At 54.5% G+C, this 57,671-nt stretch carries 44 protein-coding genes (2 of these 44 running past the window's edge); 29 read left to right on the forward strand and 15 right to left on the reverse strand.

Translation table 11 applies throughout. From position 1 onward, the window contains the following. The 5 genes from KUC_RS12475 to KUC_RS12495 all read right to left on the reverse strand — a co-directional run. Positions 1-26, reverse strand: the 5' portion of a protein-coding gene (locus KUC_RS12475) for an alpha/beta hydrolase (protein WP_007113562.1). The gene continues 640 nt to the left of window position 1, outside the view; the window shows 26 of its 666 coding nt (coding positions 1-26); the start codon lies at positions 24-26; the stop codon falls past the left edge of the window. Between the two features lie 90 nt (positions 27-116). After that, entirely contained in the window at positions 117-1,886 is a 1,770-nt protein-coding gene (locus tag KUC_RS12480; RefSeq protein WP_007113563.1) for an SLC13 family permease, read from the reverse strand. 200 nt (positions 1,887-2,086) lie between these two features. Then, positions 2,087-2,290, reverse strand: coding sequence for a cold-shock protein (locus KUC_RS12485; RefSeq protein ID WP_007113564.1), 204 nt, complete (start codon positions 2,288-2,290; stop codon positions 2,087-2,089). A gap of 203 nt (positions 2,291-2,493) precedes the next feature. Beyond that, positions 2,494-4,182, reverse strand: coding sequence for a GMC family oxidoreductase (locus KUC_RS12490; RefSeq protein ID WP_007113565.1), 1,689 nt, complete (start codon positions 4,180-4,182; stop codon positions 2,494-2,496). A gap of 26 nt (positions 4,183-4,208) precedes the next feature. Further along, positions 4,209-5,720: a CoA-acylating methylmalonate-semialdehyde dehydrogenase gene (locus KUC_RS12495; RefSeq protein WP_007113566.1), complete on the reverse strand. Its 1,512-nt coding sequence runs from the start codon at positions 5,718-5,720 to the stop codon at positions 4,209-4,211. Positions 5,721-5,900: 180 nt separating this feature from the next. On the opposite strand from KUC_RS12495, the gene KUC_RS12500 reads away from it, so the two are divergent. The 3 genes from KUC_RS12500 (at position 5,901) to KUC_RS12510 (ending at position 9,153) form a co-directional block, all read left to right on the forward strand. Continuing rightward, positions 5,901-6,809 (forward strand): LysR family transcriptional regulator, encoded by a 909-nt coding sequence (locus KUC_RS12500; RefSeq protein ID WP_007113567.1) that lies wholly within the window; start codon positions 5,901-5,903, stop codon positions 6,807-6,809. Positions 6,810-6,916: 107 nt separating this feature from the next. After that, on the forward strand, positions 6,917-7,585 hold the full coding sequence (msrA, locus tag KUC_RS12505; protein ID WP_007113568.1) for a peptide-methionine (S)-S-oxide reductase MsrA: 669 nt from the start codon (positions 6,917-6,919) through the stop codon (positions 7,583-7,585). 185 nt (positions 7,586-7,770) lie between these two features. Then, on the forward strand, positions 7,771-9,153 hold the full coding sequence (locus KUC_RS12510) for an NAD-dependent succinate-semialdehyde dehydrogenase (protein ID WP_007113569.1): 1,383 nt from the start codon (positions 7,771-7,773) through the stop codon (positions 9,151-9,153). A gap of 89 nt (positions 9,154-9,242) precedes the next feature. Here KUC_RS12510 and KUC_RS12515 read toward each other — a convergent pair whose 3' ends face one another. The 5 genes from KUC_RS12515 to KUC_RS12535 all read right to left on the reverse strand — a co-directional run bounded on the left by KUC_RS12515 (position 9,243) and on the right by KUC_RS12535 (position 16,628). Then, entirely contained in the window at positions 9,243-9,731 is a 489-nt protein-coding gene (locus tag KUC_RS12515) for a phosphatidylglycerophosphatase A family protein (RefSeq protein WP_007113570.1), read from the reverse strand. Then, entirely contained in the window at positions 9,731-10,474 is a 744-nt protein-coding gene (locus KUC_RS12520) for a tellurite resistance TerB family protein (RefSeq protein ID WP_007113571.1), read from the reverse strand. The genes KUC_RS12515 and KUC_RS12520 overlap by 1 nt, the downstream gene beginning before the upstream one ends. A 105-nt stretch (positions 10,475-10,579) precedes the next feature. After that, positions 10,580-13,645 carry an AAA family ATPase gene (locus tag KUC_RS12525; RefSeq protein WP_007113572.1) on the reverse strand — a complete coding sequence of 1,022 codons (3,066 nt, stop codon included), beginning with the start codon at positions 13,643-13,645 and terminating at the stop codon, positions 10,580-10,582. Next, positions 13,642-14,787, reverse strand: coding sequence for an exonuclease SbcCD subunit D (locus KUC_RS12530; protein WP_007113573.1), 1,146 nt, complete (start codon positions 14,785-14,787; stop codon positions 13,642-13,644). Before KUC_RS12530 ends, KUC_RS12525 begins: the two co-directional genes overlap by 4 nt. A 191-nt stretch (positions 14,788-14,978) precedes the next feature. After that, the gene (locus KUC_RS12535; protein WP_007113574.1) at positions 14,979-16,628 is read right to left on the reverse strand and encodes a DASS family sodium-coupled anion symporter; all 1,650 of its coding nucleotides are present in this window, start codon (positions 16,626-16,628) and stop codon (positions 14,979-14,981) included. A 518-nt stretch (positions 16,629-17,146) separates the two neighbouring features. On the opposite strand from KUC_RS12535, the gene KUC_RS12540 reads away from it, so the two are divergent. Beyond that, positions 17,147-25,768 carry a glycoside hydrolase family 94 protein gene (locus tag KUC_RS12540; RefSeq protein WP_040480800.1) on the forward strand — a complete coding sequence of 2,874 codons (8,622 nt, stop codon included), beginning with the start codon at positions 17,147-17,149 and terminating at the stop codon, positions 25,766-25,768. 141 nt (positions 25,769-25,909) lie between these two features. Then, positions 25,910-26,203: a hypothetical protein gene (locus KUC_RS12545; protein WP_007113576.1), complete on the forward strand. Its 294-nt coding sequence runs from the start codon at positions 25,910-25,912 to the stop codon at positions 26,201-26,203. Positions 26,204-26,307: 104 nt separating this feature from the next. Here KUC_RS12545 and KUC_RS12550 read toward each other — a convergent pair whose 3' ends face one another. Beyond that, positions 26,308-26,637: a hypothetical protein gene (locus tag KUC_RS12550; protein ID WP_040480802.1), complete on the reverse strand. Its 330-nt coding sequence runs from the start codon at positions 26,635-26,637 to the stop codon at positions 26,308-26,310. 219 nt (positions 26,638-26,856) lie between these two features. Here KUC_RS12550 and sstT point away from each other — a divergent pair, with 219 nt between their 5' ends. Beyond that, positions 26,857-28,080, forward strand: a complete 1,224-nt coding sequence (gene sstT / locus KUC_RS12555) for a serine/threonine transporter SstT (protein WP_040480804.1) — start codon at positions 26,857-26,859, stop codon at positions 28,078-28,080. A 125-nt stretch (positions 28,081-28,205) separates the two neighbouring features. Here sstT and KUC_RS12560 read toward each other — a convergent pair whose 3' ends face one another. Further along, positions 28,206-29,510, reverse strand: coding sequence for an MFS transporter (locus tag KUC_RS12560; protein WP_007113579.1), 1,305 nt, complete (start codon positions 29,508-29,510; stop codon positions 28,206-28,208). 175 nt (positions 29,511-29,685) lie between these two features. Here KUC_RS12560 and KUC_RS12565 point away from each other — a divergent pair, with 175 nt between their 5' ends. The 6 genes from KUC_RS12565 (at position 29,686) to KUC_RS12590 (ending at position 34,325) form a co-directional block, all read left to right on the forward strand. Then, entirely contained in the window at positions 29,686-30,216 is a 531-nt protein-coding gene (locus KUC_RS12565) for a helix-turn-helix domain-containing protein (protein ID WP_040481074.1), read from the forward strand. Next, entirely contained in the window at positions 30,213-30,935 is a 723-nt protein-coding gene (locus KUC_RS12570) for an AzlC family ABC transporter permease (protein WP_007113581.1), read from the forward strand. The genes KUC_RS12565 and KUC_RS12570 overlap by 4 nt, the downstream gene beginning before the upstream one ends. After that, a complete protein-coding gene (locus tag KUC_RS12575; RefSeq protein WP_007113582.1) occupies positions 30,932-31,267 on the forward strand; it encodes an AzlD domain-containing protein in 336 nt (111 codons plus the stop codon). Before KUC_RS12570 ends, KUC_RS12575 begins: the two co-directional genes overlap by 4 nt. A gap of 72 nt (positions 31,268-31,339) precedes the next feature. Beyond that, the gene (locus KUC_RS12580; protein ID WP_007113583.1) at positions 31,340-32,293 is read left to right on the forward strand and encodes an ABC transporter substrate-binding protein; all 954 of its coding nucleotides are present in this window, start codon (positions 31,340-31,342) and stop codon (positions 32,291-32,293) included. Next, positions 32,287-33,291, forward strand: a complete 1,005-nt coding sequence (locus KUC_RS12585) for a FecCD family ABC transporter permease (RefSeq protein ID WP_007113584.1) — start codon at positions 32,287-32,289, stop codon at positions 33,289-33,291. The genes KUC_RS12580 and KUC_RS12585 overlap by 7 nt, the downstream gene beginning before the upstream one ends. After that, positions 33,288-34,325 carry a FecCD family ABC transporter permease gene (locus tag KUC_RS12590; protein WP_007113585.1) on the forward strand — a complete coding sequence of 346 codons (1,038 nt, stop codon included), beginning with the start codon at positions 33,288-33,290 and terminating at the stop codon, positions 34,323-34,325. Before KUC_RS12585 ends, KUC_RS12590 begins: the two co-directional genes overlap by 4 nt. 90 nt (positions 34,326-34,415) lie before the next feature. Here KUC_RS12590 and KUC_RS12595 read toward each other — a convergent pair whose 3' ends face one another. Next, on the reverse strand, positions 34,416-36,554 hold the full coding sequence (locus tag KUC_RS12595) for a TonB-dependent receptor (protein WP_050804856.1): 2,139 nt from the start codon (positions 36,552-36,554) through the stop codon (positions 34,416-34,418). A gap of 205 nt (positions 36,555-36,759) precedes the next feature. Here KUC_RS12595 and KUC_RS12600 point away from each other — a divergent pair, with 205 nt between their 5' ends. Further along, positions 36,760-37,611, forward strand: coding sequence for an ABC transporter ATP-binding protein (locus KUC_RS12600; protein ID WP_007113587.1), 852 nt, complete (start codon positions 36,760-36,762; stop codon positions 37,609-37,611). 61 nt (positions 37,612-37,672) lie between these two features. Here KUC_RS12600 and KUC_RS12605 read toward each other — a convergent pair whose 3' ends face one another. Continuing rightward, positions 37,673-39,016 carry a serine hydrolase domain-containing protein gene (locus KUC_RS12605; protein WP_007113588.1) on the reverse strand — a complete coding sequence of 448 codons (1,344 nt, stop codon included), beginning with the start codon at positions 39,014-39,016 and terminating at the stop codon, positions 37,673-37,675. Positions 39,017-39,471: 455 nt separating this feature from the next. On the opposite strand from KUC_RS12605, the gene KUC_RS12610 reads away from it, so the two are divergent. The 9 genes from KUC_RS12610 (at position 39,472) to KUC_RS12650 (ending at position 48,596) form a co-directional block, all read left to right on the forward strand. Continuing rightward, positions 39,472-40,407: a 4-hydroxyproline epimerase gene (locus tag KUC_RS12610; RefSeq protein ID WP_007113589.1), complete on the forward strand. Its 936-nt coding sequence runs from the start codon at positions 39,472-39,474 to the stop codon at positions 40,405-40,407. Between the two features lie 79 nt (positions 40,408-40,486). Then, complete coding sequence (locus tag KUC_RS12615) at positions 40,487-41,425, forward strand: dihydrodipicolinate synthase family protein (protein WP_007113590.1); 939 nt, start codon at positions 40,487-40,489, stop codon at positions 41,423-41,425. Further along, entirely contained in the window at positions 41,422-42,726 is a 1,305-nt protein-coding gene (locus tag KUC_RS12620) for an NAD(P)/FAD-dependent oxidoreductase (protein WP_007113591.1), read from the forward strand. The genes KUC_RS12615 and KUC_RS12620 overlap by 4 nt, the downstream gene beginning before the upstream one ends. A gap of 143 nt (positions 42,727-42,869) precedes the next feature. Then, the gene (locus KUC_RS12625; RefSeq protein WP_007113592.1) at positions 42,870-43,535 is read left to right on the forward strand and encodes a GntR family transcriptional regulator; all 666 of its coding nucleotides are present in this window, start codon (positions 42,870-42,872) and stop codon (positions 43,533-43,535) included. Between the two features lie 346 nt (positions 43,536-43,881). After that, positions 43,882-44,694 (forward strand): ABC transporter substrate-binding protein, encoded by an 813-nt coding sequence (locus tag KUC_RS12630; RefSeq protein WP_007113593.1) that lies wholly within the window; start codon positions 43,882-43,884, stop codon positions 44,692-44,694. A 69-nt stretch (positions 44,695-44,763) separates the two neighbouring features. Beyond that, complete coding sequence (gene lhpI, locus KUC_RS12635; RefSeq protein WP_007113594.1) at positions 44,764-46,533, forward strand: cis-3-hydroxy-L-proline dehydratase; 1,770 nt, start codon at positions 44,764-44,766, stop codon at positions 46,531-46,533. 3 nt (positions 46,534-46,536) lie between these two features. Continuing rightward, entirely contained in the window at positions 46,537-47,202 is a 666-nt protein-coding gene (locus KUC_RS12640) for an amino acid ABC transporter permease (RefSeq protein WP_007113595.1), read from the forward strand. 10 nt (positions 47,203-47,212) lie between these two features. Continuing rightward, on the forward strand, positions 47,213-47,881 hold the full coding sequence (locus KUC_RS12645) for an amino acid ABC transporter permease (protein ID WP_007113596.1): 669 nt from the start codon (positions 47,213-47,215) through the stop codon (positions 47,879-47,881). Next, positions 47,874-48,596: an amino acid ABC transporter ATP-binding protein gene (locus KUC_RS12650; RefSeq protein ID WP_007113597.1), complete on the forward strand. Its 723-nt coding sequence runs from the start codon at positions 47,874-47,876 to the stop codon at positions 48,594-48,596. Before KUC_RS12645 ends, KUC_RS12650 begins: the two co-directional genes overlap by 8 nt. 414 nt (positions 48,597-49,010) lie before the next feature. Here the strand turns inward: KUC_RS12650 and KUC_RS20250 are convergent, their stop codons facing one another. Then, positions 49,011-49,262 carry a TonB-dependent receptor plug domain-containing protein gene (locus tag KUC_RS20250; protein WP_040480806.1) on the reverse strand — a complete coding sequence of 84 codons (252 nt, stop codon included), beginning with the start codon at positions 49,260-49,262 and terminating at the stop codon, positions 49,011-49,013. Positions 49,263-49,943: 681 nt separating this feature from the next. Here KUC_RS20250 and KUC_RS12660 point away from each other — a divergent pair. The 7 genes from KUC_RS12660 to KUC_RS12695 all read left to right on the forward strand — a co-directional run. Then, positions 49,944-50,663, forward strand: coding sequence for a Crp/Fnr family transcriptional regulator (locus tag KUC_RS12660; protein WP_007113599.1), 720 nt, complete (start codon positions 49,944-49,946; stop codon positions 50,661-50,663). Positions 50,664-50,861: 198 nt separating this feature from the next. Then, positions 50,862-51,575 (forward strand): Crp/Fnr family transcriptional regulator, encoded by a 714-nt coding sequence (locus KUC_RS12665; protein ID WP_007113600.1) that lies wholly within the window; start codon positions 50,862-50,864, stop codon positions 51,573-51,575. Positions 51,576-52,314: 739 nt separating this feature from the next. Then, complete coding sequence (locus KUC_RS12670; RefSeq protein WP_007113601.1) at positions 52,315-53,274, forward strand: ABC-three component system protein; 960 nt, start codon at positions 52,315-52,317, stop codon at positions 53,272-53,274. Continuing rightward, complete coding sequence (locus tag KUC_RS20255; RefSeq protein ID WP_040480807.1) at positions 53,258-53,506, forward strand: ABC-three component system middle component 8; 249 nt, start codon at positions 53,258-53,260, stop codon at positions 53,504-53,506. Before KUC_RS12670 ends, KUC_RS20255 begins: the two co-directional genes overlap by 17 nt. Then, complete coding sequence (locus tag KUC_RS12680; protein ID WP_007113602.1) at positions 53,493-55,289, forward strand: DUF2326 domain-containing protein; 1,797 nt, start codon at positions 53,493-53,495, stop codon at positions 55,287-55,289. Before KUC_RS20255 ends, KUC_RS12680 begins: the two co-directional genes overlap by 14 nt. A gap of 608 nt (positions 55,290-55,897) precedes the next feature. After that, the gene (locus KUC_RS12685; protein WP_007113603.1) at positions 55,898-56,125 is read left to right on the forward strand and encodes a TraK family protein; all 228 of its coding nucleotides are present in this window, start codon (positions 55,898-55,900) and stop codon (positions 56,123-56,125) included. Positions 56,126-56,625: 500 nt separating this feature from the next. Beyond that, a protein-coding gene (locus tag KUC_RS12695; protein ID WP_094890196.1) for an IS3 family transposase occupies positions 56,626-57,671 on the forward strand; the annotation gives its coding sequence in 2 pieces (ribosomal slippage) (positions 56,626-56,884 and positions 56,884-57,671; 1,122 coding nt in all) (it continues 75 nt past the right edge of the window).

Genomic DNA, 57,671 nt, shown 5'->3' on the forward strand with positions numbered 1-57,671 from the left:
ATAATCAGTTCGCCAGGAGCAGTCATGAAGTCGTATTCCTTATTCAAAAAGCGTCACCCTAGCGCAAACCCGCGTTAACAGCGAGCGGGGGGAGACCCTAAAATAGTAGCAGCACGTTAAAAGGGCCATATCAGGGGAATTAAAAAGAGCGCTATGGCACCGGTCAGTATATTTAATCCACTGCCCAGGCGTAGAAAATCACTCATCCGGTAGCCACCCGGGCCATATACCATCAGGTTGGTTTGATAACCGATGGGGGTTAAAAAGCTTGCCGAGGCGGCAAACATTACCGCCACCACATAGGGCATCGGGCTAACGCCCAAGCTTTCGGCAGCGCTCATCACCACCGGAAAAATAATTACCGCCGCTGCGTTATTGGTCACCAGTTCGGTGAGCAGTGCGACGACGCAGTAAGTGCCTATCAATAGTAGCAATGGATTCCCTGCCACTATTGTTAGCACCCCGCCGGCCATTACTTCAGCGGCACCAGAGCTCTGCAGTGCAGCCCCCACCCCAAACGACGCAGCAATGGTGAGCAACACCTGGGTATCCAGGCCACGCTTGGCAGCGCCCACCGAACAACAGCCCGTTAATAGCGCCAATGCCGCCCCCAGCATGGCCGCGTTAAGCATGCTCAACACACCGAAAGCGGCGAGTAGCACGGCACCTAATAGCAGGCCCCACGCTAGCGGCGCTTTCTCATGAATCGGCCGCGCCGCGCCATTTAGCTCACTAATCAGCAAAAAGTCCCTCGACTGGCGGTGACGCTCAATAAAGGGGGGCCGCGCCTCCAGCAACAACACGTCGGCGGGCTGTAGTCGCACTTGGCCAAGATTACCCTTAACCCGTTCACCGCCACGGCAGATCGCCAGCACCGCTGCTCCATAAAGGGTTCTAAAGTGGCCATCGCGAATACGCTGGCCAATAAACTGGCACTGATTTGAGACCACCGCCTCAACTAAGCGGCGCTCTTTAAACTCTTTCTCCAAACTGGAGGTGGCATCACGGGAAGGAATTAAGCCACGAATTTGCTGCAACTCTACCGCCGCATCAGAGGTACCTGCAAACACCAGCCGATCACCGCCTTTGAGCTGCTCGCCAGGCCCAACAACGCTGACCACGTTGCCCGCACGCTCAATCTCGACTAAAAACAGCTCCTGTAGGTGACGTAGCCCTGCCTCTTCGACAGTGCGATCCACCAGCACTCCTACCGGGTCGACTTCCATTTCGATAGTGAACTCGCGCGGATTGGCAAACGCATTGGCCACCCCCTCCCGAGCGGGCAACAACCGTGGCCCTAACAAGACTAGATAAGCAAGTCCTGCGATGGCCACGGGAACACCTACCCAGGCCAAATCCAACAGCCCCATGCCAAGCTCAGGGTAACGCTCCAACAGCAGCCCATGTACCACCAAGTTAGTGCTAGTGCCAAATAGCGTAATGGTGCCACCGAGGATAGAGGCGAAACTAAGCGGCATCAGCAGCCGCTGGGGAGACAAGCGCAGCCGACGACTCCAGCTCATGACCGCGGGAATATAGGTTGCAACGACGGGGGTATTATTGACAAAGCCGCTAAGCGAAGCCACCGGGATCAGCAGGCGAACCAGCGCGCCTCGCTCGCTTTTTGGCCGTTTGAGTACATAGCGAATAATCAGGTCGATGCCGCCAGTTTCGCGGATGCTGGCCACCAGCACATACATAAACGCCACAGTAAACAGGCCGCTATTGGAGAAGCCCCCCAGCGCCTGCTGCGGGTCAATCACGCCCAGCGTCATGAGTAAAATAACTGCGCCCAGCAAGATAATATCCGGCCCCAGGCGCGAAAAGGCCATGAGCGGGAAGATAGTAAGCACTACCCCTACTGCTATCCAGGCATCCAGCGACATAACCACAACATCCTTAACAAATAAGCATGGTGGTATTGTGAAGCCAATCCTATATTCTAAAAAGTTATTTTTAGAAACACTTAAAGATCAAAATGGAATATAAGGCATATATAGGCACAAAAAACCCCGCACATGGCGGGGTTTCTTGGTCAATCAACGCTAGGCGATGATTACTAACATCACAATGTTTAAGAGTTAACTTAAACAGGCTTGATGTTAGAAGCCTGAAGGCCTTTTTTACCCTGGGTGACGTCGAAGGAAACCTTCTGACCGTCTTGCAGAGATTTGAAGCCTTCTGCCTGAATTTCAGAGAAATGCGCGAACAGATCGTCGCCATTGTCGTCAGGAGAAATAAAGCCAAAACCTTTTGTGTCGTTAAACCACTTAACGGTACCAGTTGCCATTATCCAAATCCTCAATATTGCTAATTAAACCGGGAAATACCCGAATTGCAGTGGGCATAACAAGAGACTTTCACCAGATTTAACGCTAGAGGCGCTTCTATACTGCTGACAACGTTCGACTTGCTAACCAACTGACGACATTTTGCGCTTAACTGCCCTGCCACGTCAACACCCCATAAAACACTGATTAATATATCTTGCCACTAGGTACTGCCTGAAACCTGACGACTCTCAGCCAGTACCCAACCAGCGGCCTTCTCCGCAATCATCAGCGTGGGCGAGTTTGTGTTACCGCTGGTGATTGTCGGCATAACGCTGGCGTCGGCCACTCTTAGCCCGCTAATACCGCGCACTCGCAGCCGCGCATCGACCACCGCCATAACGTCATCCTCGCGCCCCATTCGGGCGGTGCCGACCGGGTGAAAAATAGTCGTGCCGATATCACCGGCCAGGCGGGCTAACTCATCGTCGCTTTGGTACTCGACGCCGGGCTTCACCTCTTCCGGCACGTATTTCGCAAACGCAGGCTGCTCGGCGATGCGCCTTGTCACCCGTAGAGAATCCGCGGCCACCTTGCGATCTTCAGGAGTACTCAGGTAATTGGGAGAAATCGCCGGGGCCTGGCGCGGGTCGCTGCTTTTAAGCCGCACCGTGCCACGGCTGGTGGGGTTCAAATTGCATACGCTGGCGGTAATCGCTGGGTACGGGTGTAACGGCTGGCCAAAGGCTTCCAGGCTTAGCGGTTGCACGTGGTACTGGATATTGGGGTGCGGCTGATCCTGCGTACTGCGGGTAAAAGCGCCTAACTGCGAAGGGGCCATGCTCATCGGCCCAGAGCGTTTAAGCAGGTATTCGAGCCCAATCCCCGCTTTACCCCACAGTGTGCTGGCCATGGCATTTAGGGTTTTGCCATTGGTGATCCGATATATCGAACGAATCTGCAGATGATCCTGTAAGTTTTCGCCGACACCCGGCAGCTCATGCACCACCTCCACGCCGTGCTCACGCAGCGTCTCTGTGGGCCCCACACCGGAAAGCTGAAGTAGATGTGGCGTACCAATAGCGCCTGCACAGAGCACCACTTCTGCACTGCCGCCTTCCTTGCTTAACATCGCACGCTGGGTTTTACCTCCTCGCTCTACCTCTACACCCGTGCAGCGTAGTGCGTCCCCTTGCTCAAAGAGCAGCCGATTGACCTGGGTGGAGTGCCATAGTGTGAGGTTTTTGCGCTTAAGCGCAGGGCGTAAAAATGCTTTGGCGGTATTCCAGCGCCAGCCCGAGCGCTGATTAACCTCAAAGTAGGCCACGCCTTCATTAGAGCCGCGGTTAAAATCGTCGCTACGCGGGATGCCCGCCTGCACAGCAGCTTCGGCGAAATCATCCAACACCTGCCACTTGAGGCGCTGCTTTTCGATCCGCCACTCGCCACCGTGGCCGTGAAAGTCGCGGTGTTTTTCGTCTGCATCGCCGCCCTCGTCCAGACGGTAGTGGTCTTCGTGTTTGATGAAGTCGGGAAGGCAGTTCTCCCAGCGCCATGCGTTGTCGCCGGTGACCTCCGCCCAGTGGTCGTAGTCCCGCGCCTGGCCGCGCATATAGATCATGCCGTTGATGCTGGAGCAGCCGCCCAGGGTTTTCCCCCGCGGGTAGATCAGCGAACGGCCGTTGAGCCCTTTATCGGGCTCGGTGCGAAACAGCCAGTCGGTGCGTGGGTTATTAATGCAGTAGAGATAGCCCACCGGAATATGAATCCAGTGGTAGTTATCGCGACCGCCCGCCTCTATCAGTAGCACCTTATTATTGGGATTAGCGCTCAAACGATTAGCCAGCAGGCACCCCGCGGTGCCTGCGCCAATCACGATATAGTCGAAATTGTTATTGGTGGGTTCTGACATTAGTCGGCTCCGGTAACGTGTGGGCGTTACTTCGCCGTGGGCATCACAAACTCAGCCCCGGCATCAATCGAATCCGACCAGCGCTGCATAATCGATTTCTGCTTGGTGTAGAAACGCACGCCTTCTTCGCCATAGGCGTGGGTATCACCAAACATCGAGCGCTTCCAGCCGCCAAAGCCGTGCCACGCCATAGGCACTGGAATGGGCACATTGATGCCCACCATGCCGACCTGAATACGGCGGCCAAACTCACGCGCAACCGTACCGCTTTCGGTAAAGCAGCTAACACCGTTGCCGAACTCGTGGTCGTTAATCAACTGGATCGCGGTGGCAATATCCGGCACCCGCACACAGACCAGCACCGGGCCAAAAATCTCCTCTTTGTAGATCGTCATCTCTGGAGTGACATTGTCAAACAGCGTGCCGCCCATCCAAAACCCGTCGGCGCAGTCCTCCCCCGCCGCTGTGGCGTCAAAGTTGCGGCCATCGACCAACAGTTCGGCGCCTTCAGCCACGCCTTTTTCGATATACCCGGTAATCCGCTGGTGGGCTTGGCGAGTCACAATGGGACCCATTTCTGCATCCAGCTGCATGCCATCTTTTACTTTTAGCGCTTTTGCCCGCTCCGCCAATGCAGGGACGACTTTGTCCGCCACATCGCCGACCAACACCGCCACACTAATTGCCATGCAGCGCTCACCGGCAGAGCCATAGGCAGCACCGATCAGTGCATCGACGGCTTTATCCAAATGCGCATCAGGCATCACTACCATATGATTTTTGGCCCCGCCCAAGGCTTGAATGCGCTTGCCGTTGCGCGCACCGCGCTCGTAGATCAGGTTGGCGACCGGCGTGGAGCCCACAAACGACAACGCTCTAACGTGTGGGTGGTCGATAAGCGCTTCCACGCAGTCTTTATCACCCTGCACAACGTTGAACACGCCATCGGGCAGGCCCGCCTGCTTTAGCAGATCAGCCATCAGCAGCGAAGCGCTGGGGTCGAGCGGGCTGGGTTTCAAAATAAACGTATTACCAGCCGCAATTGCCAGCGGGAACATCCACATCGGCACCATGGCGGGGAAGTTAAACGGCGTTATACCAGCCACGACGCCTAACGGCTGGCGCAGCGTCCAGTTATCAATCCCGGTGCTGACTTGCTCGGTATAGTCACCCTTTAACAACTGCGGGATACCGCAGGCAAATTCAACAATATCGATACCGCGGGCCACTTCCCCCTGGGCATCGGTGAATACTTTGCCGTGCTCCTTGGTAATCGCCTCGGCTAGTTCATCTTTATGGACGTTCAGCAATTCCAAAAACTTGAACATCACCCGGGCGCGACGGATGGGCGGCGTATCTGCCCAGGCTGGGAAAGCGGCTTGTGCTGCCTCTACCGCCGTATTGACGTCCGCCGGAGACGCTAGCGACACGCGACCGGTCACACGTCCCGAGGCGGGGTTAAATACGTCCTGGGATTGAGAGGATTCACCAGCGGTGACCTGGCCATTAATAAAGTGCTGAATCGCTGTTGTTGTCATGGTATTGCCTGCTTTTAAAGACGCATATTAAGAACACGCGTGAAGAGCTTGCCTAAAAACGCTTGCTAGCAAGAGTCTAATGTCAGCCTAGCCTACCGTGCGCTGCGAACGGATCAATTGAGTTATTTAAAAGCCAGTTATAAGCTTTGCTAATATCACAGCAAGTATTTGAGGGCCATCATGCAAGAATACGCCACACTGCGCGCCTTCGTGGCCGTTGCACGAACGGGTAGCGTTTCACGCGCCGCAGAACAGCTACACCTGACCCAGCCGGCCATTAGCCTAAAGTTGAAGCAGCTGCAGGCGAATATAGGACTCACGCTGTTTAGTCGGCGCCCTCAGGGTCTAGCGCTGACGGCCGACGGCCATGCGTTGCTACCTGCCGCTGAAAAAGCCCTGACCAGCGCCCAGGCGTTTGAGCAAACCGCCGGAACACTGCATAGCACGCTGCGCGGCAAGCTCTCAATCGGCACCATTGTCGACCCCGAATTTCTACGTCTAGGCGCATTTTTGAGCCGATTGATGGCCCGAGCACCGCAGCTAGAAACCGAGCTGCAGCATGGAATGAGCGGCAGCGTGCTTAATCGCATTGAACAAGGTGATTTAGATGTGGGGTTTTACCTGGCGCCACCCGGCCAAGGCGCTGGAAAAGGGCATGAGGCGCTGGCTTGGCGTGAGCTAACCCACTTTGATTATCACGTGATTGCCCCTGCAGGCTGGGAAAACCGACTCACTGATACCCGTTGGGAGCACTTAGCCACGCTGCCCTGGATTGTTACGCCGCAGGATTCCGCCCACCATCGGCTGTTAAAGCAGGCGCTGGCACCGAGCGGCGCAGTCCCCAATCGAGTAGCCCAGGTGGACCAGGAGGCCTGCATGCTTGATCTAGTGCGCGCAGGCGTTGGTTTAAGCTTGGCCCGAGACGCCCTGGCGATGACCGAGCGCCAGGAGAGCGGCCTGGCGGTAGCGGATAATATTCGTCTGCCCTGCGCGTTGAGCTTTATTTGGCGTCACGTCAGCGCCAACGAACCGAGCGTCAACGCTGCGCTCAGTACGCTGGATGAGGTATGGCCCCATCGTCTTGGCTAAGTCATAAAAAAGGGTTGTAAGAAAGGAGCTGTAAGGAAAGGGAACACCAAGCCACTAATCGACTCAATAATAGGCAGTAACTCGCCCCCGCCCCTGGAGTGCTTGCAATGAACCGACCGTCCCTTCTGCGTCCATTCACGTTTGTCGCGTTAGCTGCCGCTGGCCTAGCCAGCCCTTCGCTTCAAGCCCAATCCTCTCAAGAACAATCCTCTCAAGAACAGTCCTCTCAACAACAGAGCAGTGCGGAAGCGACCTTTGCCGGTGGCTGCTTCTGGTGTATGGAGCCGCCTTACGATAACCAACTCGGCGTCAGTGCTACCACTTCCGGCTATATCGGTGGCGAGCTTGAGAACCCCAGCTACGAAGATATCACCCGGGGAGACACGGGCCACGCCGAGGTAGTCAAGGTCGAGTACGATTCAGAGCAGATCAGCTATGAGCAACTGTTAGAAATTTTCTGGCGCAACATCGACCCCTTTGCGGTTGACCGTCAGTTCTGCGATGTGGGCGATCAATACCGCTCGGCGATCTTCTATCACGACGAAGCCCAGCGTGAACTGGCCGAAGCGTCCAAAGCCGAAATGGAAGCGCGCTTTGACCGGGAGATCGCCACCCAAATAGTACCAGCCACTACGTTCTGGCCTGCTGAGGAGTACCACCAGGACTATTATCAAAAGAACCCCGTGCGCTATAAGTTCTACCGCTACAGCTGTGGTCGTGATGGCCGCCTGGAAGAAGTGTGGGGTGAAGAGGCCGGCGGGCCTACGTTTGAGTAGCAAAGCATCTTATTCGCCTTTCTCGCGGAACTGATACCTTAAAACAATGCCCCACTGTGAGTACTTAATTATGCAAACACTCTCATTTGTACTAGAGTGACTGCACATGAGAAGTAGACCGGTCGTCTAAGCGCCCAGGAGCTGGACGCTTTGACCCAAACGTTGATCTATAGATAGGAGATCTTATGAGCAACAGTATCACGACGATTAATCCCACCAATGGTGAAACCCTTGACACCTACGCGTTAATGAGTAGCGCGGAAGCCAAGCAGGTAGTGGACGCCTGCTACGAGGCATTCCTCGATTGGCGCCTAGAATCTCTGGAAAGCCGCGCTAAAACGGTCAAAGCAATTGGCCAAGCGCTGCAAAAGCATAAAGAAGAGCTTGCCGACCTGATGGTCAAAGAGATGGGCAAACTGCCTTCTCAAGCCCGCCAGGAAGTCGATCTGTGTACCGGCATCTGTGACTACACTGCTGAACATGGCCCCAACAAGCTAGCCGACGAAGAGCGTCAGCCTGGCAATGGCGAGCGTGGTTTTGTGACCTACTCACCAATGGGTGTGATCTACGGCATTCAGCCTTGGAACTTCCCCGCGTATCAGGTGGTACGTTACTCCATCGCCAATATAATGGCGGGTAACGGCGTGCTGCTAAAACACGCTGAAAACGTAACCGGTAGCGGATTGCTGCTGGAAAAGATCTACCGTGAAGCGGGCCTCCCCGAAAATGTCTTCCGCACGCTAGTGATCTCTCACGCTATTTCTGACGAGGTGATCGCTCACTCTGCAGTGCGCGGCGTCACGCTAACGGGCAGTGACGGCGCAGGCCGTAAAGTCGGCGCTAAAGCCGCTGAGAACCTGAAAAAGACGGTACTTGAGCTGGGTTCTAACGACGCTTATCTGGTACTCGATGACGCCGATATGGATGTGGCGATTGATACATGCGTAACAGGACGTGTCTACAACGGCGGTCAAACCTGCGTCGCGGCCAAGCGTTTTGTAGTGACTGAAAAGAACTATGAAACGTTCAAACAGCGCTACGTAGAGCGCATGCAGGCGCTGAAAGCGGGTGACCCGACCCAAGAAGACAGCGACCTAGGCCCCATGGCCCGCGTTGATCTGCGTGATGGCCTCCACGATCAAGTCGAAGAGAGCGTGCGTAAAGGTGCGAAGATTCTTTGCGGTGGCGAAAAACCATCCGGTAAGGGCGCGTTTTACCCGGTTACCGTGCTGGACAACGTCACCCCCGGTCAGCCCGCTTACGATGACGAGCTGTTTGGCCCCGTCGCTGCGCTGATTCGTGCCAAGGATGACGAAGACGCCATGCGCATTGCTAACGACAGTCGTTACGGCCTGGGCGGCGGCATTATCTCTAAAGATGTGAAACGCGCCACAGAGCTTGCCAGCAAGTACTTTGATACTGGCATGGTGTTTATCAATGGCTTTGGTGTTGCTACCCCGGAAATGCCCTTTGGCGGCGTTAAAAACTCCGGCTACGGCCGCGAACACGGTGGCTTCGGTATGCTTGAGTTCGTCAATGTTAAGTCGGTGATAGTCGTTCAAGAGTAATGAAGTAAACGCTCAAAATCGTGAGCGATAACAGAGAGCGCCGCTAGCTTTTCATTAGGCTGGCGGCGCTTTTTTCGTTGCGAGTATTATTAAGAGTTTAACTGTTGTTCACGGGTTCGACGCTGCCAAAGCTTTATCCCAATCGCCATTACTATCCAGGTCACCAACGCGGCGATAACATCATCCAAAACAATGCCAAAACCGCCATGAACATACTCTGCCAGATGAATCGGCGGCGGCTTTATCGAATCGAAGAAGCGGTAAACACCGAATGCCAGCACCATTACCAGCGGATGGCGCGCCGCGGCTAAGCCTATTACCGCCAGCGGAAATGCCAGGTACTCATCGGCAACGATGCTGCCATGATCTAACCCAGCATAGTGCCTCGCGGCGACGTGGCAAACTGGTACCGCTAGCACCAGTAGCACAGCGATGATAGAGCCCTGCTGAACCAGTGGGCGGCTTAACAACCACCACGCCAAAGGGATGCCCAGCAGCGAGCCAAAAGTACCTGGCGCCACCGGCGCTAGCCCCAGCCCAAAGCCGGTGGCTATCCAAAAATTAACCGTATCGAGCATTAACCCGCCTGCTGCGCTTGGCGCTCTAGTTCGGCGGTCATCTCTTTAGGCAAGTTAAGCGCACTGCCCAACTGATCAAGCCAGGCGCGCTCCATGGGATTTTGATCGTCAGTCACGGCCACGCTGATCAGGTACATCTCGCGTGCAGCTTGGGGAGAGTCCGCTTCGCGGGCCAGTGCCTGGGCATCCAGCGGTGCGTTTAGCTGCTGCTCCACCCAGTTATGCATCTCTTGGTCGGCACCTAGGGCGTCAATCTGTTCAGTAATCAGCGCCTGCTCCTGCTCATCAATATTGCCATCGGCCCGGGCGGCCATAATCATTGCCTGCAGTAGCTCAAGGCTGCGCCGCTCTTGATACTCACCGCTAAGCACTTCTACCCGCTCGCCCTCTGAGGCATTTTGGGCGGTATTTTGCTGCGCATTGCCATTTTTCGCCGCCTGGGAGCTCTGCCACGCTTTCCACGCCAGTACGCCCACACCGGCAATGGCACCATATTTCAGCGCTTTGCCGCCCATGCTGCGTCCACGTTTGGAGCCGATCAACATGCCCATGGCGCCGCCACCGAGCAGGCTTTTAACATCAAAGCCACTGGAGGAGCCGCTACTTTGACCGCTGCTGCCACCGCCTAGCTGCTTAGAGAGTCCGCTCAGCATGCCTTTAACATCGACACCACTGCTACTGCCGCCCTTCTGGCTACCGCCAGCTTGCTGCATCAGCTGCTGTAAAATCTTGCTTGCGTTCATCCTTGTACTCCTAAGTAAGTATTATCTTTAGGGCTCGTTTAACGATTCACTCACTTTATAAAACATACTGTATGAACACAGCATTAACTAACGCCGTCTTAGGCATTAAAAAAGAGCGCCCTTTACTTCCACCGAACTCCCCTGGCGGCTGGCACACACTTCTATACGGACTGGCATTTGCTCTTTGAGTTCGCTGACATGGGAGATCACCCCGATCATGCGCCCGCCCATTTGCAGTTCGCTGAGCATAGCGATGGCTTGGTCTAGGGCATCCTGATCAAGGCTGCCGAAACCTTCATCGATAAATAGCGTATCCAGTTGAATGCCGCCAGCATACGCCTGCACCACATCCGAAAGACCCAGCGCCAACGACAGCGCCGCCATAAATGACTCGCCGCCGGAAAGCGTCGCTACCGAGCGGTTCTTTCCGGTGTAGGTGTCGGCCACATCAAGTTCTAGCCCCGACGCTTTGTTGCCTTTTGAGGGATCTTCCCGGCGTACCAGCTGATAGCGCCCGCGGCTCATGCGCACCAAACGCTCGGAGGCCTGAATCAGCACGTCATCCAGCAGTACGCCCAACACAAAGCGCTGCAAACTGATGCGATGCCCGGTGCGGCCGTTGGCGACTTCGCTGAGCGTGCCCCACAGCTGGTACTGGGCTTCCAGCTCGGCCTGGGCGGCGTGGGCCGCGGCCAGCTTTTGGTGAATGCCTTTAAGTGTGGTTAACCTGCCGTCAAGCGTTCGCCACGCCTCTAGCTGGGTGCTCTCTTCCGCTTGGGCAGCCTCGGTTAGCCGGGTCAACGCAGCGAGATCTGGCAGCGTTTTATCCGCCAACTGGGTTTGGTAACTCTGCAGCGCCCCTTCCAGTTCAGCCAGGCGCTGTTGATACGTTTCGACCTGGCGGGTCAGCTCTTGCTGCTGGGTGTCGTCCAACTGCGCCGCCTGAAACGATGCGTCATCCTCGAAGGGGCTGGCCTGCAGCGCCGCTAGCCACTCAGTTTGCGCCTGCGCTTGCACCTGTTGGCGATGCTCGACGCGTTCGCTAGCGCCGCGTAACTGCTCGTCCGACCGTGCCAGCTGGGTTTGAGCAATCGATAGCGCCTGCTGAGCGCTTTCCCAGGCTTTTTCAAGCTGGGCGATTTGCTGTTCAAGCTCAGCGAGGGTTCGGCGCATAGCCTCTGGGTCGCGGGCATCTTCCGGCAGTGATTGGCTCAACTGGTCACGCTGGCTCTCCAGGCGCAATGCGTTTTCTTTCGCCTTTTCAACCGTCGGCCGTTGGGTTTTCAGCTGCTTATCCAGCGCGCCCCACTCCCGGCGCAGCGCATCGCGGGCAGCGGTTTGTTGGCGAATTTCACCCTCAACGCTTTCCCGACGCTGCGCTTGGCGACGCAATCCTTTGCAGGCATTGTGCAGTTCCATCAGCGCTTGGCTGGCCCACTCACCCAGTTGCTGGGTAAGCCGCTCAACCTGCTCTGCGTTGTGACTAATCTGCTGGGCGAGCTGATGGTGATGACGTTCAGCGGCTTGCTGCGCCTGGCGGTTTTTTTCCAGGGCAGCGCGCGCCGTTTCTACCTGCGCCTGGGTAACGACAGCTGCGTTTTGAACCGCTGGAGCTGGGTGGTCACGGCTGCCACACACCGGGCAAGGGGCGCCCACTTCAAGGCTAAGCGCTAACAGCGAAGCCTGCCCCTGGTGCCAGCGCATCTCCTGCTCTGTGGCATGACGCTGCGCTTGCGCTGCTTCGCTTTGTTGACGGTTGAGTGCGTCCGTTGCCTGCTGCTGTTGGACGGTCAACTCCCGCTCCTGCCGGGTCAGTTCATCCAGCTCTTGGCGCTGCTTGAGCAGGCTTTCATGGCGGCTTAACTCTGCGGGGGCGCTGGCCAGTTGCTGAAACTCTGTCTGCAAACGCTCCAGATTAACGCCTATCGCTTCGCCCTGCTGGCGAATGCTGTCTAGCTGCTTTTCATCCCGTTTAAGCGCAGCATCGGCTTGTTGCCAGGCGGCCTGCGCCGTTTGAAAACACGTCTGCAGCTCGCTTAGCTGCTGGCCTTTGTGGATAAACTCCCCCAACTGGCGGTGCCGCTCACGCAGTGTGGGAAGCTCCGTCTGACGCTGGCGTGCCGTTTCCAGCGCTTGTTGCGCCTGTTCTGCCTTAGCCCGTTGGGTGGTTAACCCGGCTTGCGCCTGGCGCTGCTCTGCTTGAGCGGTGGTTAACGCCTGCTGCGCTTGGGCGAGCGCAGTGCTCTGCGGACGTAGCGCCTGGGCGTGGGCGCTTTGCGCTAAACGCGCCTTAATGCTTTGTATATGGGCGTGCTGCTCAAGATGGCGGGCCTTATCCGCCGCAAGCGACTCTTGGGCCGCAAATTGGCGCTGCAGCGCCTGGGCTTCGTCGCGCTGCTGTTCGGCATGGCGGCGCTGCTGCTGGGCGGTGTCAAAGCGTTGCCGTGCCTGTTCCACCTGAGGCGCCAGCGTCTCTTGCTCCTGCACTAACGCGGCTTCGCTTTCCAGCTCACCACCGGCGAGAATGCCGCTAATATGCTGGCGATGGTCATTCACCGCCCGCTCGATTTGATTGGCCTGGGTACGCAGGCGCTCTTCGATGCGCTGAAAAATTTGGGTTTGGAACAGCTGGGAAAAAATCACTTCGCGCTCTTTGGAACCTGCCAATAGCAGTTCGCGAAACTTGCCCTGGGGCAATACCATTACCTGACGAAACTGGTTGGCATCCAGCCCTATCAAAGTTTGCAGTTCTGCGGTGGCATCATTGACCTTGCGTGCTACCAGGCAGGTTTCCTGCTCACCCTGTGCGTTCAAGCGCCACAGCTGGGCTTCCGCGTTATGGGTGGTGGTGCCTTCGCCGCGCGCTTTGGGGCGCTCCTGCTGGGGCACGCGACGCACCCGGTAATCAACGCCACGTAAGCGAAAATCCAGCGTGACTTCGGTCAGCAGCGTGGCATTGGCCTGGTCGCAGCGCATCTGGGTAGGGTCGCGTTCATTGCCGGTGGTTTGGCCGTAGAGCGCAAAACACAGCGCATCGAGAATCGAGCTTTTACCGGCGCCGGTAGGCCCGTTGATCAGAAACAGGGGGCTTCTGCCTAGCGCGGTGAAATCGATGGTCTCACTACCCGCGAAAGGCCCAAACGCCTGCATGGTGAGGACTAATGGCGTCATTGCTGGGCCTCATCGCGCTGCAGTTGGGTAATTAATTCCGCCATGGCGCTAGCCTGCTCATCGCTCATGGCCTCCCCGCTGGTTTGATTAAAGAAGTCGCTGAACATATCCAGGGCATCAAAGCGCTGCCGCTCGCGATCAAGCTGCTGTTTACCCCGCGCGTCCAGCATGCCGGGCTTCTCCAGATGCAGTACGTTGGGATACACCTCACGCAGCTTGCCCATGGGGTCAAGTATCGCGTGGCGATCCGTTAGCCGCACCAGCAGGTAGTCATCGGCGTGTGGGTCTGTTCGCCCCTGGGCGATCAAGGTATCAATCTCGCCCTCTAACACGCGCACTTCACGGCTGGGTATCAGCGGGATCTGTTCGATCTGGGTGACGCCGGACACGTCGATATCCACCAGCGTAACGCCTTTGCGCTGATTGGCTTCAGAAAAGCTGTATTTGAGCAGCGAGCCGCTGTAGCGAATATGCTCACCGCCGCGGTACTGCGGGCCGTGGAGATGGCCAAGCGCCACGTAATCAAAGCCTTGCATCGGCTCCCAGGCGACGCTTTCGGCACCACCTAAGGTCAGTGGGCGCTCGGAATCAGAAGCGCTGCCGCCATCCACAAAGCAGTGGCTCATCAGTACGCAGGGGCGTGTAGGGTGGCGCTGTTCGCTAATGCGCTCAACCAGATAGCGGTGGGCAGCGTCAAAATCACGCGTATCGACCTCAAACTGGCTACGCACATGTTCAGGGTCAGCGTAGGGAATGCCGAACACATCGACCTCAATGCCCTTAATCGTCAGCGTGACAGGGGTAGCGTAATCGGCGAGGTCGGAAAGAATATGCAGCCCGGCCTGGCGAAGATGGCGGGCACCAAAGCGTAACCGTTCGGCACCGTCGTGGTTGCCTGAGATCATAATCACCGGCAGTTTGCGCTCTTCGCAGAGCGCGTGGAGCACCTCATCCAGCAACGTTACCGCCGCCGAAGGAGGCACCGAGCGGTCGTAGATATCCCCCGCAATCAACACCGCATCGACGTTTTCGCGGTCGATGATCTCAATAAGTTGGTCGAGCACATGGCGCTGATCATCCAGCAGCGAAAGGTTGTGGAACAGACGCCCTAGGTGCCAATCAGCGGTGTGAAGTAGGCGCATAACAAACTCAATAAAAAGTGTGTAGCGGCATGATAACAACCAGATACTCTATCTACCCACAAAACTCCATCTCTCCACAAAAAAGCCCCGCTCGAGGGCGGGGCTAGTCGGGACTAAGCATCAGTACTGGGCATCAGTACTGGGCATCAGTACTGGGCATCAGTACTGGACAGCAGTACTGGGCAGCATTACTAACGACGTAAGGCGTCGGGATACGTGGTTAGATCGACCCCCCACATTACTGGCAGCAGGAAGTAAACCGCGGCCACAATCAGCAACATGGCAATAATGTTGATCCAGAAGCCGGTGCGCACCATTTCAATGATTTTGATCTTGCCGGTGGCAAAAATAATCGCGTTGGGTGGGGTGCCCACTGGTAGCATAAAGGCGCAGTTGGCGGCCATGGCGGCGGGCACCATGAGTACAAAGGGGTGAACATCCAGCGCCAGCGCCAGCGATGCCAGCACCGGCAGGATCATGGTGGCCGTGGCGGTATTCGAGGTAATTTCGGTTAAGAACAGCACCATCCCGGTCGCCAGCAGAATGACCAGCAGGAAGTTAACGCCTTCCAGCACACTCATCTGCCCGCCGATCCATTCCGCCAGACCGGATGAGCCAAAGCCTGCGGCAATCGCTAAGCCGCCGCCGAACAGTAGCAAAATACCCCAAGGTACATCTTTGGCGATATCCCACCCCAGCAGGCAGCCCCCTTTATTTTTGGAAGGAATCAGAAATAGCAGCAGCGCCGCGACAATCGCGATCATGGTGTCGTTAATGCCGGGGATATTAATGATCTGCCCCTGCCACAAGAACGAGCGGGTGATCCACATAAAGGCCGCAAACAGGAAAACAGCCAGCACTGCTTTCTCTTCAAAACTGGTTGAACCTAAGGCGTCTTTCTCTTTATTGATCAGCTCTCGCCCGCCCGGTAGATGGCTAAATTTAACCGGGAAAAACACCCGCGTCAGCAGCAACCAAGCGCTAAATAGCAGCACCACCACAACGGGAAAGGCAAACATCATCCACCCGGCGAAAGAAATCTCAATGCCAAACAGCTCGTTGATAATCGCGGCAAGAATAATATTGGGCGGGGTGCCAATCAGCGTCCCTAAACCACCAATGGTACCGCCGTAGCCGATAGCAAAAATCAGCGCTTTACTGAATTTTTCGATTTCGACACTGTGGTCGCCGTCGCTTTTAGCCAGTTCCTGGCTTACCTGGTACACGATAGCGGTACCGATAGGCAGCATCATCATGACCGACGCGGTGTTGGAGACCCACATCGACAAAAAACCGGTCGCGGCCATAAAGCCGAACACAATGCTGTTAATACTGGTACCTAGGACGGCGATAATCGACAGCGCGATACGCTTGTGCAGATCCCACTTTTCCATCGCCAGGGCAATCATAAAACCGCCCAAAAACAGGAAAATAATCGGATTGCCATAAGCGGCCGTCACCGCACTGCTCTCCAGCGTGCCGGTAATCGGCAACAGCACGATAGGCAGCAGCGAAGTGGCGGGGATAGGAATGGCTTCAGTAATCCACCACACCGCTACCCATAAGGTAGTGGCCAGCACCATGCGGCCTTCAAAACTTAAATCTTCAGGGTGAAAAAACAGCGCAATCAAGGCGAACAGCAGCGGGCCAAGCACCAAGCCAACCTTCTGAGGTGTGGTGTAGGCGGGCGGCTTGGGCTGAGGGGAAGGGTTGCGCTTGGTATTGGAAGCTGCGGCGTGGGCGGCTCCACCCGTTGGCAGCGCGCACATCAATAGGTTTTTGGCTTGGTAGTGGGAATGCCATAGCTGATCCCATACCGTCATCAGGGTGGTTTTATACATACAATTTGCGCCACTTACGGTCAGAGTGAAAAGAACAAATCGAGGGTAGGCATCCAGGTAAACAAGCCACCCGAGGGCAACGCGGAACCTCCTTTGGCGCCCTTTATTAACTGCAATAGGCAATTAGTCCAGTTAATTACTTATAATTACAACCAAAGTCTAACAACTTTAGTTTAACTATTAACTAAACCTCTATTACTGCGGCGAACTCGAAGGTGCCAAAACCGTGTTGGCGCTGGTGATTTTTTACCTGAACTCAGAATACTACCCAATCTTGACTATACTTTTTACTACTGCCTGCCTTATCACTACGGTAACGGGACTGCGGGGAGGCTACCGAACACTGCACAGGCATGAATCAGTCTAGATAGTGCCGCTCTACGATCTCTAAGCTTGTATGGCCTGCCCAGCGCAGTTAATAAGCGCTATGTGTGCTAGCGAACGGACGCCCCCCTTTGGCACGACCATTGTTCTGGTAAGGAAGCAACGGTTGTGCACGAAAGTGCACTCTGACCAGGATGGAATCTGTGAAACAACTTCGCCGTTTTGTGCTATCGCAGCCTACGTTTGCAGCACCGTGGAACTCTACTGCCCCTGTTAGGGAAGAGCTTTTCAGCGCAGAGCGACTTGAACAGCACGCAGGCAGCTTGGCACTTAACCAATCAGTGACCAGCACGCCCCCCAAGGTAGTGTCGTTAACTCGAAGGCTCAACGATAACGCTAACACCCTGCTAGACGTTTACCGCGCCAGTGCCTCGGCGCTGGCGAGTGGTCGCGAAATAGTACCTGCCGCCGCTTGGCTGCTCGACAATTACCACCTTATTGAAGCTCAAATTCGTGAGATACGCAGCGACCTCCCCCCCGGTTATTACCGCCAGTTACCGAAGCTAGCCAACGGGCCTTTTGCGGGATACCCAAGGGTATTCGGTATCGCCTGGGCCTTTGTGGCGCATACCGACAGCCATATTGACCTGGAGAATTTGCAAAACTTTATAACCGCTTATCAGCGCGTTCAGCCACTGACCATTGGCGAATTATGGGCGGTAGCGATCACACTGCGTATTGTGCTAATCGAGAACCTTCGACGCCTTGCCGACCAAATTGTCAGCGAACAAACGGCACGAGACGAAGCCGATGCATTGGCGGCAAAATGGCTAACACCCACCGATCAGCAAACATCCCAGGCACGCCACACCTTTCATCTGGAGGCCAGCAGTCTTCGCTTTCACACTGGCCCCCTGGCGGAACCCTTCACCGCTCAGCTTGCGAAGCGGCTGCGCGGCTTAGACCCGCGCAGCAGCCCGCTGGTTGACTGGCTCGATGAGCAGCTTAGCCGTGAGGGTGAAACTATCGACGAGATGGTTCAACACGCCCAGCAGCGCCAAGGCGCCGCCAACGTTACCGTGCGAAATATCATTACCAGCATGCGCTTTGTTTCCAGTATCGACTGGGCTGAGCTGTTTGAAAGTGTCAGTTTGGTAGATACACGACTACGCCAGCAGAGTCACTTTGATCAACTTGATTTCCCCACCCGCAATCAGTACCGCAGCGCCATAGAGCAGATCGCCCGAGGATCTCGTTACAGCGAGCTTGAGGTAGTCGAAGCGGCGCTCTCCCTCTCCCACCAGGCAGCGGCTGCCACCAGCGACACAGCCGAAGCTACACGCTGGGGAGACCCCGGCTATTTCTTGATTGGCTCAGGTCGCTTAACCCTTGAGCACAAAGTTCAATTTACCCCTTCCTCCCGTCAGTGGCTGCGCCGGACGCTCATTCACCAAGGTATTCGCAGTTATATTGTATTGATGGCTGTGGTCACACTGACCCTGATGACGCTGGCAGGTGGATTACTGCTTTCGTTGCCGCTGGCGATAGGCGATGTGCCGTTACCTTGGCTCATTCTGCTAGGGGCGTTGGGTTTTCTGCCCATTATGGAAGTCGCAACGCTGATCGTTAACCGCCTGATTATCTATGCTATCGACGCTCATCCACTGCCAGGACTCGACCTTGCCAAAGGGGTCCCACCCCAGCTGCGAACCCTGGTGGCTGTACCTACATTGCTGACCAGCGAAGAAGATCTGCGCGAACAGATTGAGCGTCTTGAAGTGCACCACTTATCCAGCGGTGATGGGGCGCTTAGCTATGCGTTGCTGCTTGACGGCATGGATGCCCCCCAAGCGGAACTACCCCATGAGGCCGCGCTGTTAACGGCGGCTCAAGCAGCGTTCGAGCAGTTAAATAAGCGTTACTGCCCTCTCGCTCTCGATAGCGATAAACGCTTCTTTCTGCTGCACCGGCGGCGTGTATTTAACGCCAGCGAGGACACCTGGATGGGCTGGGAGCGTAAGCGTGGCAAGCTGCACGAGCTAAACCGCTTGTTACGTGGCGCCACAGACACCACCTTTATCGACCCGCCGCCGCTGCCCAGTAACGTGCGCTACGTCATCACCCTGGATGCCGACACCCGCCTACCCCGGGGCGCAGCAAGCCGACTGATCGGAAAAATGGCACATCCGCTAAACCAGCCACGTATGGATCTAAAGCTATGCCGGGTTGTGGAGGGGTACGCAATACTGCAGCCTCGCGTTACTCCTTCACTGCCCGCTGGAGGCGAAGGCTCCATCTACCAGCGGCTATTCTCATCGCCAGGGGGCATTGACCCTTACGCCGCCGCTATCTCAGATCTCTACCAGGATCTGGTCGGCGAAGGCTCGTTCGCCGGTAAAGGTATTTATGAGGTGGATGCCTTTGAAGCATCGCTGGCTGGCCGTGTGCCCGACAATAGTCTGCTCAGCCACGATTTGTTCGAGGGTGTGTTTGCCCGTGCGGGACTCGCCTCCGATATCGAAGTAATTGAAGACTTTCCGGCTCGCTATGACGTGGCCGCCAAGCGCCAGCACCGCTGGACACGCGGCGACTGGCAGTTGCTCCCCTGGCTAATAGCACCGGCGCTGCCGCTCACCGGGCGACTGAAAATGCTCGGCAACCTGCGCCGCTCGGTGACGCCGCCGTTAGTCCTGGCAAGCCTTGTGATTAGTTGGCAGCTGCCGCTGAGCATGGCCATCACCAGCACACTGCTATTACTGGCCGTTGTCGGCGCACCGGTGTTGCTCTCCCTGGCGGCCTCATTCATTCCCTTCCGGGCGTGGTCTAAACTACGCCACCACTACCACCTTTGGTTTGATGAGCTTAAGGTGGGTAGCGCGCAAATTCTGCTACTGATCCTTTTTCTGCCCGACCAGGCGTGGCGCATGCTGGATGCCATAGCCAGAACCTTAGTCCGTCTGCTGATCACCCACCAGCGGCTGCTTGAGTGGACATCCGCCGCCCAGTCGATGAAAAGCCCGCCGCTGACGGTACTAGGGTTCTATCAGCGCATGGCACCAGGCACCGCACTGGGGCTAGCGGTAGCCATTAGTGCACTCTTGACCGCTAGCCACACATGGCCAATCGCACTGCCCATGGCGCTACTTTGGTTGGCCGCGCCGGCAGTGGCGTCGTGGTTAAGCAGCAGCACAAGCGTCGTTGTCCAAATTACCATCTCAGAAGAAGAAGCATTTGAGCTACGGGTCATTGCCCGACGAACCTGGCGCTATTTCGAAACCTTTGTGACCGCCACCGATAACCGCTTACCGCCGGATAACTTTCAAGAAGATCCCCAACCCGTCCTCGCCCAGCGCACCTCGCCGACCAATATGGGGCTCTATCTACTCTCCACCCTGGCAGCTCGGGATTTCGGCTGGATAGGCACTCATGAGACGCTTGAGCGGCTTGAAACAACCCTAGGCGTGATGCTGGGACTACCCCGATACCGGGGGCACTTCTATAACTGGTACGCCACCCAAGACCTGCGCCCCCTTAACCCTCGCTACGTATCAACGGTGGATAGCGGCAACCTGGCAGGGCACCTTATCGCTATCGCTAATGCCTGCGAAACCTGGCAGGCGACAAGCTATCTAGCTGACCCACGCATAGGCATTGCCGACACGCTAAACCTGGCTCGTCAAACAATTAAGCAAGCGTCAACCTTGTCAGAAAAGCTCACAGTTCAGCTAAGCGTGCAGTTAGAAGTCATAGACGCCCAGTTGAAGAGCGAAGAGATGTCATCGGTATTCTTGGCAAATATGGCTGCGCTGACGGATAGCACGTTAACGCTGGCGCGCACTCCTCTCAACGAGCATAGCGACCCACATAGCAAAGACCTGCTGTTTTGGTTGGAAGCCCTGCACGCTTCAGTGGCGCAACACTGCCATGACCGAGAAACCCAGCCCAACCTTGAAGAGGGTTCACTCGCCCTACGCCTGCAACAGCTTGCGGACTCTGCGCGACGCCTGGCACTGGGCATGGATTTCGCCTTTCTGCTCGATAGCGAGCGCCAACTACTGTCGATTGGTTATTCGCTGGATGACAACTGCCTGGATACCAGCTGCTACGACTTGCTGGCTTCCGAGGCACGGCTGGCCAGCCTGTTTGCGATTGCCAAAGGCGATATTCCCACCCGCCACTGGTTCAAGCTTGGCCGCGCAGCCACCCCCGTTACCTTTGGCTCGGCGCTGATTTCCTGGTCGGGGTCGATGTTTGAGTACCTGATGCCGTCGCTGGTGATGCGTGCCCCAGGGGGCAGCCTGCTGGAGCAAACCAACCGGCTGGTGGTGAAACGCCAAGAGACCTACGCCGCCCAGCTCTCCGCCCCTTGGGGGATCTCCGAATCTGCATATAACGCCCGGGATATGGAGTTTACTTATCAGTACTCTAATTTTGGGGTGCCGGGTTTGGGGCTCAAACGGGGACTATCTGCCGACCTGGTGATCGCGCCCTATGCCACCGGGTTAGCCGCCATGGTTGACCCCAGCGGCGCCTGTCGCAACTTCAAACGCTTAACGGAAATGGGCGCATTAGGTCGCTACGGCTTCTATGAAGCGCTCGACTTCACTCGTTCACGGCTGCCCGCAGGGGAAAGCGTGGTGATTGTGCGCAGCTTTATGGCCCATCATCAGGGCATGACCATCGCGGCCATTGCAAACACCCTGCACCACGGCCAGATGCGCGCCCGCTTTCACCGCGAGCCGATGATTCAAGCCAGCGAGCTACTGCTCCAAGAGCGGGTTCCGCGTAACGTGGCGATTGCCCATCCCCGCGCTGAAGAAGTGAAGTCCACCGCCAGTCAGACGATAAATGAGGCACAAACCATTCGCCGGGCGTCAACGGCAGCCAGTGGCCCGCCCGTTACCCATTTACTCTCTAACGGCTGGTACTCGGTGATGCTAACGGCCACCGGCAGCGGCTACAGCAGATGGCGCAACGTTGCCATTAGCCGCTGGCTGCCGGACGCCACCCGCGACCACTTAGGCAGCTTTATTTTTCTGCGCGACACCCGGCACCCCGGCGTGTGGACAGCCACGGGGCAAACGGCGGCAAACCCAGCCGGTGCAACCGATGAGCACAGCCATGCCATATTTGCCGAGGATTATGCACGCTACAGCCATCGTCACGACGATATCACCAGCCATATGGAGGTGCTGGTTTCCGGCGAGGACGACAGCGAAGTTCGCCACCTTTCGCTAACCAACAGCGGCCGTCACGCCCGCGATATCACGATCACCTCCTATTTAGAGTTAGTCTTAACGTCACCCAATGCCGACAATGCGCACCCCGCTTTTGCCAAAATGTTTGTGGTGACCGAGTATCTGGAAGCTTTCAACGCGCTAATCGCCACAAGACGGCGGCGCTCACCCGATGAAGAGCAGGTGTGGGCGGCTCACTTTGCTGTGGTAGAGGGCGACATCGTGGGCAAGCTGGAGTTCGAGACTGACCGTGCCCAGTTTTTAGGCCGCGGCCGAAGCACACTGCACGCCTCAGCGCTGGCAGAGGGACAGCACCTTTCTGGCAGTGTCGGTAGCGTACTGGATCCTATTTTTGCGCTGCGCTACTGCCTACGCGTGGCCCCCGGCAAAGCCGCCCGAATCGCTTACTGGACTGTCGTCGCCCCATCCCGTGAAGCGCTGATGGATCTGATTGATAAACATCACGACCGCAGTGCTTTTGAGCGCGCTAAAACCCTCGCCTGGACTCAGGCACAAGTTCAGCTTCGCCATTTGGGTATTCAGCCTGAAGAAGCCGCTGACTTTCAGCGCTTGGCCGCGCCGATTCTTTACCCTGATGCCCGCTTTAGAGCGCCTGCAGAGGCCATTGAACGCGGTGCCGGGCCGCAGTCGAGGCTTTGGCAGCACGGCATTTCTGGTGATCTGCCAATCATTCTGATGCGCATCGATAGCGTCGATGACATCGGCCAAATACATCAACTACTGCGCGCTCACGAATATTGGCGTATGAAGCGGCTTGGCGTGGATGTGGTGATTATCAATGAGCGCTCCTCCTCCTATATTCAGGATCTACAGCAAGCCATTGAAACCGCCGTGCTTAGCAGCCAAACCCAACCTCGTTTTAAAAAGGATTTCGCTCAAGGTTCCGTGACTGCATTGCGTGCCGACTTGATGAGTTTGGAAGTGCGCACACAGCTTCAGTCGATAGCATGCATAGCGTTAATGGCCCATCGCGGCAGCATAGCGAACCAGTTAGCCCTGACGCTGCCCGCAATCCGCGCGACTACACCACTCCAATCGCTCATCAAACGTCCCCTACCCAAGTACGTACCACTCAATGCCATTGAAACTCCACTCCCTGCGCTTGAGTTTTTTAATGGGCTGGGCGGCTTTGCCCAGGATGGTCGCGAGTATGTAACGGTACTTGAGGCAGGGAGCTCAACGCCTGCCCCGTGGATAAATGTGATCGCCAACGCGAGCTTCGGCTTTCAGGTGTCAGCAGAGGGCGCAGGCTATGTCTGGGCGGATAACAGCCGTGAAAACCAGCTGACAGCGTGGTCAAACGACCCTGTTATGGATCCGAGTGGCGATGTGATCTATGTTCGCGATGAAGAGTCGATGGCGCTCTTCACCGCCACTGCCCGCCCTTCACGCGACCATGGCCGCTACTTGGCGCGGCACGGCTTCGGCTATAGTCAGTTCGAGCACCAAGCGGATGGGATTGCCCTTGCGCTACTGCACTTCGTGCCGTTAGACGACCCGCTTAGGATTTCGCGGCTACGCCTAGCCAATCATTCCGGACGGCCACGCAAGCTCTCCGTGACGGCCTATGCAGAGTGGGTGCTGGGTACTTCGCGCAGTGGCTCGGCGCCTTTTCTTATCTCGCACCCAGACGCCGACAGCGGCGCGCTACTGGTCGAGAACCCTTGGAATATGAATTTCCCTGGCCGGGTAGCGTTTCTGGATATCGGTACCCAACCTACTTCCTGGACGGCTGACCGCTGCGAATTTATCGGCCACGGCGGCAGCCTAGCAGCGCCAGCGGGGCTTAGAGGCCACGTTCCACTTTCCGGCGCCCACGGTGCGGGGTTGGATCCTTGTGCCGCGCTTAACCGCAGCGTAACGCTAGCAGCAGGTGAAAGCGTCGATATCGTTGTATTAATGGGTCAAAGCAGCTCAACCGCAGAAGCCAAAACGCTGATTGCGCGGTATCGCGAAAAGGATATTGACGCCGAGCTCGCCATGGTAACTGCGCACTGGCAAACGCAGCTTAACGCGGTACAAGTGGCCACCCCTGACCGCGCTATGGACATTATGCTTAACGGCTGGCTGATGTACCAAACCATTGCCTGCCGGATCACTGCGCGCTCCGGGTTCTACCAAGCCAGCGGCGCCTATGGCTTCCGCGACCAGTTACAGGATGGCATGGCGTTAACCTTCACCAGCCCCGAAACCACTCGCGCGCACTTACTGCGTGCCGCTTCCCGCCAGTTTGTTGAAGGCGATGTTCAGCATTGGTGGCTGCCCCACTCCGGCCAAGGGGTGCGTACGCGCATTTCTGATGATCGGGTGTGGTTAGCCTATGCATGCGCCTGCTATATCGCTACCTCCCACGACGCCGCCGTGCTGGATGAGCAGGTAAGCTTTCTGGAAGGCGCTGAATTAGCCCCTGGCGAGCACGACAGTTTTTTCCAACCGATGATCGCGGAGGAGACCGCCTCGCTGTTTGAGCACTGCGCCCGCGGCTTAGATCAGAGCATTGAGTTAACCGGCGAGCACGGCTTGCCGTTGATCGTTGGCGGTGATTGGAACGATGGCATGAACCGCGTTGGCGAAGCTGGCAAAGGTGAAAGCGTGTGGCTAGGCTGGCTGCTGTTGCATACGCTGGAGCTATTTCTACCCTTTGCCAATCAGCGCGAAAAACAAGCGCTTTCAGCGACAACGGACTCAGCCACAATGGACACTCCACGCGTTGAGCGTTGGCGTGCCCATGCCATTGCGTTGCGTACTGCGCTGGAAAGCAACGCTTGGGATGGCCAGTGGTACAGACGGGCGACCTTCGATGACGGCAGTTGGTTGGGCAGCAAAGAGAGTGACGCGTGCAAAATTGATTCGATTGCCCAGACCTGGGCGGTACTCTCGGGTGCGGCAGAGCCCCACCGAGCGGTGCTCGCCATGGGTTCGCTGGAGCGTGAGCTGATCAGACACAATGAGCAACTTGCGCTACTGTTCTGGCCCCCTTTCGATCAGCCCCAACGCGACCCCGGCTATATTGGCGGCTACCCACCCGGCATGCGCGAAAACGGTGGGCAATATAGCCACGCCGCGATGTGGGCCATCCTGGCCTTTGCCAAGCTCGGCGAGGGCAGCAAAGCGCATGAGCTCTTTTCGCTACTCAACCCGATCAATCATGCCCGTACCGCTGAGGAGGCCGCTCGTTATCACGTAGAACCCTATGTGGTCGCCGCGGATGTTTATTCGGTTGCGCCTCACACTGGGCGAGGCGGATGGACATGGTACACGGGCTCAGCGGGTTGGATGTACCGTGCCGGTATTGAGGGCATTCTGGGTATCCGTCGGGAGGGTGGTTGGCTGGTAATTGCTCCCTGTCTCCCTCACGACTGGCCAGGTTTTAGTGCAACGCTGACCATTGCCGCTACGCACTACTCGGTTGAGGTCATCACCACTGATGAGGCGCCCAGCGTGCAGCTTGATGGCCGACTAATGACACGCCAGCAAGGCGAAGTACGCATTCCGCTGGATGGCAAACAGCACCAGTTAGAGGTATTTATAAAGCCAAACGCAACCGCTGAGGAGTAGCCTTTTGACGCATGCTTTTCGCATTTGCTTCTCACTCACGGCTATATTAAGCTCGCCTACGTACAACACAGGTACCATTCAAATTCAGGCGGTTATCCCAGGTTAATCGCCGTCCCATTCGCAATCACACGGAGCCGTGATATGCATAGCGAAACGTCAAGCGACCTTTCCCTGGCGGGCCTTAACATCGCCATTCAAGACATCAAGGATGAATTATTCGACACTCCCGAGTGCGACTACGCCATTGCCCAACTGCTTACTCGCTGGGGACAGGCTGAAAAAGCCGAGCAACTGCTGGATGAGATGCTGATGAAGTGGGGTACTTCGCCTGAAGTACTTGCTTTAACGCAGCTCGGTTATGCAGAGAAAGACGGAACAGATCTTTACCCTTCAGATAAAACTGCCATAGCGCCCTTCGGGGTCGTAGCGGCCTAATCGGCTAATTCAGCACTGCTAGATTGTCTAGTGCAAAAAGCATCATCTATCAATGCCCCTTCCCGCTGACGCGGCGGGGCATTTTTATTGTATGAATGCAGGCGTTAGTCCAAGTGATCCAACGTGACAATGATGTCTTGTGTTGAGACATCCACGTTCCAGAAGGTATAGCGGTCGTTATCTTCATCAACGAGACGAATATCGAAGTAGGGATTGGTATACCCCGTTAAGGTTACTCGCTGGGTATCCCCGTTCATCAATACATCACTGCCTAACACATCCTCTTCCCAACTTTTTGAGCTCCCTGGGCTTACGTACATGTAGTAAATGGTGTAACCAGTTCGGTTGGTGATATCTACGTAGTAGTCAGCGGCCATCGCCAGCGATGAAGCACATAGAGCTACAAGCGCAATTAACAACGTTCTGATTCGCATTGTAAAGTTCCCTGATCTTTTTTTAGAAGTAAACAGTAAGTTGCGGGCTAAGTGAAATTTAGTATTCACACTCAACGGCGGGAGCAGTATATCGCCTGCGAGTTTTTTTACCCAGTCGCCCGCGGCATGCCGGTAGCTGATAGAATACCGCCCCTTTCAGGCACGTTAGCGGCCCATCGCCACAACGCCACCCACCATTTACTACCTGAGAGTTGCGCAATGATCGCCACCGCCCGCACCGTTTTCCGGCCACTTTTACGGCTGGGCCTTATCCCGCAGATTTTAATCGGTATCGTTGCCGGGGTATTGCTCGCCCTGTTTACACCGGGCATTGCTAGCGATGTGGCCCTGCTTGGCCAGCTATTTATCGCCGCTCTGCAGGCGGTAGCGCCCATTTTGGTGTTTGTACTGGTAGCCGCGGCGATCTCTACTCATCAAAAAGGCCAACCCACCCACATTCGCCCCGTGCTGGTGCTGTATGTGGTTGGCACGTTAATCGCCGCGCTCATTGCGGTGGCAGCCAGCTTTCTATTTCCCACCGAACTTTCATTGACTGCAGGCCAGGTTGACGGCAACCCGCCCGGCGATATTTTTAGCGTTCTGCGCGACCTACTGTTGAACGCGGTGGCCAACCCGGTTAGCGCGCTGGTGGAAGCCAACTTTATCGCCATTTTGGCCTGGGCCATCGGCCTGGGTTTGGCGCTGCGTCAAGCCAGCGACACCACCCGCCAAGCGCTAAATGACTTATCTGCGGCGGTCACCCGCATTGTGACGCTGGTGATTCGTTTAGCTCCGCTGGGTATCTTTGGCTTGGTGGCAGGCACACTGGCAGAATCTGGCGTTGAGGCGCTACTTAACTACGCCCAGCTGCTGGGTGTGATTGTGGGCTGCATGCTGTTTGTCGCGCTAGTGAGTAATCCGCTGTTGGTTTACTTCACCACCCGGCAAAATCCGTATCCACTGGTGTTTACGTGCCTGCGTGGCAGTGCGATTACCGCCTTTTTCACCCGTAGCTCGGCAGCGAATATACCGGTGAACTTGGAGCTTTGCCGCCGCCTAAAACTCGACCCTGACACCTACTCCATTTCCATTCCGCTGGGCGCAACAATCAATATGTGTGGTGCGGCCATCACCATTACGGTCATCACTCTGGCGACTACTCATACGCTGGGCATTAGCGTTGACTTCCCTACGGCGCTGCTGCTGTGCGTGGTTTCAGCACTGGCGGCCTGCGGCGTTTCAGGCGTGGCGGGCGGGTCACTGATGCTGATTCCCATGGCCGCCAACCTGTTCGGGATTCCCACGGAAGTGGCCATGCAGGCGGTGGCGATTGGCTTTGTGATCAGCGTGGTGCAGGACTCCACCGAAACCGCGCTTAACTCTTCTACCGATGTGCTGTTCACCGCGGCAGCTTGCCAGGCGCAAGAAGGCAAACGCGCTTAACCGTTCAGCTTTTAACCATCCACCTTTTTACCGTTTACCTTTTACCATTTACCATTTACCTTGGGGAGTGGCTTCTAATAACAGCCACTCCTCCTATATCAGCCCATCCCCTGGGCGCTCGCGTATTAACTATTGGATGCATTAACAAGCCTCGCTAAACGCTCCCGTTCATCCTCCTCATAAAAACTCGGGTCGTCGAATAGGTCGCGCTGGGTATCATCGAGGATCATTTTCAACACTTCTGCACTACTTTGTACCATCGGCTCAAAGTGTGCGGTATGAGTGACCAATGCCCTGACGCGGCGGCGACGGTAGAGGGCATAGATACCCAACAGGGTGAACACGCAGGCAATATAAATCGGCAGGCCGTGGCCCCCCACTAACGTCATCAGCGAACCTGCCGCTATCGGCGCCACGGCACAGCCCGCACCGTGCATGACCAGCATATCCGCCGAGCCGGAAACAATTTCATCCGTGTGAAGTTGATCGATCAGCTGCGCTACCGCCAGCGGGTAGAGCGAAAACGCCAAACCGCCCCAGATAAAATACAGCCCCAGCAGCACCTCGTGGCTGGGCGCAAAGGGCATGGCCGCGGCAATCAATGCCGCGAGCAGCACCACCCAGATCATCACCTTAGGCCGGTCGTGCTTATCGGAGAAGCGCCCGATGGGTATCTGCAGCAGTGCCCCACCGATAATCGCTACGCTCATTACCAAGCCAACACCGCCAATATCAAACCCCAATTGCGTGGCGTATATCGGCGTCATCGACCAGAACGCCCCCATGGCAAGCCCTGATAACGCAGCGGAAGCCACCGCCAGCGGCGCAAAGCCCAGCAATGCACGTAGGCTGCTTTTGGGCCGTTCGGAAATTTTGGGCTGAACGCGACGGGTCAAAGTAATGGGTAACAGCGCCCAACTGATCAAAATAGAGATCACCACAAACAGCAAAAAACCCTCTGGTGAAGAGAGCCTTAGCAGCTGTTGAGCCAGCGCTAACGCGCCCAGGTTGACCACCATATAGACAGCGAAAATCCGCCCCCGCTCGTGTCCTGCCGCCTGGCTGTTCAGCCAGCTCTCAATCACGGTAATCAAGGTAATAAACGCAAGCCCGTAAACCACCCGCAACGGCAGCCATACCCACGGGTCGATAAACACCAGATGCAGTAGCGCCACCGATGAACAAATAGACGCGCAGAAGCCAAAGGTGCGAATGTGCCCCATACGCCGTATTAAGCGCCCGCTCACCCAGGTGCCGCAGATAAAGCCGACAAAATAGCCGGACATGATGATCCCCAACACCGCGCTTGAAAAACCTTCCGCCGTACCTCGCAAGGTGAGCAGCGTGTTGAGCAAGCCGTTGCCCAGCAACAAAAGTGCCACACTGCGTAGTATCGATTTAACGGGATTGAGCATGGCCAATGAATACATTGCGCTTCCTCGTAGCAGACTCGCTATAGGTCATGCATAAAGGATGCCACTGAAAGTCTTCGAGATTACCGTGTTGACCGATGAGATCGTTGACAAGCTATCGTTCTTTATATAGAACGTTGTTTATATAAAGCGTTCTATATAAAGAACAGCTCAACGGATGGCGGGCAGCCTTATGGATAAACTCTCACTCAACACGCTGGGCCAGCATCTTCAAGCACTTCGCCTTGAGCGAGGCTGGTCGCTTTCGCAATTAGCCAATGAGGCGGGCATCGCCAAGTCCAACCTGTGTCGCTTGGAGCAAGGCAACGGCAATCCCACCATCGATACCATTTGGCGGCTTGCAGTGCAGCTCAATGTGCCCTTCGGCACCCTGGTGGCCCCCATCAGCGTGCCACTGGGCGAAGACGGTGTGCAGGTGCGCTTAATTGACCAAGGCAAAGACTCACCCCAGGTGGATGCCTACTGGATGCGCTGCGCACCGCATACGTTGCGTCATGCTGAAGCCCATACACCGGGCACCCGCGAATCGCTTACGCTGATTAGCGGCTGGCTGGAAGCGGGGCCAGAAGGTGCCACCACGCAGCTAACCCCGGGGAACACTGTGACCTTCCCCGCCGACCAGCCACACCTTTATCGCACCCAAGCAGCGGAGGCCACGTTGATAATGACCATCACCTACGGTGCAGAAGGCCAAACTTCATGAACCAAGCTGCCAGTCACTCTCCACTGCGTAGCGCGCTGCAGGGCGTACGCGAAGCCATTCCGCTCCTCGGCGGCTACATTCCGGTGGCGCTGTCGTTTGGCTTGGTCGCCACCCAGGCAGGCTTTAGCACTCTGGAAGCCACGGCTATTTCAGCGCTGATTTACGCCGGGGCCTCGCAGTTTCTGTTTGTGGGCATGATCGCTACCGGCGCACCGCTGTGGTTGGTGGTGGCGATGACGCTGCTGATTAACGTTCGTCATGTGGTGTACGGCCCTAACCTGGCGGCGTTATTGCCACGCAGCCGCCACTGGCCCTGGCTGATGCATGGCCTCACCGATCAGGTATTTGCTCTGGCCTTAACCCGGCTACCCCAGCTGCCTGAGGTTAAGCGCTTTAGTTGGTTTGTGGGTGCATCGCTGCTGGCCTGGGGCGCCTGGATCATCGGTACCGCGGTAGGCGCCACCGCAGGCGAAGCGTTTACCGCTCGCTGGCCGCTGCTGGGTGAGATTATGCCCTTCGCCCTGCCCGCGCTGTTTCTGACTATGGTGGCACCACGCTTTACCGATAAGCGCTGGGCCGTGGCCATGGGCTGCACCATTCTGGCGGCACTCGGTTTAACGCTGGTCGGCTGGAGCAATGTGGCGATTCCCCTAGCGGCTGCCTGCGGCGCGCTGTGCTTCTATATGGTCACGTTTGAAACGAGGAGGCGTACATCATGAGCACCGCACTTTGGTTAGCCGTTGTCGTGTCTGCCCTGGGCACCTTGCTGATGCGGGTCGTGCCTTTTTTATGGATGCAGCGACGACTCAATAGCTCTACCGGCCTTAATAACATGCCCCAGTGGCTGGGTATTCTTGGCCCGCTGATGATTGCCGCCGTACTGGGGGTGTCCATTGTGCCGGTTAACCCCAGCGCTGTTTCCTGGATCGCCACCGTCATCGGGCTTTCTGTCACGCTACTGGTGTGGTCGCGGGTACGCTCATTGGGCTGGCCGGTCGCTGCCGGAGTGGCGGTGTTTGGGTTGGTGGAGGTCACGGCCCTCATTTGGTAATGCTTTGCATTAGCTTTTACGCCATGCCATCATCCTGACTTTTCACTCCAGGGCAGTCGTAAAGTGACCTTAATGTTAAAAGCACACACCCATGGCAAGAAGGTTTTAATGCGTGTGTTGCTGATAACGCTGGCGGCGCTAATTCACTCTATATCGACCGCTAACACGCCAAACAGCCCCCCTGAATCGCCACGCATTGTGACGCTTTACCAGGGGGCTACTGACAGCGCCGTAGCCCTTGGACTTACACCTATTGGCGTAGTCGATTCATGGCTGGAAAAACCCATGTACCGCTACCTGCGTGATCCGCTTGATGGCGTCGAGCATGTGGGGCTGGAAACCCAACCCAACCTGGAAAAGATTGCCTGGCTGAAGCCTGACCTGGTGATTGCCAGCGATTTTCGCCATGCGCGCATAGCGCCGCTATTAAGTGCTATTGCCCCCACGGTATCAGCGCCTACGGTATTTAACTTCAAGACCACACTCACGATGGTGGCTAATGCCACTGGCCGCGAAGCGCAGGCGAATGAGCTTCTTCAGCTATGGAGTGATCGTGTCGCCGACTTTCGTCAGCAGATTGCCGCCAGGCTAGGCAGCGAGTGGCCGCAAAAAGTGGCCGTGGTACGGTTTAAAAGCGATCACGTACGTATCTATACCAGCGGCTTTGCGGGCTCGATTCTTGATGAGCTGGGCTTTGCGCAACCGGATACCCTGCAAAGCCAGAGCTGGGGAATGAAGCTTTCCAGTACTGAAAACATCCCGGTGCTGGATGCCAACGCCCTGTTTATTCTGCTTGAGCCGGATGACCCCGCCATTGCTGATAATTACCAGCACTGGGCTTCCCACCCTCTCTGGCAACAGCTATCCGCAGTCCAAAGCGGACGTGTTTTTGAAGTTGATCCAGTCAGTTGGATGATGGGCGGCGGTGTATTAGCGGCCAACGCCATGCTGGATGATCTCTATAGCCACTATGGATTAGCTTGCCACACCCCCTTGCCAAACCGCGGCGAGGAACCCTCATGCTAAACAGCGCCGCCGCGAAAAGTATTGGCCTGCTGTTGGGGGCGCTGGTGGCGCTGGGCGCCTTTTTCGCCAGCGTGATGCTAGGCACCACAGAGATCGCCCTCTCCTCTCTGTTCGGTTCGTTCGCCCATTACGACCCCACCAATATCGCCCACATCATTCTCTTAACCGAGCGCCTGCCCCGCGCGGTGATCGCCGCTCTGGTGGGCGCCAGCCTGGCGATTGCCGGGGCACTGATGCAGACCATGACGCGTAACCCGCTGGCGTCACCGGGCATTCTGGGCATTAACGCTGGCGCGATGTTTTTTGTCGTGGTCGCGGTGTCCCTTTTGCCACTGCATACACCTGCCCACTACGTATGGGCCGCGTTGTTAGGCGCGCTGGTCGCTGCCGTACTGGTGGTGGTGCTTAGCCGCGGCCGCCACGGTGAGCTCTCCCCACTGCGGGTTGTGCTGGCAGGAGTGGCGGTAACGGCGATGTTTGTATCTTTCAGCCAAGGGCTGCTGGTGGTCGATCAGCAAAGTTTTGAAAGCGTGCTCTACTGGCTGGCGGGTTCGGTGTCAGGACGCGATCTTTCATTGGTAGCGCCCTTGCTACCGCTCTTCGGTGGGGCGCTTTTACTTAGCGCACTGCTCGTCCGCCACGCCAATGCGCTGTTACTGGGCGATGATATGGTCACCGGGCTCGGCATGCAGGCCACCACTATCAAGCTGCTACTCGGGTTGATTGTGATTGTACTGGCGGGTAGCTCCGTGGCGCTGGCAGGCATGATTGGGTTTGTGGGTCTGATTGTGCCCCATATGGCGCGGGGGCTGTTTGGCATCGACCACCGCTGGCTGCTGCCGGCCTGCGCCTTGCTCGGTGCCTGTTTGCTGCTGCTGGCCGATCTCGCCTCGCGCTTTTTAATGCCCCCCCAGGAGATACCGGTGGGTGTAATGACGGCGCTGATCGGCACGCCCTTCTTTATCTATCTAGCGCGACGCAAGATGGCAGGCCAATGAGACAAACAGTAACGTTAACCCTCGATAGCAAGGTGCAGAGCGACAGTAAACGCTTACTGCACAGCCTCATAATGCTAAGCCTTTTATTGGTCGCCAGCGTCGGGCTGTCGCTCTGCTTAGGCAGTTTTCCCACATCGTTCACCCAAGTACTACACGCCCTCGCCGCGCCACAAAGTAGCGATATCACTTTTATCATTTGGGAGTTAAGGCTGCCCAGAATTCTACTGGCCATACTGGTCGGTGCCGCCCTGGCAATAGCGGGGGCAATTCTACAAAGCATTGTGCGTAACCCTCTGGCTTCCCCAGACGTGATCGGCATTACCAGCGGCGCGGCGCTGGCGGCGGTGCTGTTTTTAGCGTTATTGAGCACCACCTTAAGCATTCACTGGCTGCCCGTGGCGGCCATGCTGGGGGCGCTGGTGTCAGCATTGCTGGTAGTCAGCCTCGCCTGGAAAGGCGGCATCAGCCCATCGCGGATGGTGCTGGTGGGCATTGGCCTTGCAGCAGCCATGGGCGCAGGCACTACGCTATTAATCGTGATCAGCGATGACTCCGCCGCCATGACTGCCTATGTCTGGCTCACCGGCAGCCTTTACGCTGCACAATGGGACGATGTTCGCGGTCTACTGCCGTGGCTAGTCATTGCCGTGCCGATCAGCCTAGCCTTCGCCCGGCATGCCGATGCCATGGCGCTGGGCGACGCCGTTGCCGAAGGGCTGGGGGTGGCGATTCTGCGCAGCCGATTAGTATTGCTAGCCTGCAGCGTGGCGCTGGCCGGTGCCGCGGTGGCGTTTGCAGGGGGCTTAAGCTTTGTGGGGTTAATTGCCCCCCACCTGGCAGCCAGGCTGGTGGGGCGCAATATGGCACGGCTGGTGCCCGCATCCGCGCTGGTCGGCGCGCTGATTGTGCTTTACGCCGACCTGCTGGGCCGAGTGGCCTTTTTACCCAAAGACCTGCCTGCGGGCATTTTCGTTGCCGGGATAGGCGCGCCCTTTTTTGTCTATTTGTTGCATAGATCACGAGCGCGCTTTTAAAATCTGCTGACAAAAAAAGCGTCGCCCTCGGGGCGCCGCCAAACAGTATCGAGCATAGAAAATCAATAATAAAAAACAGAAAGCGGCTGATTAGAAATCTAGCTTGTACCCCAGCGTGAAGGTGCGGCCACGCCCGGTGAAGTAGTACTCGTCGCTAATCCGCGCGGCTTGGGAGTAGTAAGTGATGTAGTCTTCATCGGTTAGGTTTTCGATACCCACTGATACTCTGCCGGTGGGCAGGCGATAGGCTAACGAAGCATCCACTAAGCCGTAGCCGTCAAAATCGAGCTCAGGGTTATCGACGCTGCGATCGAAGTAGTAGCTACCCTGTAAGCGCGTGGAAACACGCTCGTTCCAGGTGGCGCTCCAGCCCAGTTTGAGTGTATCCGGGGCGATATTGATACCGGTGAGTTTGGTATCCACGCTACCGTCGCCATCCTGATCCGATTTGCCCTCGGTATGGGCGTAAGAGAGCGACAGATCATGCTTGTCCGCCACCTGCATGTCACCAGTAATCTCAACGCCCTGGATCTCGGTTTTCTCTCGGCTGCCTACCCAGGTGCCATTCTGTTCGGTCAGCCGTTGGCCGTAATCCGAGTTCGACTCGTAATAGCTGATCTCTAACCCATAACCATCCCAGTCAAAGCGCGCGCCGATCTCGTGGTTTTCGGTCACAATCGGCTGAAGCTGCAGTAAGCTATCCACATCCTGGCCCGCCGTGCCAATACCGCGCAGCACCCGGCCCACATCGGGCATGCCAAAGCCTTCCGAGTAGTTGGCATACAGCTGGGCCCAGTCGGTGGCTTGATAGGTTAAACCGACGTTATACAGCGTCTCATCGAAGCTGGGCTTGCCACCGTCCACGCTGACGTTGTCTTGAGTGACATTGCTGCGATCAATCGTTTGGAAGCTATCCACCTCAAGCTCAGCGTGCTCGTGACGCACCCCCGCATGCAGCGTCAGCGGATCCGCTAGTTTAAACTGACCTTGCAGGAACGGCGCCAAATTACGGAAGCGACTTTCCGGCACGTAAGTACGCCCGGTATGCACGAGCATTTGGCTTGTCTCGTCTTCCAATACATCCAAACCCACCGTCACACCCAAGCGGTCGTCCAGCATACCGTCACGGTTCAAGGTGAATTTAGCGCCCGTTTTGTCAGACTCATTGCGCGTCTGATCGAATTGGGTATCGCCCGCACTATCCAGGTAAGGGAAAAACGGCGTAGTCGCGAAGCGCGCGCGAAAACGCTGGTGATAGACCTGGGCATCTAGCTCATTGCCAAACCAATCAGCGTGGGAGTAGGAAAGCCGCGCCGAGGTCACTTCGTTAAACCCTGGCTCGCCCTCACGGCTGCCTTTGCGCGCTGTGGTCGGCACACCTGCCGCACGATCACCCGCTACCGGCACGTAGTCGTTGCCCTCTTGCAAATCGAAATGATTAAGCGAGAACTCAACATTCTGGTTATCGTCGATCCAGTAACCCAGCTTGCCGAACAGATCGTAGCTTTCCGAGTTCTGCAGCTCGCCGGGGTAGGCAATACCGACCACCTCGTCGTTGCCATCGTAAAAGACCCCGCGCTCCTGACGAGTGGCTGCGGCAACGAAATCCCAGTCGCCCTGCTGCCCGCTAATACGGTAGTCCAGCTTGTGGCCCAGTCCACCGGACTGGAAATCATCGTCCGTGGTCAGGCTGATGCCCGCGTGCTGGCTAATGCCGCCACCTTCAGCGCGCCGGGTCACCAAGTTGATCAAACCACCGGTGGCACCTAAACCATGCTCGGCGCTGGCGCCGTGGATGACTTCAATGCGCTCAACCATGGAAAGGTCAATGGTATAGCTATCCCGTGAGCTGTCGCGCAGCGGGTTGGACTGGGGCACCCCATCAATCAGAAAAAGCGCATCGCGACCACGAAATGTCTCCCCCGCATTGGAGAGCTTTTGGCGGCTAGGTGAGTAAGAGGGAATCAAGTTGCTGAGCACCTGGCCCGGGTCATCGGTAATCGCTAGCTGTTGCTCAATCTGCTCGCGGGTGATGATCGTTACTCGCTGCGGCGTTTGCCCCGCTTCGCTGTGGCTGCGGGTGGCGGTCACCACCATGGTCGAGTCGGCATCACTGGCGACGCCTTGTGACTCAGCCGTTGTTGACTCCTGCGCGTGAGCTTGACTGATCGCCACCAAACCGGCGAGCGTCACCGTGTGCCACAATACTGGACGAGTCTTAATGCGCATTTTTTACCTTTTGAGTGAACGATTCCCAGAAAACGTAATACATATCTAAATGATAATGATTGTATTATCCACATAAAGACATAAAGGTCTACTCCGCGAGGAAAAACAGGTTGGAGCAGCGAACAACTGCCAGTAGCAAATATTGAAAATGAGAATATTTTGGCTTACGGTTCTGCCTGCTTTAGCAACCTCAACGAGCACATCCATGACACAACCTTCTCACCAGCCACCTCGTTTGACGGGCGAAGCCCTACAAGCGGGCTATGACACTCGACGTGTATTGGATGGTGTCGACATAGCGATTGAGGAAGGCAAGCTCACGGTACTGTTGGGCCCCAACGGCAGTGGCAAGTCGACCCTGCTGAAAACCCTTGCCCGCACGCTTACGCCTAGTGACGGGCATGTGTATTTGGACGGCAAGGATATTCATCGCAGCAAAACGCGGGAGGTCGCCAAGCGCCTGGGGATTCTGCCCCAAGGCCCGGTGGCGCCAGAGGGGCTGAGCGTGAAGCAGTTGGTGGCGATGGGGCGGTTTCCGCACCAAGGGTTATGGCAGAAGAATGCTCAGCAGGACGCCGAGGCCATTCGTGAAGCCATGACTTATACCCACGTAACGGAGTTTGCCGAGCGCAACGTCGATGCGCTCTCCGGCGGCCAGCGCCAGCGCTGCTGGATTGCCATGGTACTGGCCCAGCAAACCGACCTGATCCTGCTTGATGAGCCCACGACTTTTCTAGACCTTAAGGTACAGGTTGATTTGCTGGAATTACTTTCGCGCCTAGCTCATGAGAAAGGCCGCACCCTGCTACTAGTGCTTCATGATCTAAACTTGGCCGCCGCCTACGCCGATCAGTTAGTAATGATGTGCGATGGCCGAATTGTCACCAGCGGCGCGCCTAGCGAAGTTTTTACCGCGCCCAATCTCAAGCGCGTGTTTGACCTGGATGCTCATGTTATCCACGACCCAGAAAGCGGCAGCCCGATTTGTGTACCGCGCAAGCGGAACCAGCCCGCCACTGAATCGGATGTGCTTGCTCTACAACGCTGCGCAATGTGAGTCATATACCTGTTTTCATTAGCACCGTAGAGAATGGACACGCGACTCGTCCCACTCTGGCCTAAGGGGCCTTCTCCAACAAATACTCGGCAACCGCTTGATAGGCTGGGAGCGAGGAGGGATCGTTGGCGGCATTACTTGCCACCGGATGAGAGGCAAAGCGTACTATCACCATCTCAGCGGTGGGATCGATATATATCGTTTGCCCATGCACACCACGGGCAGCAAACGCACCATGTTCGTTATGCAGTGACCACCACATGCCACGGTAGCTACCGCCAGGTAAATAGCGATAGCCTGCAGCGGCAAACGCTTGCCTATCGCCACCTTGACGGATGCGTTCTACCGCGGCAGCGGGAAACAGTCGCTCGCCGTTAATAACACCTTCATTCAACACCAACTGGCCTACTCTGGCCATATCCCGTAGGCCTGCACTTAAACCACCACCGGCAAACGGTGTTCCGATGGAGTCGACGGTAAAGTAGCCATCCTGCTCAGCGCCTATACGCTGCCAAATTCGCGATGACAGCAACGACGTCACCGATTCGCCACTGGTGCGCGCTATTACCCAACCCAGCGCATCTGTATTGATTGTTTTGTAGCCAAATACCTGCCCATGCTCACCTTCGGGCTGCACGGTGGCTAAATACTCATAGTAAGTACGCGGCCCAGAATAGCTTTCTGGCTTGGGGAGCGGGTTTGCCGCTGCATTGTACGCCCATATTTCTGCATTGGGATCGCTGTAATCTTCGCTGTAGGCAAGGCCTGTGGTCATTTCTAACAACTGCTGCACGGTAGCGTTGCCAAAAGCGCTATCGGCCAGCTCTGGAAGTATGTCACCGACGAGCGCCTCTTCATCCAATGCACCTTCAGCTACCAGGATTTCTCCCAACAGGCCGGTCATCGATTTAGTGACCGACATAGCCCCATGCTTGCCTGCTTCATCTAGACAGCCAGCGTAGTACTCATACACCACTTGGCCCTGATGAAGAATCAGCAGGCCATCGATGTAATTCTCATTCAGCGACGCCTGCCACGACATGGGTTCATTACCGCCAAGCGGGGTAAACATCACATCGTTGATAGCGTCATCCAGTGCGTAGGTGAGCGGCACAGGCGCGGCTAACCCACGGCTTACCTGTTTAGTGGGCAGCAATTCGCGAAAATGGCACACCGTCCAGCGCATTTTAGGAAAGCTAAAGTAGTTGGCGTCAGGTTGGCCAATGACCCGTTCAGAAGCAGGGGGAAAGCCTTGCATCCAGCCTAACCGGTTAGGGTCTGATTCTTCGGCAGTTAACACGTCACTGTTAAGCGACTGCGCGGTGGCGGGTGCTGCCCAAGCAACTAATATGACCGGCAGCGTAAACAGTAAAACGCTGATAAATCGACGGGGTAAACGTGGCATGACCAACTCCTGGGTGAGCTATTTCGCACAAAGATACACAGCCACCTTGCTCAGTATAGCTAGAAATTCTACCTAGCTTCTCTGAATGATTGAATTTAAAGAAAGTCGTTTTTCCTTGCAGTGCTTTGATAAGTACTTCAAAGCGTTACGGCTAGACAACGCATGTCGATTAAAACCTCGAAATCTGGTCACTGCACTCTCCCACTACCGACCTAGACTTTAGTCTCAATAATTTCAATTAAACTCCCCGTTTCCGTTCCGGTGCATCACCTAGCAGCAATCTTAACTACTTATTTTTCACTCAATTAAGTACCCAGGTGAGATGGCTTCTCTGCTGTTTTGCACAGGCTTCACAAAGTTTTTAGAATATTGTATAAGATATAAAAAACGGAAAATGAATACTTAAGCTGCTATCTTCACCATTAATCACCCATGCCAAAAATCACAGGTGCTCCATGAAACATGTGCGCGTCATCGACTCCCATACTGCGGGTGAACCGACAAGGCTGGTGATGGAGGGGTTCCCCGACCTGCCTGGCACCACCATGGCGGAGAAACGCGACGCCCTGCGCGAATCCCACGACCAGTGGAGGCGCGCCTGCATGTTAGAGCCTCGCGGGCATGACGTGCTGGTTGGGGCGCTTTACTGCGCGCCCGAGTCGCCGGATGCGACCTGCGGGGTCATCTTCTTCAACAATACCGGGTACCTGGGTATGTGCGGTCACGGCACCATCGGCTTGGTGGCCTCTCTGCATCATCTGGGTCTGATATCCCCCGGAGATCACAAAATCGACACGCCAGTTGGCCCGATCAGTGCAACCCTGCATGAAGACGGCGCCGTTACCGTGCGCAATGTCCTCGCCTATCGCTATCGCCAGCAAGTTCCCATTGAAGTACCCGGTTTCGGTCAGGTACACGGCGATATTGCCTGGGGTGGCAACTGGTTTTTCCTGATTAGCGACCATGGCCAATCATTGACCCTGGATAACGTCGAGGCGCTGACGAATTTCACCTGGGCCGTTCGTCAGGCACTAGAAGCGGCGGCCATCACCGGCGATAACGGTGGCGTGATTGACCATATCGAACTATTTGCTGACGACGCTGTGGCCGATAGCCGTAATTTCGTACTCTGCCCCGGCAAGGCCTATGACCGTTCCCCCTGTGGTACCGGCACCAGCGCCAAGCTGGCGTGCCTAGCAGCGGATGGCAAGCTATCACCCGGCGCAACCTGGGTGCAGGCAAGTATCTGTGACAGCCAGTTTGAGGGGTACTACGAGTGGGAGGGTGATCGCATTCGTCCCTACATTAAGGGTCGCGCCTATCTGAGTGCCGACACCACCCTGTTGATTGATGAGCAAGACCCGTTCGCTTGGGGAATCACTGCCTCGTAATCATTGACCATCGACTGCCCCGCTTTCGAACCCAGCGCCAACTCCAATTACTGATAACACCAAACGAAAAGGAACAACGATGAGCGATAACATTTTTACTGGCTGCATACCGGCATTAATGACCCCTTGCAGCGCTGACCGGCAACCTGATTTCGACGCCCTGGTAGCTAAAGGCCGTTCACTGGTAGATCTGGGCATGAGTGGCGTGGTGTATTGTGGCTCCATGGGCGATTGGCCGCTACTCAGCGAAGCGCAGCGCCAGGAGGGCGTCGCGCGCTTGGTTGAGGCTGGCGTTCCAACGATTGTGGGTACCGGTGCCATCAACACACGGGAGGCTGTTTCCCATGCGGCTCACGCCGCTAACGTAGGCGCCCAAGGGCTGATGGTGATTCCGCGCGTGCTTTCACGAGGCACCTCGGCGGCTGCGCAGAAGTCACACTTTTCGGCTATTTTGGACGCGGCGCCCAAGCTACCGGCGGTGATTTATAATAGCCCCTATTACGGCTTCGCCACCCGTGCCGACTTATTCTTTGAACTACGCCGCCAGTACCCCAACCTGATTGGCTTTAAAGAGTTTGGCGGCGTCGATGATCTCCGCTATGCGGCGGAAAACATTACCTCTCAAGACGAAGATGTCACTCTGATGGTCGGTGTCGACACCACTGTTTACCATGGTTTCGTCAACTGTGGCGCCACGGGCGCTATCACCGGTATCGGCAACGCGCTGCCCCGAGAGGTATTGCAGCTTGTCTCGCTCAGCCAACAAGCCGCCAAAGGGGACGTCAAAGCACGGCGTTTGGCCATGGAGCTAGAGGAAGCACTGGGTGTGCTCTCCTCTTTCGACGAAGGCGGCGACCTAGTTCTCTACTACAAGCACCTGATGGTGCTCAATGGCGATAGCGAATACGCCCTGCACTTTAATGAAACCGACGCGCTCAGCGATTCACAACGCCACTATGTAGAGTCCCAGTACGCGCTTTTCCGTTCTTGGTATGCGGGCTGGTCTGCCTCGTTATGAAGCCAGAGATCACCACGGGCGCACACCCCCAGGCTACCAGCGACCCTAATGTAGCGGCTGATATCGTCGTTATCGGTGCAGGCATTATCGGCACCGCTTGCGCCATGGCGTTAAGTCAACAAGGTCTGCGGGTCGTGGTGCTGGATAGCCAGCCTCCCGGGATGGGGGCCTCCTATGGCAATGCTGGGCATATGGCAACGGAGCAGGTCTTCCCCATTGCCGATGCCGCCATCGTAAAGCAACTGCCTAAGATGCTGCTCGACCCCATGGGACCACTGCGGCTGGATTGGCGCTATATGCCGAAAGCGCTGCCCTGGTTCACTCGGTTACTCTGGAACCTGCGCCCAGCCCCCTATCAGGCTAGCGTGGCCGGCATTCGTGCACTCAATGAGCAGAGTTTGGCCGCCTGGCAGCGACTTCTCGACCGTGTCGATAGCAGGCACTTGTTAAAAGAAGAAGGCTCGTTCCTGGTATACGAAAAAGCCGACGCTGCCGAGGAGCTGGAGGCGCTGCGGGCACGAATGGTCGAGCAGCAAGTCCCGGTAGAGGGCTGGACGGGTGATGCCATTCGCGACGTTGCCCCTCAATTGTCAGATAACATTCAAGGGGGCCTGTTTTTCCCAGGTACCGCCCATGTTATCAACCCCTGGCAGGTAGTTAACTCGCTGGTGCGGGCCGCCGAAGCGAACGGGGTAGAGTTCAGGCAGTCCACGGTGCTAACGGGACATGTCAATGATCAAGGCGTCACTCTACAGACTGACAACGCATCGCCCATGACGGCCAGCAAAGTAGTGTTAGCCTGCGGCGCCCACTCTGCCAAGTTAGCCGCCGTGCTAACGGGTATACGTATTCCGCTGGATACCGAGCGGGGCTACCACCTGATGCTGCCAAATGAACGAGGTCGCCTCCCGGTAGCGGTGACGTCGTTGGAGCGCCGCTTTATCATGACGCCAATGGATGAGGGGCTGCGCCTGGCAGGAACAGTTGAATTTGCCGGCCTTCAGCGGCCAGCCAATATGCAGCGCGCCTGGCAACTACATAAACTCAGCCAAGGGCTATTTAGAAGTGAGCTGGATGCCACTGATGCCACCCCTTGGATGGGCTTTCGCCCCTCCCTACCTGACTCACTGCCGATCATCGACAGTGTCAAAGACGGCAAGGTTTTACTGGCCTTCGGGCATCACCACCTTGGCTTGACCCAGGCAGCGCTGACCGCAGAGATTATTGCCGACCTAGCAGCGCGCTCTCACTCTCAGCAGGTGGCTGACTTATCGCCCTACCGGTTAAGCCGTTTTAGCTGACAGGAAAAAATCGACAACATTTCAGAAAGCTTAACTATTAAGCTGCGCCTTTAGGGCAAAAAAATAAATCGCAAAATACCGAGTTGGTATACAGTATCTCGTATATTTCTCTCACCTACGGATTCTTATAGTTGTCATTTACCATGTTTAACGCACCTAACCTCGGCATTACCCCTTCAACTTCTGAGGTGATCGTCAAGCACCTGCGCGAAGCCATTATTGCTGGCCAACTCGAAGAGGGTGAGCCAATTCGCCAGGATGATATTGCCAATAAATTCAATGTCAGCAAAATTCCTGTACGGGAGGCTCTAAAGCGCCTGGAAGCAGAGGGGTTGGTGCTTTTCCAGCGTAACAAGGGCGCCGTTGTGACGAAGATCTCTGAACCCGAGCTGGCCCAGATGTTTGAAGTCCGCGTCCTGTTAGAGGTAGAAGCCATTCGACTCGCAGTCCCCAATATGGGCCAAGCTACCTTCGACAATGCCGAGCGCATTTGCGACGAGTTCAACAATGAGGACAACGTGGGCCGATGGGCCGCATTGAACTGGGAGCTCCACGCCTGCCTTTACGAGCCCGCGCAGCGCCCCTTTATGATGGGTCTGATTCGATCTATCCACGATAAGGTTGAACGCTATCTCCGCTTGCAGTTGAGCTTGTCCAAGGGCAAAGCACGCGCCGACAAAGAGCACCGCGCTATTATCGCCGCCTGCCGCAAAGGAGACGCCGACGAAGCTGCAGCGCTGGTTGAACGCCATATTATCGGCGTGTGTCGGACACTGTACGATCACCTGCCTAACCGACTTGCCGAATAGCCGCTGACTTTTCAGGCTGGGTTTAGATCACTAAGCCCCGCCCTCTTAATCTGCAGGGCAGCGATACTCTAATCGCTGCCCAACCCAGCAGTATTTTATGTTTGCCCCTTGCGTGATCTGTTTCAACGCTACGGCTCAAAAGTAGTGATATCGCGGCTTCTGCCCACATTCTTATTAATACTTTATCGCACACCGCCACTCAAATTTTCTATTTAAAGCAATTAAAACAATACGTTATCTTTAAATCAGAATTAATGACTGCAAAACTTGCAAATCGTATCCGAAATAATAAATACTAAGTTTGCTGTCTCTTGCAGCCAAGCAAAGCCCATCTAGGAGGTCAAAAATGATAAACAAGACCGCTCCATTAGCGCTTTCCGCTATCTTGAGTGTATCCGTCATCGGCCAGGCACAGGCTGATAAACTCGATGAAATAATTAGCTCTGGAACCCTACGTTGCGCCGTTACCCTCGACTTCCCCCCCATGGGGTTTCGCGACGATAACAACCAACCTGCTGGTTTTGACGTTGATTACTGCAACGATCTGGCCAATGTCCTCGAAGTCGATGCTGAAATCGTTGAAACCCCCTTCCCCGATCGTATTCCTGCCTTGGTCTCCGGCCGTGCCGATGTCATCGTCGCCTCGACGTCTGACACCCTGGGGCGTGCCAAAACCGTTGGCATGACCATTCCCTACTTCGCCTTCCAGATGGTCGTCCTGACCCGTGAAGACACCGGCGTCGAGGGCTACGATGATCTTCATGGTCGGCCGGTAGGCAACACCAGCGGCACTTATGAGGCCATGGCGTTGGAGGAGGATGTAGACGAATGGGGCGATGGCAGCTTCCGCGCTTATCAAACCCAGAACGACACTATTCTCGCTGTTGCGCAGGGCCATATCGACGCCACCGTGGTCACCAACACGGTTGCCTCCTCGACTCTCGAATCCGGCAAATATGAGGGGCTAAAAATTGCGGGTGAAGCGCCCTACGTCATTGACTACGTCTCCCTAGCCGCCAACCGCACCGAGTATGGCCTGCTGAATTACCTCAACCTATTCGTCAACCAGCAGGTGCGCACCGGACGCTACGCAGAACTCTACGACAAGTGGGTGGGTGGTGAGCCGGTCGACCTGACCGTCCCTCACGTCTATTACTAATAGCTCAATAATAACCATGTACCGCGCGCCGCTCTGGCGGCGCGCCCTTCCCAACGACGAGATGACGCTATGTCTGATGTTTCGCTCACCGGTCGTAGCCTGGTGCGGGGTTCAGCGCAGGGCGAACTACTGTATGCCGACGTTGGCTTGAGCTTTTGGGGCGGTGTCGACCCGTTCAGCGGTGAGATCATTGACCGCCATCACCCATTGAGCGGCCAGTGCCTTGCCGGACGCCTACTTGCCCTACCCAGCGGGCGCGGCTCCTGTACCGGCAGCAGCGTGCTTATGGAATTACTGACCGGCGATCACGCCCCCGCCGCGCTGATATTCGCCGATCAAGAAGAGATCCTGACGCTCGGTGTCATCATTGCTGAAACGCTATTTAACTCAACTATTCCGGTCGTGTGCGTCGGCCCAGAGGCGTTTGCCAAACTGCGCCAACGACGCTTTGCACGTGTTGAAGATGACAAAATATGCCTTTTCGACTCGCTTCCCCAAAGTAGGGGAACGTCAGCGACGACTCGCAACGATGCTCAGCCAGTCCCCTATAGCGTATCGCTTAGCGAAAGTGACCATGCGCTCCTTGATGGTCACTACGGCAAAGCGGCCCAGGAGGCGATGCGCATCGTGCTGCGAATGGCCGAGCTCCAAGGCGCCGACCAACTAATTGACATCAGCCAAGCGCATATAGATGGCTGTATTTATACCGGCCCAGCCAGTTTGCGCTTCGCTGAGCAGTTAGTGGAATGGGGCGCGCAAGTGCGCGTACCAACCACACTCAACTCTATATCGGTTGATCAGTGCCGCTGGCGGGCGCAGGGCATCGACCCCGCTTTCGGCGAGCCTGCAAGCGCCCTAGGCAATGCTTACATGGCCATGGGCGCGCAACTCAGTTACACCTGCGCGCCCTATTTACTCGACAGCGCCCCTAAAGCAGGCGAACAGATCGTCTGGGCGGAATCCAACGCCGTCGTTTATGCCAACAGTGTGCTGGCGGCACGAACGCTGAAATACCCTGACTATCTGGATATCTGCATCGCCTTAACGGGTCGCGCGCCCTTCGTTGGGACGCACCGAGACCAGGGGCGTTTCGCCACGCTGCGTATCGACATCAAGCCACTCGACACACTGGATGACGCTTTCTGGCCATTGCTGGGGTATCACGTCGGGCTGCTCTGCGGCAGCGAAATACCGTTGCTTTGCGGTCTGGAGGAGACAGCGCCCAGCCGCGATGATCTCAAAGCGTTTGGCGCGGCTTTCGCCACCACCTCTGCCGCACCGATGTTTCATATCAACCAGATTACCCCAGAAGCGACGAGCGAATCCCAAGCCTTTGGTGACCTCCCGCCCTCGCGCGTGTTGGTCATTGAGCCCGACGACCTACTCGCTAGCTGGTACGAACTGGATCACGCTGAAACACCCCAGGTAGATCTTGTCTCCTTGGGCAACCCCCACTTCTCATTGAGCGAATGCGCAGCACTGGCGGCGCTCTGTTCAGGACGCCGTAAACATCCCGATGTGGCCATGGCGGTCACCTTGGGGCGGGCGGTTTATGCCGACGCTAGTGAGGCGGGGTACGTCACCACTCTGGAGCGTTTCGGTGCCCAGCTTATCAACGATACCTGCTGGTGCATGCTGGGTGAGCCCGTAGTACCGCCAACGGCGCGTACCATCATGACCAATTCGGGCAAATATGCCCACTACGCCCCCGGGTTAGTCGGTCGCCAGGTGCACTTCGGTAATCTTGCCGAGTGTGTCGAGACCGCCTGCAGTGGAGAGGCCAGTGGTCGGCTACCCACCTGGTTAACAGCCGCTGCAACTCGCCAAGGAGCACACTGAGCCATGTTTGATTATACCTTCCAGTGGCGAACTGCCTTAAGAGCCCTGCCGGATATGCTCGAAGGCGCTGTTGTCACCTTTGAGACCGCGGCGCTATCGATGATCTTCGGTGTCTTGATCGCTCTTGCCTTGCTGGCGATGCGGGAGACCCCCAACCTTGCCACGCGGGCAGTAGCAGGCACCTGGGTATCAATCGCCCGCAACACCCCTGCGCTATTCCAGATCTACATCGTCTATTTCGGCCTGGGCGCTATCGGTTTGCATGTCAGTTCCTGGGCTGCCTTGCTGGCCGGGATCACCTTCAACAACGCGGGTTATCTGGCTGAGAATTTCCGTGGCGGCCTTAAAGCGATTCCCGACACCCAAGTCCGTGCGGCCCGTTCCTTGGGGATGAGCAGCTTCCAGGCGTATCGATTGGTGGTAGTGCCGCAACTCCTGCGGATCGTTTTTTACCCCATCACGAACCAGATGGTGTGGGCAGTATTAATGACGTCGTTGGGGGTTATCGTTGGCCTGAATAACGACCTCACTGGCGTAACCCAGGATTACAACGTCAGGACGTTTCGCACCTTTGAATTATTTGCGCTGGCAGCGGTGATCTATTACCTGATCGCCAAACTAATCGTAGCGATAGCCCGGCTGCTGGCCTGGCGGCTATTCCGCTATTGAGGGCCTGACTATGTTTTCAACCGGCTTTACGTTTTCAACCAGTTTCACCTGGAACGACCTACTATTTTTGCTTCAAGGGGCTTGGGTCACGCTGCTACTGACCTTCTGGTCGATGCTGCTAGGTACCTTTATGGGCGTCTCCTGCGGGCTACTGCGGGCCCTGCTACCTCGGGCGACTATCCCGCTAGGGTGGTTTTTGGATATCTTTCGCAGTGTACCGTTGCTCATCCAGTTTGTACTTTTCAACTCGCTCAAGAGCATTGTGGGGCTGGACTGGAGTGCATTCACCGTTGGCTGTGTGGTACTGGGCGTCTATGTAGCCGCCTTCTGCACCGAGATTGTGCGCAGCGGTGTGCTCTCAGTGCCCCAGAACCTGCGCTTGGCCAGCCGTTCGCTGGGCATGACCTACTGGCAAGACCTGCGTTACGTGGTGATGCCGCTCGCAACCCGAGTAGCCTTTCCCGGCTGGCTCAACCTCTCCCTCTCGGCCATGAAAGATACCGCACTGGTGATGTGGATCGGCATCATCGAATTGCTCCGTGCCTCCCAGGCCATCGTTACGCGCATTCAGGAGCCATTGCTGGTGCTGTGCATCGCAGGGCTAATCTATTACCTCATCAGCTTGGTGGTATCCCGCCTAGGTGCCCAAGTGGAAAAAAGGTGGCAGCAGAATGATTGAGATTGAAAAGGTACATAAGTCGTTTAAAGACCTGGAAGTGATCAAGGGTGTCGACCTAACCGTCCAAAAGGGCGAAGTGGTTTCCATTGTGGGGGGCTCTGGCTCTGGGAAATCGACCCTGCTTATGTGCATCAACGGCCTGGAAAATATCCAGAGTGGATCGATTCGCGTTGATGGCACCGAGGTACATGCCAAGGGCACCGATATCAATAAGTTGCGCCAGAAAATAGGCATTGTTTTCCAGCAGTGGAATGCCTTTCCGCACCTGAATGTGCTGGAGAACGTGATGCTCGCACCGCGTAAAGTACTGGGCAAGAGCCGGGCTGAAGCTGAAGAGCTCGCCGTCAAGCAGCTCACCCATGTGGGTCTTGCGGATAAGCTCAAGGTATTTCCCGGCAAGCTCTCCGGTGGCCAGCAACAGCGCATGGCGATTGCCCGGGCGCTGGCCATGTCGCCGGACTATATGCTCTTCGACGAAGCCACCTCGGCCCTCGACCCGCAGTTGGTAGGCGAGGTGCTCGATACCATGCGCCTACTGGCTGAAGACGGCATGACGATGATTCTGGTGACCCATGAGATCCCGTTTGCCCGGGACGTATCCGACCGCGTGGCCTTTTTCCGTGAAGGCTTAGTTCACGAGATTGGCCCTCCCGATCAGGTGATCGATAACCCACAGAAACCGGAAACCGCAGCCTTTTTAAAGTCGGTTGTCTAGTCTGCCGTTAACGCACTCACGACCTGCACAAACCGCAGGTCGTGGCTGTCTTAGGCGGATCAAAAGCCTTAGCCAGATCGAAAGTTTTATCAACTATATTTGACGCTACTCATCACGCTGCGGGATTCACCGTAGTAGCACCAGTATTCATAGCTAGCCACGTATTCTTTATCGGTGAGGTTATTGACGTTGACCTGGGCCTGCCAGCCGTCGTAACGCCCACTGGGTACGATTATTTTTTATCGTAACCCGGCTCGCTTACGGTTGCCAAACTGCAAATTAACCTCGCCTTGAGGCGTCCCGGTCGGACGCTTGCTCACCGCATTAATCAGCCCTTGGAGGCGTTTCACCGTAAAGGATAGAAGATGGACCATTAAAGATATCCATGCGCCCCAAGCCGAATGGCTCGGGTAGCTACTGATAAAACCCTTCGCGGTAAATACGTAAATCATCTTGATAAGTGGACAGATCAAAACCGCGCACTTTAAACCAATCGGTGTTGTTTTCGCTGCCGTAATGACCCGACAGCACACCCGCGCGATAGCGGAACGTTTCATCCAACTGCTGAACGTTACGAGTTTCTAGCTCTTCTCGGTCAACGCTTGAGACTGGGCGTGGTGCCTCTACCCGCGGGGTATCGACTTTCAGCGGCGTGGTCGTGACCACCACGGTATCATTGGACGTAGACGTTTCTTAAACATAGGCAGATGCACAAAAGATCGCTGCGGTGATGGGAATCATTGAGCGCGACAAAGGACGACGAGCAAACGGCAGACGAGGCATGAGGTGGTCTCAATTGGATTTAAGAGCAAAGAGTAAGAATAAAAATAAGCATCATGATAATCGTTGCCATTAGCACTAATGATGGCGCTTTTAAATAATTGTTTTCAATGGCCTAATGAGAGGACTTTCAACACTGCCTGACAGCGATACCAACATGTATACCATGCATAATGCATCTCAACTGCCAACATGCTGGTGGTAGTTAAGACCTAAGAAGGGAGGCGCCGCGTTTCCTGCAGCGCAAAGTGCGACATCCTGTTTAGGCATACCTGTTGCCTCACTTGTACGTACCCTAGACGGTATATAATCGTCTGACTGTGCGCTGGCGAACACTGGTGGAAAAACTCTACAGTATCTATTCTTCTATTATACAACTCGGGGTTCCTTGGCCTGCGTTACCCCATTATGTTCGTTAGCGTACAGATTACGCCTTGAGATAGCCTATACTTGAAAGATATATCTCTAACGACTTGAGATACCAGTCAAAAGTACCAGAAGTCGGTACCTCACATAGGCGACTGTAGTCAAAATGCGCGACAGCCAGCAACAAGCGGGGAATATTCAATGCCAGTGCCTTGTGATTTCCAGCAGAATGCCTTACTTGGCTTACTGCCTGCGGAGGAACTGAATCGTCTGCTGCCTGATTTAGAGAGGGTAACGCTGACATTGGGCCAATCGCTGTGTGAATCTGGACAGCATATGAAGCATGTCTACTTTCCACTGGATTCCATCATCTCGTTGCTGTGTGTGATGGAAAATGGCGCCTCGACAGAAATTGCCGTTGTCGGCTATGAAGGATTGGTGGGAGTCTCGCTATTCATGGGCGGTGAGACTACGCCCAGCCGAGCGATCGTTCAGAGTGCTGGCCAAGCGTTACGACTCAAGGGACAACTGCTCAAAAACGAATTCTACCGTGCCGGTCCAATGCAACGACTGCTCTTGCGCTATACCCAAGCTCTGCTGACACAGATGGCGCAGACAGCGGTGTGCAATCGCCATCACAATGTCGATCAGCAGCTATGTCGTTGGTTGCTGCTTAGCATTGACAGGCTGCCGGGCAATGAACTGATCATGACCCAGGAATTAATAGCCAACATGCTGGGCGTGCGACGTGAAGGCGTGACCGAGTCTGCGGGTAAGCTCCAAAAGGCGGGCCTGATCTCCTACAATCGTGGGCATATCAAGATTATTGACCGCCCGGGACTGGAGGCGCGTGTCTGCGAGTGCTATACGGTGGTCAAGGAAGAGTACGACCGTCTGCTCAATCACAACATCGTTATGTGAGTGATCAAGTCATGCTAGCGACCTATTAAAAAAACAGACATCTTAGCGCTATGTACGCTAGCGTGCCGACGCTTTATTTACCCAGTGTTAATATGTAGATAGGTCATCAGCGTTCATGATGGCCGTTCTGCAGCCGACATCAAAATGATTTAAACCTTCATTGTGCCGTTTGCCAGGTTCTTTCAGCCGGAGAGGCACATGACGTCTTTTTTTCACGTCCTCAATGCCAATAGACTGCTTACTGAGCTACCGACCGTCGAGCGGGATGGCTTTATGGCCGTTTGCGAAAACGTAGAGCTTTCATTTGGCGAAGTACTCTTCCAGCCTACCGAGACGATTACCCACGCCTATTTTCCTATTGATAGCTTCATTTCACTGATTGTTGTACTCGACTCTGATAACCGGCTAGAGGTCGCGATGGCAGGCCGTGAGGGCATGCTGGGCAGCTCCCTAGTGTTGGGCATCGAAGAAACGCCACTTCTTGCGCTGGTCCAAGGGGCGGGGTCGGCCCTTCGCATCACTGCTGAAAATTTTCAACAACTACTACTTTGCAGTCCTGTATTACATCAGCGTCTAAAGCGATATATCTATGTAGTAATGAAGCAACTGGCAACTTCAGCGGCATGTAATCATTTCCATCGGATTGAAGGGCGCCTGGCAAGGTGGCTGCTGATGACTCAGGATCGGGCAGGGTCTGATCAATTGAATCTGACCCATGAATTTCTGGCCATGATGCTCGGGGTTAGACGTGCAGGAATTACGCTTGCGGCGATAGCCCTGCAGGCGCGCGGACTAATCCGTTACCAGCGTGGAACAATCACGGTGCTTGATCGGCTTGGCCTAATCGAGGCGTCCTGCGAGTGCTATAACGAAGATTGCGCGCTATACGCCAAAATGTTGCCGGTGTTATAGAGGGGGATAACTTAGAGATAGCTCTGCTTTTTCCCAGGAGTTGAAGCTGAGCCCGACCATCCGTAGAAGTGCAAAGATTACATCGCTAATGGATTAGAACTTATTAGCGTCAGTTGTTAAGCGCAAACAAGATGGAAGAGGACACGGGGAAAGGAATCAAGCAGTTGATATACCGAAGTCCAAGGGACTCATAATCGCCTACTTTAAAAATAGATAAATATAGAAATGGTGGGCCCAGTAGGACTTGAACCTACGACCAAGGGATTATGAGTTAGAATGTTAAGCTACAAGCCTAGGAAAATCAAGGATAGCCTACCGTAAGCTAGATCAGCCAAAAGTAATTGTGTGACAGTAGGTTAGCGTAACTTTGCGAAGGTGGCCAGAGCGGATAAGTGTACCGCTCATGTACCTGAGCGCTAGCAGAGCTGCCTTGCGTTCTCCAGGCATTTCCCTCCAGCCCAGATCCTTAGACAAGGTATCCACTCCATAGCTTTTGGGTTACGCTAGGTATCATGCACACTAGGCTGTCTGCGCTTAATGAGAGCTTATTAGATGCCAAAAGAAAAAGGCGTTATGTCAGATATGCCAGGAAAGCAGACATATCCTGCGAGGCTCTATACCGCGCTTTGTCATCCAGTAGCTACCCGACGATTAAAACTTTAGTTCCTGTCATGAGTGTTATGGGCTTAGGCCTCTTTGTCACAAATATTAAGATTAGCGTCCAGGGCGATGACTAGGTATGAAATATGACTATGAAGACATGAGTGATGAGCAGTTTGAGAAGCTAGTCACCTTTCTTTGCCAAGAAATTCTAGGGATCGCTACTCAGGGCTTTACAAAAGGGCCTGATGGGGGAAGGGATGCAAAGTTTGTTGGCACTGCTGATCTATACCCAAGTACAAGCAATCCTTGGAGTGGAATTACAGTCATCCAGGCAAAGCATACTAACGGATATAACAAACACTTTTCCGAGCCTGATTTCTACAGCAAGAATGGTAGCTCAAGCGTACTGCATGAAGAAATAATAAGAATAAACAAGCTGCGCGCGATGAACCAGATTGACCATTACATGTTATTTTCTAATAGGCGGCTTTCTGCAAACGCTGAGACCGAAATTCGTGCTTATCTTTCAAAGCAGTGTAACATCCCTGAGTCTTCCATTTGTCTATGTGGAATTGAACTGTTAGAAACATGGCTTAAAAGATTCCCTAAAGCAGCTGAGCTAGCTGATTTAGACAAGGTGGACTCTCCCCTTATTGTAAGCCCAGATGACCTATCTGATGTTGTATATGCACTGTCAGCACAGCTAGACTCAGGGCTAGAAATTGAGGATGACCCTCCTACACCACGTATACCTTATCAAGAAAAAAACACGATCAACAATATGTCTAAAGAGTATGCGGATACTCTTCGGAAAAGATATTTAAAAGAGACGGCACAGATTCAGGCATTTTTATCATCTCCTGAAAATCTAGAACTTTTGCAGCTCTACGAAAATGTCGTCGATGAGTTTCAGTTGAAGATCATTGCAAAGAGAAAGGAGTATCAGAATTTTGATAGCGTAATGAACTATCTTTTTGACTTGCTCTTTGCACGCGACCCAGTCCTTAGGGGAAACAAGAAGCTGACAAAGGTAATGGTATTTTACATGTACTGGAACTGCGATATTGGGAGCGAAGAACATGCTACGCCCAACTAAGCACTCACATCCTGACCAAACAGTAATAAACGCTGCTCTTGTCATTTTGGTGCGGCTGAGAAAAGTTAGAATTGACAGCTACAGCGACCTTCTTTCATATGCAAAGAAAAGCATAAAAGGTGGTGAGTTTCTATTTCTCCCAGCATTGAATTTTTTATTTCTAACGGGAGTAGTAGAGTATCGAAAAAAAACAGACTCAATTGAGTTTATAGTCGACAATGATTCTATCTAAACTTTACACAGACAAAGGCTCATTCTTTGAGCCCATATTTTTCAAAGATGGTCTCAACGTGATTTATGGTGAGATCCGTCTTCCAGAAAATAGAGATAAAGATACTCACAATCTTGGGAAGAGTACTTTAGGTAGAGTAATAGACTTTTCTCTTTTATCCAAGAAGGATCCAAGATCCTTCCTTTTCAAGCATGAGAAAATCTTTTCAGGCTTCACTTTTTTTATAGAAATAAAACTTAAAAAAGGTAGCTACTTAACGGTAAAAAGAAGCGTAGCGCAAGCCTCAAAAGTTTCCTTTAAAAAGCATAACAATCACTACCAAGACTTTTCTTTTCTTGGGGATGAAGGTTGGGATCATATCAATGTACCTTTTGATAGAGCCAAAGATCTTCTGGATAGCCTTTTAAATCTATCATATATAAAACCATGGACTTTCAGGAATGCTCTTGGGTACCTCATACGCTCTCAAGATGATTATAACGACGTATTTAAGCTCAGAAAGTTTGGATCACGTGATGCTCACTGGAAACCTTATCTAGCACATATACTTGGCTTCAATGCCGAATTAATATCTGAGCATTACAAAAAAGAAGAAGAACTAAGCAAAAAAGAAGTTGATGAGAGCACAATTCGAAAAGAGCTGGGGGGCTCAGTTGAAGATATAAGCAAAATAGAAGGTATTCTTCTTATCAAACAAAAAGACGCTGATAAAAAACAGAATCTTTTGGATGCCTTTGATTTTCGTGAGCAAGATAAAGAAACAACAAAAAATTTAGTCGACGGAATCGATGAGAGAATTGCTGAGCTAAACAAAAAGCGCTACTCTCTAAAGCAAGAAAGAAAAAAAATACTCAAGTCGTTAGAAGAAGATAAAATCAACTTCCGCACTAGTGATGCAGAAAAAATATTCGAAGATGTAGGCATTCTTTTCCCAAATCAGCTTAAGAAAGACTTTGATCAACTTATTTCTTTTAACAAAGCTATCACCGAAGAGCGAATTAGCTATCTATTAATTGAAAAAGATGAATTAGAATCCGAAATCGTCCAAATAAATAGCGAGCTTAATCGTCTCGGACAGCAGAGATCAGAATCACTTTCCTTCTTAAGTGACACTGAGATTTTCAATAAATATAAAGCGTTATCAAACCAGCTGATCATACTCCGTACAGACATAGAGACATTGGAAAGACAAAAAAAACAGGTTCATCGACTTCAAGAGCTAAGAGGAGAGATCAGAAAACTCTCTGAGAAGTGTAGTCAGCTTCAATCTCAGATCGAAGAAAACACTGAAGAACAGAACTCTGACAAAGATAGTATTTTTTCTCAGATAAGGTTTCACTTCAGCGAAATCGTAGATGATGTCATAAACAGAAAAGCGCTCCTAAGTGCTTCACCTAACTCGAAAGGACACTTACAGTTTAAAGCAGAGATATTAGACGAATCAGGAAACGCAACAAGCGCTGACATGGGTCATACATATCGAAAGCTGTTATGTATCGCTTTCGATCTTGCTGTGCTAAGAGCCCATCTAAACGACACATTTCCTCGCTTTGTGTTTCATGATGGCATTTTCGAATCGCTCGACAGCAGGAAAAAGGAAAATCTATTATCTGTCGCCCGCCAGTATTCGGACATGGGTGTCCAGTCAATAATTACAGTCATTGACTCAGATTTACCTAAAAGAGAAGAAGAAGATCTCCCTGTTTTTGACGAATCAGAGATTATTCTTCAACTTCATGATGAAAATGAAAGCGGACGGCTATTCAAAATGAAGGCTTGGTAATAGCAATAACCTCCCAAAAACTATCATAGAAACTTGGGCTAAACGGTAGAGGTGAGGTGTCTGGCAACGACTCCCTCTCCACTCTATCGTTTAAATGCAATGAGAATCTTAGTTGCGCGTCAGTAAATCACCATCATGTCTATTACACTTCTGCTGCTCCGCTATACAAATCACTAAAAGCAATACTATCTATTTTTTTCTTTTGGTTAGCAGAACTCGTCGAGCCCATCAGGGCGAGTAAGTTACAGGTAATTGCTAGACCGGCGCTTGCGGCGGTATAGCAATTACACATCCTGCCCGCTTCAGCTACTGCACAATAAGGACACTATAACCGCACAATCAGTGTATGAAGGACACTATGTATGTATTATTGTCTTTGTGTCGCTGATTACACAGATTGTGCGGAAAATTATTCATTTAGTGTCCTTAAATATTCAAATAGTGTCCTAAAATATTTAAAATATGTCTTTAATGTGTATTCCAAAGGCTTAATTACGCTAGATTTCTTTTGCAATATAATACCGGTTGACAGAATATAAAATGCAATCAAAAATAATACTCTATAGATAACCTTACCACCTCAAAAAGATATCAAAGGCATATATTTTATGAATTACTCAGAATTGATTGAAGGCTTAAAAAGAGAGGATGAAGAAAAAGCTAAGACCTATGGAAGGTATGCTTTTCTCAAATTTCGCGATGAAATAAAAGAAGCTCTTGATAATGGGTACTCAGCCATAGCCATATGGGAGCATTTATCTGAAAGCGGTGATATGCCGGTAAAATACAACCAATTCACCGTATACATAAGAAAATTTATTACGAAAAAATTATAAGTGTTAAAGTAACGAACACTAAAACTAATAATAGTAGCCAGCATGAGATAGCAGACAGCTCATTAGATATGACATCATCATTAAAAATGATAAACGCCAAAAATAATGAGATCATTCTGATCCAAATAAGATGACATTCAGCACTCATCATTAACTGAATAACTAGATTTAGTTATCGAATTGGGCCGTGTTTACGTTCGTATCGCCACTTTAAAAAAAGCCCCGTGCCAATAGGTACGCCAAGCACAGCAATAAGAATTGCGAATTCAACATAATAGTTCAATTTGCCGCCCCCTATTCTCTGAACGATGTCTTATCAGAATGCATGTACGGGAATTATTGTAGCACTTTCATGCGTAATATCTTTTGGGCTTGCTTGATAGATAACCAAAATGGTCACCAGGAAAAGGTGGTTACAGCTCTGTGCAGCACCCGACGTCACCCCCTGATTGAGTAGCGCTACACTTTAGAGTCCGATCCTATGGGTAAGGAGATTGGACATGAAGAAGCGTTTCAGCGAAGAACAGATCATTGGTTTCCTGGGCGAAGCAGAAGCAGGACTCCCCATCAAGGAGCTATGCCGTCGGCACGGCTTCTCAGAAGCCAGTTACTATCTATGGCGCAGCAAGTTTGGCGGTATGAGCGTGCCCGATGCCAAGCGACTCAAAGAACTTGAAGCCGAAAATGGACGCCTGAAAAAGCTGCTCGCGGAGTCGCTACTGGAAATGGAGGTCACTCGCGAGGCACTGAGAAAAAAGTGGTGAGCGCCCCTGCACGCCGAGAGGTGGTGCACTTTATGGTGTCACGTGGCCTGAGTGAGCGCCGGGCGCTCCGTGTCGTCCGCATGAGTGCCAGTGCATTGCGCTATCAAGCGGCCCCAGACCGCAATGAAGCATTGCATGAACGCATTGTGGCCTTGGCATATCGGCATCGTCGCTACGGCGCTGGCATGATCTACCTGAAGCTGCGCCAAGCCGGTGAACAGGTCAATCATAAGCGCGTCGAGCGTCTCTATGCCGCGGCTCGGTTGCAGGTGAAGCGACGCAAGCGTAAGAAGGTTCCCACGTCTGAACGAAAGCCCCTTGGCCGACCTTGTGCCGCCAACCAAGTCTGGTCGATGGATTTTGTTTTTGACCGTACGGCGGAAGGTCGCGTGATCAAGAACCTCACCGTTGTCGATGACGCCACCCATGAAGCCGTGGCTATCGTACCTGAACGCGCCATTGGTGGGCTGTCGTTAACACGGATACTGGATCATCTAGCTGTACACCGTGGGCTCCCTAACGCCATTCGTATAGATAATGGCAAGGAATTCTGTGGGCGGGCCATGGTGGCGTGGGCTTATCTACGTGGCATTGCCCTGTTTTTAATCGAACCTGGAAAACCCAATCAAAACGCCTATATCGAATCGTTTAACGGGCGCTTTCGAGATGAATGCCTGAACGAGCACTGGTTCACCAGCCTGCATCACGCCAGAGTTGTCATCGAGGCATGGCGACGGGAATACAACGAGGAACGACCTAAGAAGGGACTGGGAGGATTAACG

This window comes from Vreelandella boliviensis LC1 (genome assembly GCF_000236035.1).
GTDB classification, from domain to species: domain Bacteria; phylum Pseudomonadota; class Gammaproteobacteria; order Pseudomonadales; family Halomonadaceae; genus Vreelandella; species Vreelandella boliviensis.

What these genes read in the sequence shown, in the direction of transcription:
- KUC_RS12540 (WP_040480800.1), top strand. Translation starts at nt 17,147, where the DNA reads ATGGAATCTGTGAAACAACTTCGCCGTTTTGTGCTATCGCAGCCTACG.
- KUC_RS12620 (WP_007113591.1), top strand. Translation starts at nt 41,422, where the DNA reads ATGAAGCCAGAGATCACCACGGGCGCACACCCCCAGGCTACCAGCGAC.
- KUC_RS12615 (WP_007113590.1), top strand. Translation starts at nt 40,487, where the DNA reads ATGAGCGATAACATTTTTACTGGCTGCATACCGGCATTAATGACCCCT.
- KUC_RS12525 (WP_007113572.1), bottom strand. Translation starts at nt 13,645, where the DNA reads ATGACGCCATTAGTCCTCACCATGCAGGCGTTTGGGCCTTTCGCGGGT.
- KUC_RS12515 (WP_007113570.1), bottom strand. Translation starts at nt 9,731, where the DNA reads ATGCTCGATACGGTTAATTTTTGGATAGCCACCGGCTTTGGGCTGGGG.
- sstT (WP_040480804.1), top strand. Translation starts at nt 26,857, where the DNA reads ATGATCGCCACCGCCCGCACCGTTTTCCGGCCACTTTTACGGCTGGGC.
- KUC_RS12580 (WP_007113583.1), top strand. Translation starts at nt 31,340, where the DNA reads ATGTTAAAAGCACACACCCATGGCAAGAAGGTTTTAATGCGTGTGTTG.
- KUC_RS12570 (WP_007113581.1), top strand. Translation starts at nt 30,213, where the DNA reads ATGAACCAAGCTGCCAGTCACTCTCCACTGCGTAGCGCGCTGCAGGGC.
- KUC_RS12480 (WP_007113563.1), bottom strand. Translation starts at nt 1,886, where the DNA reads ATGTCGCTGGATGCCTGGATAGCAGTAGGGGTAGTGCTTACTATCTTC.
- KUC_RS12640 (WP_007113595.1), top strand. Translation starts at nt 46,537, where the DNA reads ATGTTTGATTATACCTTCCAGTGGCGAACTGCCTTAAGAGCCCTGCCG.
- KUC_RS12625 (WP_007113592.1), top strand. Translation starts at nt 42,870, where the DNA reads ATGTTTAACGCACCTAACCTCGGCATTACCCCTTCAACTTCTGAGGTG.
- KUC_RS12495 (WP_007113566.1), bottom strand. Translation starts at nt 5,720, where the DNA reads ATGACAACAACAGCGATTCAGCACTTTATTAATGGCCAGGTCACCGCT.
- KUC_RS20255 (WP_040480807.1), top strand. Translation starts at nt 53,258, where the DNA reads ATGCTACGCCCAACTAAGCACTCACATCCTGACCAAACAGTAATAAAC.
- KUC_RS12605 (WP_007113588.1), bottom strand. Translation starts at nt 39,016, where the DNA reads ATGCCACGTTTACCCCGTCGATTTATCAGCGTTTTACTGTTTACGCTG.
- KUC_RS12610 (WP_007113589.1), top strand. Translation starts at nt 39,472, where the DNA reads ATGAAACATGTGCGCGTCATCGACTCCCATACTGCGGGTGAACCGACA.
- KUC_RS12545 (WP_007113576.1), top strand. Translation starts at nt 25,910, where the DNA reads ATGCATAGCGAAACGTCAAGCGACCTTTCCCTGGCGGGCCTTAACATC.
- KUC_RS12500 (WP_007113567.1), top strand. Translation starts at nt 5,901, where the DNA reads ATGCAAGAATACGCCACACTGCGCGCCTTCGTGGCCGTTGCACGAACG.
- KUC_RS12665 (WP_007113600.1), top strand. Translation starts at nt 50,862, where the DNA reads ATGACGTCTTTTTTTCACGTCCTCAATGCCAATAGACTGCTTACTGAG.
- KUC_RS12630 (WP_007113593.1), top strand. Translation starts at nt 43,882, where the DNA reads ATGATAAACAAGACCGCTCCATTAGCGCTTTCCGCTATCTTGAGTGTA.
- lhpI (WP_007113594.1), top strand. Translation starts at nt 44,764, where the DNA reads ATGTCTGATGTTTCGCTCACCGGTCGTAGCCTGGTGCGGGGTTCAGCG.
- KUC_RS12490 (WP_007113565.1), bottom strand. Translation starts at nt 4,182, where the DNA reads ATGTCAGAACCCACCAATAACAATTTCGACTATATCGTGATTGGCGCA.
- KUC_RS12650 (WP_007113597.1), top strand. Translation starts at nt 47,874, where the DNA reads ATGATTGAGATTGAAAAGGTACATAAGTCGTTTAAAGACCTGGAAGTG.
- KUC_RS12510 (WP_007113569.1), top strand. Translation starts at nt 7,771, where the DNA reads ATGAGCAACAGTATCACGACGATTAATCCCACCAATGGTGAAACCCTT.
- msrA (WP_007113568.1), top strand. Translation starts at nt 6,917, where the DNA reads ATGAACCGACCGTCCCTTCTGCGTCCATTCACGTTTGTCGCGTTAGCT.
- KUC_RS12565 (WP_040481074.1), top strand. Translation starts at nt 29,686, where the DNA reads ATGGATAAACTCTCACTCAACACGCTGGGCCAGCATCTTCAAGCACTT.
- KUC_RS12520 (WP_007113571.1), bottom strand. Translation starts at nt 10,474, where the DNA reads ATGAACGCAAGCAAGATTTTACAGCAGCTGATGCAGCAAGCTGGCGGT.
- KUC_RS12685 (WP_007113603.1), top strand. Translation starts at nt 55,898, where the DNA reads ATGAATTACTCAGAATTGATTGAAGGCTTAAAAAGAGAGGATGAAGAA.
- KUC_RS12645 (WP_007113596.1), top strand. Translation starts at nt 47,213, where the DNA reads ATGTTTTCAACCGGCTTTACGTTTTCAACCAGTTTCACCTGGAACGAC.
- KUC_RS12595 (WP_050804856.1), bottom strand. Translation starts at nt 36,554, where the DNA reads ATGCGCATTAAGACTCGTCCAGTATTGTGGCACACGGTGACGCTCGCC.
- KUC_RS12585 (WP_007113584.1), top strand. Translation starts at nt 32,287, where the DNA reads ATGCTAAACAGCGCCGCCGCGAAAAGTATTGGCCTGCTGTTGGGGGCG.
- KUC_RS12575 (WP_007113582.1), top strand. Translation starts at nt 30,932, where the DNA reads ATGAGCACCGCACTTTGGTTAGCCGTTGTCGTGTCTGCCCTGGGCACC.
- KUC_RS12485 (WP_007113564.1), bottom strand. Translation starts at nt 2,290, where the DNA reads ATGGCAACTGGTACCGTTAAGTGGTTTAACGACACAAAAGGTTTTGGC.
- KUC_RS12560 (WP_007113579.1), bottom strand. Translation starts at nt 29,510, where the DNA reads ATGTATTCATTGGCCATGCTCAATCCCGTTAAATCGATACTACGCAGT.
- KUC_RS12530 (WP_007113573.1), bottom strand. Translation starts at nt 14,787, where the DNA reads ATGCGCCTACTTCACACCGCTGATTGGCACCTAGGGCGTCTGTTCCAC.
- KUC_RS12550 (WP_040480802.1), bottom strand. Translation starts at nt 26,637, where the DNA reads ATGCGAATCAGAACGTTGTTAATTGCGCTTGTAGCTCTATGTGCTTCA.
- KUC_RS12590 (WP_007113585.1), top strand. Translation starts at nt 33,288, where the DNA reads ATGAGACAAACAGTAACGTTAACCCTCGATAGCAAGGTGCAGAGCGAC.
- KUC_RS12535 (WP_007113574.1), bottom strand. Translation starts at nt 16,628, where the DNA reads ATGTATAAAACCACCCTGATGACGGTATGGGATCAGCTATGGCATTCC.
- KUC_RS12670 (WP_007113601.1), top strand. Translation starts at nt 52,315, where the DNA reads ATGAAATATGACTATGAAGACATGAGTGATGAGCAGTTTGAGAAGCTA.
- KUC_RS12680 (WP_007113602.1), top strand. Translation starts at nt 53,493, where the DNA reads ATGATTCTATCTAAACTTTACACAGACAAAGGCTCATTCTTTGAGCCC.
- KUC_RS12660 (WP_007113599.1), top strand. Translation starts at nt 49,944, where the DNA reads ATGCCAGTGCCTTGTGATTTCCAGCAGAATGCCTTACTTGGCTTACTG.
- KUC_RS12600 (WP_007113587.1), top strand. Translation starts at nt 36,760, where the DNA reads ATGACACAACCTTCTCACCAGCCACCTCGTTTGACGGGCGAAGCCCTA.